The following is a 57671-nucleotide window of genomic DNA, read 5'->3' as shown; positions in this document are numbered from 1 at the left end:
CGTCGAGTTCTACTTCGGACCAGGGAAGGGCGCATGCTTCCCCGCGGCGCAGGCCGAGGAAGGCGATGATGACCCACAGGGCGTAGAGCCGGTCGTACACCACTGAGTCGAGGAAGGTGCCGGTCTGCTCGGGGGTCCAGACCATGACAGGAGAAGGCTTCTTGCCGGTGTTGCGCCATGCCTCGACGCGGGCGGCGGTCCACTCCAGTGCTTTGGCCTTGCGTATGCGAGGCGTCCGGACCAGGGCCGCCCAGTTGTCGGTGACCATCCGGCGCTTGCGGGCGTCTTCGAGGGCTGAACTGAGGCTCATCTTGATGCGGTGCTGTGTTGCGGGACCGGTCTGACGGCGCGGGCGCGCGTGGGCGGCCTTCAACGCTGACTTGGCCTCGTTCCAGGTTTTCCTGAGCTGCGGGTCGCGAGGGGCGATGGCGTCGCGCCAGGCTGCGCCTGCCTTCTTCTCGGTTTCGCGGGCCAGTTGGGCCGCCTCCTGGTTGTTCTCCTTCACCCGGTTCTCGGCCTGGATGGCGGTGAACATCTCCTCTATGTGGCGGGGGCGCAGCTGGCGGAGTTTGATGTGGCCGAGGTGCGGGGTGAAGTACAGGCGGAGGTAGTCCTCGTAGCCGTTCCTGGTGGTGGCCTTGAGGTCGTGCTGGTTGTCGAGCCAGCGGCGCAGGTACTCGCCGACGGTCTCGTCGGACAGGACGTCGACTCCCGCCTGTGCGTCCCGGTAGACCTTGGCTGCTGCGGCGGCGGCTTGGTCCTGGGTCTTGAATCCGCCCTTTTTGGGGTGACGGCGCTTGCCGCCCGGGCCGGCGGGGATCTCGATGGAGTAGTACCAGGAGCCGTGGTCGCGCCGCTTGAGCTTGGGGCATCGCTTTTCCAGGTAGCCGATCTTTCGGGTGCCGTCCTCGTTGAGGATGGGTTTGCCTGCCTTGTCGGTGAGTGGGCCTTTGCAAGCGCACCGCTGGTAGGTCTTGTCCTTGAACACAGGTCTCCCCTGGTGGCTGGCTGTCAGCGGTCGTGCGGATGGTGTGGATCTCGGCCTGCGTGGTGTTGCAAGATCCGTCTTCATCCTGTTGGGGCTGTCGGACACTGTTGTAAAGTCAACTTCAAGTTGGCGCGGGGGAGATTGCGACCAACGACATGACTGCTCAGGAAGCGGGCGGGCAGGCTTCGGCCGGAGCGATGGGTTTGGAGGAGCTGTTTGCTCTTCCGGCCACGGTCAACGTGACAACTGCCGCACGGGCTCTGGGTATTGGCCGCGACAAGGCGTACGAGTTGATCCGCACTGGGGGTTTTCCCGTTCGGACACTCGCGCTGGGCGGCACGGTCCGGGTGCCGACGGCGGAGCTGTGGAAGGTCCTCGGCGTCGAGCCTCGGCGCGGAGCGGAGGTATCTACGTGATCGCCTGAGGCGGTGCACGACTTGAGGTGTTCGGATGTTTCTACAACAGTGTGACCTATCTCGGGTAAATTAGTACAGTCAGGGGGTCGGCAGAGGGGCGAGAGATGGCAAGGCTGTACGGCTTTGAGGACATGGCGTACCGACGGGTGCGCGAGAGTGAGGCGGAGGTCCTGCTGGCGGCCGCCTCCCGGCGTCAGCTCAAGCAGAGTTATGACGCCATCGTGGAGTGGATGAACGCCGAGGGGCATCGCACCACGCGCGGCGGTCTGTGGAGGCCGGCGGTGCTCGCCTCTGTCCTCGATCACCCGGCCATCGCCGGCCTGGAGGAGGACGAGAACGGAAAGCTCGTCGAGACGGGCGGCCCTGTGATCGTTCCTCGTGCGGACTTCGAGGCCATCCGCGCCATGCGCCGCGTCAACGACCCGGACAAACAACGGGCCGAGCAGCGTGAGTACCTGATCTCCGGCGCGCTCGGCGTCTGCGGCCTGTGCGTATGCACGCTGGGGTCATCGCCCACGGCCGCAGGCACCCGCGGCTACCGTTGCTCACCCAGTACGGGGCAGCATCCCGGCGGGTGCGGCAAGGTCCGGATCATGGCAGACCCCTTTGAGACGTACGTAGCGGAGCACGTACTGGCGGAGTTGGCCAAGCCAGAGGTCAGCGCGCTCATTGGCCGGGCACGAGATGAAATGCTGGCTGAGGCTGCCGCGCTGCGCAAGGAGGCTGCCGCTGCGCGCCGTCGGCAGAAGAAGCTGGGACAGGACTACGCGCGGTCGCCGGACATGACGCTCAAGACGTTCAGATCGGCTGACCAGGAACTCAAGAAGCTGGTCCGCGAGGGCGAGGCGCAGGCGCGGTTGCTGGAGCAGGTCAAGCACGTGCCTGTGGGTGATATCCCGGACCTCGTCCGGTGGTGGAAGCACGCGCCGATGAAGGCGAAGAAGGGTGTGTTGGTCCTCATGTTGGAGCAGGTGGCCGTGTACCCGGCCGCGTCCAGGGGCTCGCGCACCGTGGACGGTGACCGGGTGGCACTGCGGTGGCGGCAGTGGGGGGTTGCAGAAGAGAGCAAGGAGTCTGCTTAGACCTTGCTGCCCACGTTCCGTTGGCTGCGGCTGACGTTGATCGTGGCCATGGTGAGGCCGATGGCCACGCACCCGATGCAAAGCCCCGCCAAGGCGGGGCTGATGGCGTTTTCCCAACTGAGGGGCCAGGCGTGGCCGTCTGCGTACGCGAGCAGGTAGCTGCCCCGGCTGAAGGCGTAGGCGACGCCGAATGCGGCCCCTGCCGACGCGATGGCGAGTCCGGTGGCAGCGGGGCGTCCCTGGCGCCAGATCTCGCGGGCGAGCTTGCCGGAGCGGAAGGTGACCTCCGCGCCTGCAGCGGCTGAGGCCCCGAGGTACGTCAGGAGATAGAGCCGCACATCGTTGCTCTGTGCGTACGCAGTGGACAGGTCCTGGTGGACGGTGTCGGCGCGGTGGAACTGCCAGATCATGAGCCCGACGATCACGCAGACGAATGCGACGCGCAGGGCGATGCCGATGTGGTGGGCCGTGGAGTACTCCCAGTCGATGACCATGATTTGGAGGCTCGCGATGAAGATGACCGCCGCCACGTCTGACGCGAGGGCGGACACTTCGTTGGAGGCGGCGGAGCGGTCAACTGCGTCGGCGATTGTGGGGATCGCCAGCAGTGAGCCGAGGGTGCATGCCGCCAGGGCGGTCAGGTGCGCCCGGCGGGCAATGCGGTAGATGGACTTGTGGCGGCGTTCGTATGCGCAGCGCAGGGATATGGCGGTACTGAGCGATGTGAGCACCGTGCACAGGCCGAAGATCGGGCCTTCCAAGAGGTTCAGCGTCCTTCCAAGTAGTCCGCTGCCCGCTCAGCGGCTTCTTCCAGGCTCAGTCGGCGACGCGGTCGCCCCTCGCGGGGCTGGTCGACGCCGGGGGGAGGTGGGGGGATCGCGGGGACATCTTCAGACAGTCCCGCGCGACGACGACTCTCCCGGAGCATCGTCATGATTTCTAGAATGTCCTGCACCTCAAGGCCCTGCATTAAACGTATGACTTCGCGCACTTCGGGCCGCTCCACGAACACGGTGAGCGCGGCGAGGTCGTCCCACTCCCGTCCGGGCAGCAGGAAGGCGGCCGGGGCGTCGAGGGCCTGGGCGAGAGCGGTGATCGTAGACGATGTGGGGTTGCTACTGGTGCCGTTCAGCAGGCTGTTGACCTGGCCGTGCGAGAGGCGAGGATTGCGCTGGCCTTCCTGTGCGCTCGCATCTGCGACGTCGCGGGCGCTGGGGGTGAACCCGTCAGGGTCGCGGCGCAGGCGCAGCAGGGTGAGCAACTTCGTGCTCAGGCTCAGTGGTTCGGGCCGGTCAGGGGTGTCTGCCATATCCGTCTTCTCTGGCCGTGTCGTATGCTCGCCGCAGGTGACTGGCCGGTAACAATCGTCCTTGGCTCTACAGTACATCCCTGGTCGGAGGGGTTATAGGGTTCATCGGACAGTTTCTCGGGGAGCGGCCGGCTGGTGTGCGGCGGGCATCGGCGCGCCCCCGCTCCTGCGTTGGGCGGGTGCGCCGAGAGAGTCGTATCTGGGCGGGCGAAGGCGGCGCGCACGCCGTTCACGGGAGGAATCGCATGTCCGAGCTTGATGAGCGGCGGATCGCCGAGTTGACGAAGAAACCTCCGCGGATGCTCCGGAGTGGAGCAGGTCCGGAGGCGCTCACCGAAGCGCGCAAGGTGTTGGAGTGGCAGGCCCTGATGCATCGTCGGAAACGGGGCCCGAGCGTGCAGGAGGATGGCAGCTGATGAGCTGTCGGGCGACGCCGCGCCCGTAACTCCAGAGATAGATGACATTTTCTAGGTAGTGTTATACGTTCTGTCGTGCCGATGCGGGTACAGCAGCCGCAGGATCCCACATTCGGCAGCGTCGTGATGAGCGGCGTCCTTCCCTGCTCCTCGCGGGTGGCCGACCCCCCGCGCCCCGCCCGCGAGGAGCTGGCCGTATCGGTGCGGTCGTTGGGGTGCGTGATGGGAGCGGAGCCCGTCGCGGCGTAAAGCCGTGACGGGCTCACTCGTATTTGGGTCCATCCCCGCCACCCCCCGCCCCAGGTGCGCGCGGCATCCGCCGACGCATGGGTTCGCGGCCCGCAATTCAAGGAATTGAATTCCCGAAATTAATAGGAATTCCCTCTTGAATTGGCGGTATTTGCGATTAAGATATAAGTGTAAGAACAAAGGGGAAACCCAAAAGGGCGGGAATTCCCAAACGAGAAAGGCGCAGGGGAAAATGTACGCAGACCTTCGTATCGACCAGATCATGCCCAACCCGGACCAGCCCCGGAAGTTCTTCGACGAGGACGCCCACCGGGAGCTGACCGAGAGCATCAAGGAGAACGGCCTCCTCCAGCCGGTCGTCGTCCGAGTGGTCGAGGGCGAGGACGTCCCCCACATGATCGTGGCGGGCGAGCGGCGCTGGAGGGCGTGCAGGGCGGCCGGCATGGTCAGCGTCCCGGCCCGCATCCTCGACGGCATCGATGAGGAGAAGGCGTTCGTCCTCTCCATCTCGGAGAACGTGAACCGGGCCGACATGACCATCATGGAAGAGGCCGGCGCGTACGCCGACCTGGTCGCCCTGGGCTGGACGTCCGAGGCCATCGCCAAGACCTTCGGCAAGACCAAGACCCACATCGACTGGCGGCTGGGCCTGCTCACCCTGCGCCCCGAGGTCGCCGAGTGGGTCAATGAGGGCAAGATCAAGGCCAACCTTTCCTGGCACATCGCCCAGCTCTCCCCGGCGCACCAGATGATCGCCGCCACCCGCTACATGCGCGGCGACTTCGACAGCGAGGCCGACGCCGCGAACTTCGCCCAGGGTCTGCGCATGGCCGAGCAGCAGACCTCGATGGTCACCGAGAAGGAGCCCACCGTCGAGGAGAAGGAAAAGCGGCAGAAGGCCAAGACCAAGACGACCGACAAGCTGGGCAAGGTCGAGGAGGTCGTCATGCCCCTGCTGGAGGAGCTGACGAAGGCCAAGCCCGAAGAGCTGGCCGACATCCTCGGCTCGGACCTCGGCCGCTACGTCCGCCAGATCGACCGGCTCGCCAACCAGGTCACCTTGGCTCGCCGGATGCTCCGCCAGGCCAACGGCATCGCGGAAGCCCGCAAGGTCGCCTGGGACGCCGCGGTGGCCGAGGTCGAGGAGGAGAAGGTCAAGGCTGCTGACGGGAAGACCCCGGAGGCCAAGCCGGAGCCCGAGAAGGCCGAGCCCGCCGCGGAGAAGGCCGTAGCCAAGGCGAAAGCGCCGGCGAGGGCCCGCCGCTCGGCGGCCACGACGGCGACCAAGGGCCCCGCCCGCAAGGTGCCCACCCAGAAGAAGGTGGCCCAGGACGACGCCTCCCAGGCGGCCGAGCCGGCCGCGAAGGCGGAAGCCGCAGCGGCGAAGTGAGGCAGCGGGGCGCGGCAGTAGCCGCGCCCCCTCCCCCTTCTCACAGAATCGGAAATGCGGGCGCGGTCGGAATTCCCGACCTCGCCCCTTTTCTTATTCCGGCACCCAGGCCGGGTTCGTAGGGGGTCGCTCCCTGCGGGCCCGGTGCCGCTCAGGTCCTGCGCGGTCCCGAGCGGATGGCACCGACGGAATCCGGGCCGGCGGCGGCGCCGAGCGCGCCCGGTCGCTACGCAGCACGAAAGGAAATACGCGTGCTAACCCTGTTCACCAACCGCTTCCAGACATTCCAGCCCCCACAAGGGGTGCCGGTACGCATCACCCTGGGCGCTCCCCGTTTCAGGCTTCCCTACTCCCTCACTCACTCGGTTCGGGAGCTTGCGCCGCGGCGGGAGTACCTCTCCAAGCCCCTGCCCCAGTTCACGGCGGACTACCGGGCGGACCTCGACAAGCTCGGCCCGGTGTGGGTCGCGGAGCGGCTGCGGAAGATCACCGAAGCGGAGGGGGATCACCGTTTGGTCCTGCTCTGCTTCGAGGACCTGACGGATCCGGCCCTGTGGTGTCACCGCCGGGTCTTTGCCTCCTGGTGGAAGGACGTCACTGGCGACGAGGTGCGCGAGCTGTCGCCGATGGCCGACCAGTACCAACAAGGCACCTTGATGTGAGAGCTGGAACCGTTCACTCAAGATAGATGACATGATTTAAAGGAGCTATGTGCTCCTTGTGTTAGGTTCCAGCCAGCGCCCGGCCCGGCACCCGCCCGGCCGGGCGCTGTCGTTTCGTGCCAGCCGCCCAGGAGGCGAGAGATGTTCCAGGGCACCATCCCAGGCCCCATGCGCGCCATCGTGCGCGAGGCCGCAGCCAGTTGGCCACGCGAAGAGGTCTACATCCCATGCTGCGGCAACTTCACCATCGAGCGCAGCTTGGCCGGCATGGGGTTCGCGCTGCACTCCTCGGACGTGTCCATCTACACCACAGCCATCGGCCGGTGGCTCACCGGACAACCGGTCGGCATCCAGCTCCGCGAAGAGAGCCGAGACGAACTCGGCTGGCTGGACGCTTCCTTGGACGACGGAGTGGGCACGGTCGCCGCCATGATGCTCGGCACACGCTTCCTTGCCAGTGTCGGCAGGGAAGGGCTCTGGCACGAGCGGGTGGTGCGCTCCTACCGCGACCAGTGGAAGGCCAAGCACGCCGAGACCGTCGCGCGGCTGTCCGTCTCGGATGTGGCGCTGGCCTCCTACGAAGTCGAGGACGTGCGCTCCTGGCTCTGGAAGGTCCCCCGCGACGCTCCGGTGTGCTCGTTCCCTCCCTTCTACGGCGGCGGGTACGAGAAGCTGTACGAGCCGCTGGACACCCACTTCACCTGGGACGCGCCCGAGTACGAGCCGCTGTCGGACGCTGATGTGGTTGACGTCCTCGGCGCGATCACCGACCGGCCGTACTGGCTCACCGCCTCGAATCACGACGTGCCGGAGCTGCAGCAGTACCTGCGCGGTGTCATCAAGGCCACCCCGCGTGCTGCTCCCTTCTACGTCTACGCCTCCAAGGCACCGACGCGGATCGTCGCTCCCCGACAGCCCATCGAGCCGGTCACGGCTCCCCGGCTGAGGCGTGGCGAGGAGCTGGTTGGTCCGCTGTCGCTGGCGTTGCTCAAGCCGGGCCAGTTCAACGCGCTCCGCTCCCGCTACCTCAACCCGCGCATCGCACCCGGTGCGGCGAACCTGGCGGTCGCGGTGAAGGACGGCACGGGCAGGGTCCTGGGCGTTTTCGCGATGGCGCCGAGCACCTTCGTTCCCGACGAGGCTTACGTGCTCTCGGACTTCGCCGTCGCCCCGACCGACTACGCCCGGTTGTCGAAGCTCATCGTGCTCGCCGCTACCAGCAGCGAGACGCAGCGTCTGTGTCAGCGGGCGTTCTCCCGGCGCATCCGGGCGGTGGCGACCACCGCGTTCAGCAACAACCCGGTGTCGATGAAGTACCGCGGGCTGATGCGGCTGATCAAGCGCAGCCCGTCGAACGAGGACGGCTGGAAGTTCCAGCTCCAGTACCGGGGCGCGATCGGTGAGCACACGCTCGCCGAAGCCCTGGAGATGTGGGCGAAGCGGTGGGGCGCCCGTGACCCAGAGACGAAGGCAGGACGCTGATCATGGACGAGACGACCCCACTGGCCCCGCCGCAGATGGTGGAAGGCGACCCGCGCGCCTTGACGCTGCTGGACGTGAACGCGAGGTTCCTGCCTCATGAGCAGTTCCGGCAGCTGGTCGCGAACGTGAAGCGCGACGGGCACCTGACCTCGACGCCTCTGGTGTGGAACGACGCGGACAGCGGGCGACTGATCGTGCTGTCCGGGAATCACCGGACGCTGGCCGCGATTGAGGCCGGCCTGTCCACGATCTGGTGGATGCAGATAGACGAGCTGCTGCCGAGGCAGCGGCAGATCGCGCTTCAGCTCTCGCACAACGCGATTGCGGGCCAGGACGATCCGGCCATTCTGCGGGAGTTGTACGACGAGTTGGAGTCGGTGGAGTGGCGGCAGTACACGGGCTTGGACGATAAGACGTTGGAGCTGCTGGAGAAGGTGGACGTCTCCAGCCTGGGTGAGGCGAACCTCGACTTCGCCAGCGTGCAGCTGATGTTCCTGCCCGACGAGTTGGAGCGCGCCGAGGCCGCCTTCGACGCCGCACGGGCCACTGGCTCGGCGGATCAGCGGTGGGTGGCGGCTCTGGAGCAGTACGAGCCGGTCCTCGATGCGCTGGAGACCTCGCGCGCCGCGTACAAGATCGGCAACTCGGCCACGGCCCTGGGCGTGATCCTCGCGGTGTTCGAGCGGCACCTGGGTGAGCTGGCCGAGGGCTGGTTCGACGCAGCCTCGGGTGAGGCGCACCGCAAGGGAACCGCGCCGCTGGAGACGGTGTTCGGCGTGCGGGAGATCCCCGTGGAGACGGCGGCCACCGTGCGAACCGCGATCGATCGCTTGGTGAAGGACGGCAGCGTGCCGGAATCCGAGCCGTGGCGTGCTCTGGAAATCCTCGCTGCTCAGGGGCGCTAGACGGCCGTTGGCCAGGAGGTGAGCGGTGGCTGAGGGCCCCGTGGAGCCCTGGGAGCGGCAGAGCGGTGAGTCCCCCCAGGCGTTCGAGGCATTCGCCGCATACCGCGATCTCGGCCCTGCACGGAGTCTGACGAAAGCGGCACGCGAATTGGATAAGTCCCGGACCCTGCTGGGACGGTGGTCGAAGCAGTACGCGTGGGTGATGCGTGCGGCGGCGTACGACCGCGAGCAGGACCGGTTGTTCCTGGCGGAGCAGCGGCAGGCACGCCGCGATATCGCCCGCCGGCACGCGAAGCTCGCTCAGGCGTTCCTGGGGAAGGCAGTCGCTCGGCTTCAGGGCCTGGACCCGCGCGAGCTGTCACCGGGCGAGTTGCTGCGGTACTTCCAGGTCGCTGCCGAGATCGAACGTCGGGCGGCCGGCGAGGAACCGGCGGGCGTGGTGGCGCAGGACAGCGCCGATGGACCTGACCTCGGGTCGCTGAGTGATGAGGACCGCAGGAGTCGTATGGATCTGCTGCGCCGTGAGCTGGAGCGGCGCTTGGCGGAGGACGGTCGATGAGCCGCGGGTGGGCGAAGCGGCGTGCGATTGAGGGTCTGGCCGATCCGGATGTGATGAGCCTGGATCAGCTCAAGGCCGAGGTCACCGCGCTGCTCCGCGCGGATGAGCTGTCGGCGCGCAGGTGGGCATGCGAGGTGCCGGACTGCGACGGGCTGCCGCACCAGGGATGGCTGCACCATCACGCCCGTGCGGCGCAGCGGCAGCCGTCCTGGCTGTGGACGGTGTGGATGCTGCTCACCGGCCGTGGCTGGGGGAAGAGCCGGACGGCGGCGGAGGCCGTTCGAGAGTGGGCCAAGACGCCTGGGTTGCAGATCGCGGTGGTAGCGAAGAACGCGACGCTGGTGCGCGACATCTGCTTCGACTCCCCGAAGTCGGGCCTGCTGTCGGTGTTCCCACCTGAGGAGGTCGCGAAGTACAACTCGTCGCTGGGCGAGACGACGCTCCGGTTGAAGAACGGCACGCTGATCCGTGGGTTCGGTGCGGAGACGCCGGACAACCTGCGTGGTTGGGCCTTCGATAAGGCGTGGCTGGACGAGTACGCGGCCTGGTCGCGGCACACCGCGCAAGAGGTCTACGACATGATCTGGTTTTGCCTGCGCGAAGCGGACATGCCGCAGGTGGTCATCTCCACGACACCGAAGCCGCTCCCGCACGTGAAGCGGCTTGTCGAGCGTGGCCGTTCGATGGAGAAGGCACACCACGAAGGTGGGGCGCCGCCGCGGGTGGTGCTGACGCGTGGGCACATGCGTGAGAACGACGCGAATCTGTCGGCGGCGGCACGGGAGGAGCTGGAGGAGGACTACGCCGGCACCAGGCTGGGGCGGCAGGAGCTGTCGGGCGAGCTACTCGAGGACGTGGAGGGCGCGCTGTGGCAGGGCTGGATGCTGGAGGTCGAAGGGTTCAGAGCGAAGCCGGAGCACCTGCCGGACATGCAGCGCCTCGTGGTCGCAGTGGATCCGGCCACGAAGAGCCACGAGAACGCGGACATGACCGCCTTCACCGTGGCCGGGCGCGGCTACGCGATTGAATCGATGTTCGGGGACGACCGGCCGCGCGGGTATCTGCTCCACGCGGAGCAAGACCGGCACACGCCAACGCAGGCGATGAAGCGGGCCGCGAAGCTGTACCACGAGCACCGGGCGGACTGTGTGGTGATCGAGGCGAACAACGGTGGCGACTACCTGCCCGCCTTGTTGGAGCAGGTAGATCAGACGGTGAACTGGCGAATCGTTCATGCAACGCGCGGGAAGCGGGCGCGGGCGGCTCCGGCGGCGCAACTGTATGAACAAGCCCGAGTGAGCCACGTGGGGGCGGCCCGGGTGTTCGCGGAGTTGGAAGAGCAGATGACCACGTTTGTTGGTCAGGGCGAGACGGAAGACTCCCCGGACCTGTTGGACTCGGCGGTGTGGGCGCTGTGGGACCTGTTCCTTGATCCGACGATGCCGCCTCCACGGGGAGGGGACGATCAGCGGCTGCACGGTCGACGCTGAGCTGACGCGGGCTTAAAGGACCGAGAGGGACACCTTTAACTTCCAGAATTCAGAAGACCGCTATTAGGGCCGCAAAAATAATCCCGGCGGCGTTTGCTCCCAGACCGGAAATCGTGACTATGGTGACCTTCTTCGTTGCGTATTGATCGTCATCCTTCTTTGTTGCATATCGAGAAGGGTTGGGTTGTGTGAATACGTACTTGAAGAGCCAGATGCCAAAGAGGCAGGCGATCAGGCAGAATATCATGAAGACGTATCTAAGCCCCTCCATCCCGGGTAGGGCCACCAGTAGCGCCACAATTGGGGAAACGATTGTGGCAAACGCTTGAGCGGCGTCCACTCCCCATATGACCAGGTCTTTGAGGGACTCAGGTCTCAGAGGAACGGGAAGCTTTTCTTCCTTCTCCTTCGACAAATTTAGCCTATTGCGTGTCTGGTCGCGCGCCTTGTCGCCTACCAGTCGAGAAAAGACACCACCACTCAATTGCATCAAGAAGCCCACTGAGAAGGCCGCTACCGAAGCCCACTCAGTCGAAGCTTCAGGACTGCTCACTTAACAACCCACGTAAAGATGAAGGTCGGCGTATACCTCACCCCAGTAGCCGCGCGACTCTATCTGAACGCTGACTGGCTGGGGGCTGTGCCACGATGAAGGATCGCCGCCGCCGTGACTGATTTGCTCTTCCAGTTTCAGTGGAAATCTGTGGGCCTGCAATCGGGGATCTATCGTACAAGGGCTGGTCCATTCTGGGGATCCCTTGTAGCTCAAGGGGCCCTGGCCTTCACATCTCGCCGTAAAGTCAAATTTGACTTTTACGGGCGCGTAGTTCGAAATTACATTTCGATGCGCGACCGAGGCTCCTGGGGGCACTCGCCCATGTTCATCACAGTCGATCTCGGTGGTGAGTTCTATCTCGTACAAGTCGCTTGACCGCGCAGAGCAGCTCATGTTTCCCTCCAGTCGCCCAGCTCTCCGATCCGCCCCGCCGGAATCTTCCTTTCCAGGAAGCGTGCCGCTTCGGTCAGTTGCGACGCGTGTGCTGCGACCTCGCCCGTCCCCGTTCTGGCGAGGATTGCTTCTATAAATTCTGAATCGAACTTATCTGCAATGAGTCCGCATTGGGTTGGGTCAGGGTTTCCGTTACTGAATTTGCGTCCTGCTCGCCAAGTCAATGCAAGCTCAGGGAAATCGACCCGGGCGAAGGTGACGTCGTGTGTCTTATTTGAGCAGATATCGACGGTGGTGGCCGCGGTTGCGACCTTGTGCCTGCTCGACCCGGCTAGGAGAATAATGCCGGATGCCTTCTCCTTGGGGAAATCGGTCTCGATATTGTCGTGCAAGAGCGATATCACATTGGCAAGTGATCTTGTGGTCCAGGCCATCGAAAAATAGCCATCGTAGGCTTCAACCTGTACGTACTCGTCATTCGCTTCGCCGAATATGTAAACCGCCACCCCCTCTTCATCGATTTTGCTTTCGAGTTCGCTCATCAGGGCTCCTGGAGACGGAAAGATGTCAGTTCCACTCTCTGCTCAGTCCGCTCAACAGGCAACTGGGAGGCGCTGACGCCAAGTGCAGTCGGCTGGGTACGCTGGCCGCGGCGTGGGGCCGACGTCCTGGAGGGGACCTGTGGGCCTGCGCGAATTCGTGATCGATGCCTGGTCGTGGCTGTCGTACAAGCCGGTGATGGCTGATGCCGGCCGCCCTGGGAACAGGGTGTTCCCTGAGCTGGCGGCCACGTGGCTGCCGCCGCACGAGCTGCGCCGGTTGGCGGCCTACAAGGTGTTGGCGGCGTACGACAACAACCAGGCCGGACAGCTCGTAGCAGCCTCCGGGGATGAAGCGGCCCTTGAACGACGCGAGCTGGGCGATGCGGCGAACCTGGTCGACACGGCGCTTGGCTACCTGCTCGGTTCGGAGCAGAAGATCGCGGTGGAGGGCGCGGAGCACGCGGATGAGGAGGCTCCGAAGCCGGGTTCGACCCAGGCCGCCGCCGTGCAGGAGCTGTTGCGGAAGTGGGCTGAGAAGGAGCTGCTGACGCTGAGGGTTCAGCAGGCAGAGCGGGCCGCCGTGTTGCTGGGCGACAGCGTGTACGTGCTGGCGTGGAATCAGGAGAAGCGGCGGCCGACGCTGCGTACGTACGATCCGGGGTTCTTCTTCCCGCAGTGGGAGGACGAGGACCAGGACTTTCCCTCGCGTGTTCATCTGGCGTGGGAGCTGCCGGAGGACGAGGACGCGGGGCTGAAGGCGCGGGTGCGTCGGGTGACGTACGAACTGGGCCCGATCTCCGAGGACGACGAGGGTGTCGTGCGGCAGTACCCGTGGGAACAGGGACGACTGTCGAACGTGACGTGCTTTCTGACGGACGCGGAATGGCTGCTGGAGGATCTGAAGCGTGGGGAGAGTCTGGATCGGCTGCCGTTGGACAAGGCGTCGTTCCGGGTGCGGCCGGACGGTACGGAGCTGGACCGACTGGATCTGATGATCGACTTCGTTCCGGTCGTCCACATCACGAACACGATCCCGGACGGAGGGGAGCACTGGGGTCGGTCGGCTATCGCGAGGGTGCTCCAGGGCTTGGACGAGCTTGCGGCCACCGACTCGGACAGCTCGGCCGCTTCCGCGACGACGGGCACCCCGATCATCGGCCTCGCTGGTGCGCGACTGCCGGTGGACCGGGCGACGGGCAAGCCCGAGCAGTTGAAGGTCGAGGCCGGCGCGGTGTGGCAGCTTGGCGACTCCGGGCGTATGGATGCGCTTGACACGTCGCCTCAGTTGGCTGAGCTGCGGTCTCGGGTGGAGCACCTGTTGGACCGGATCGCCTCGAACTCTCGGGTCACGGCTGCTGGGCTGGGGACGCTGGATGCGTCGGAGGTTCCTTCGGGGTACGCGCTGAAGCTGGCGCTGGGCCCGTTGGATGCGCTGGTGGGGGCGATGCGGCTGGCCAGGGAGCACAAGTACCGGCTGCTGTTCAAGATGGTGCAGAGGTTGTTCCAGGCCGGGCGCGCTGAGGGGTGGACGGCTGGGGATTCGTTCTCGGCGCGGTTGTCGTGGGCGCCGCACACGCCGACGGACCGGGCCGCGGTGCTGGAGGAGGTCGTCCAGGCATACGGGGCGGGGGTGCTATCGCTGGAGACGGCGGTGGCGATGCTGATGGACGCGGGCTATCCGATCACGGACGCGTCTCAGGAGGTAGCGCGGATCCGGGCGAAGGCCGAGCAGGAGGCGGCGGTGCGAATGGCGGAGGCTGCTGCTCGGCGAGGAGAGCCGGGCGAGGAGGACCCAGGGGACGGGGGCGATCCGGCGGCGTGGAGTAGCCCCGCGTCTGGGGGCGAGGAGAGGGTGCCGGGGGCGGCGTCTCTGGGCCGCTGACGAGGGCGTGATCAGAGGCTGATGGGCCGGATCGTTCCCAGGAATCGGATTCGGGAGGTGTGGTCGACCACGTCGTCCAGGTTCGGGTAAGCCGGGCGCAGGCCGATGAGGTAGTAGCCGGTGGTACCCGCAGCGGTGAGTCGGCTGACCGAGAGGTGTTGGACTTGACGGTCGTCGGGGAAGATCGTGCCGTTCATCGTGTCCAGGATGGCCTTCGCAGCGTTGTCGACGTCGATCAGCTTTTCGATCGATGCCTGGACTGAGACGACGGTGACGCAGATCGGTACACCTCTCCAGTCTTCTGGAGTCTTGTTGCTGCGCTGGATCTCTGCCCTGACCGCTTGGTTGATCAGCCGCCGGGTCTTGCGCACCTGTTTGGTGAATGGTCTGACGGGAATCGCGAAGTAGGTAGGCAGTGGAGGCGAGCCGGTGGGGATGATGAGGCGGCACTGCATGCAGGGGCCCTGCTGGAGCCACTGCGCCTTCCCGTCGACGTCCGAGTGAACACCGGCCTGAAGCACGGCCGCTTTTGTGTACCCCACTGGGCGGGGATCGCTGAAGTGAACCTCCATCAGCCAGCGTCTCACCCGCTCTCGTTGTGCCGCGGTTGGCGGAGTTGCCAAGAACTCTCCCGTATCTGAGGTGTAAGCCCGGTAGGCGGCTTCCACGCGGGCGCTGGGAGGCGAGTGCGGGTCGAGTGCGGCTAGCTCGGCATCGAGCGGGTGCTGCGACTGGTTCACGGTCCTAAATTAGCTCCCCCTCGGGCGAGGAGCGGTCGGGTCTACGCGTCATGCGAAATGCCTTCAGAATGTTTCATCGATCACCTTCACGTGACGGTCAGACACGGTGTCGGCGCAGGTGGCTACACTGATCGGCAGCGCGGGGGCGCGTATGGAGGAGTTTTATGGCCCGGTCCCTGCCGCCTCGCAGCCCTGTCGGCTATCGCCGTGATGGGCGGCCGATCTACCCCATTCTCGGGGCTTCGTCGGAGGACGAGACGAACGACCACCTGGACGACGCCGATGACAGCGGCAGCCAGGAGCAGCAGGTCACCGTGACCCAGGATCGCCTGGGGAAGATGCTGACCAAGGAGAAGGCCCAGGGTGAACGGGCCGCGATCAAGCGCCTGTTGTCGTCGCTCGGGTTCGATACGCCGAAGGCGCTGACGGATTTCGTCACCCTTCAGCGCGAGGCCGAGCAAGCCGCGATGACGGAGGTCGAGCGGCGGGAACAGGTAGCAGCCGAGAAGGAGTTGCAGGCCGCGCGGCGCGAGGAGCTGGCGGCCGAACGTGAGCGTGCAGCCCTGCGCCGTGCCGCACTGGTGTCGCTCGGCGCGGAGGGCGATGACCTCGTGGATGCCGAGCGGCTGCTTGCCGTCGATGACGAGGACGCGGACGAGTCGCAGATATCAGCTGCGGCCGAGGCGCTGCGGTCGCGGCGACCCGAGCTGTTCGGTGAGGTACGCAGGCAGGTGCCAGCGGCTCCGGACGGGGCTCCGGCCGGTCGTGGCCCGCAGCGAACGAAGCCGGTCAGCCGACCGGGTTCAGCCGGTCTGGAGATGGCGCGTCGGCGAGGGCTCGTCCCGACCGCCGAGTTCAGCGACGCCCGCTGAGAGACGTGCAGTTGGGGGACCACGCCCCCGGAACTTCGTGGACGACATCGCCCCCATGGGCGGTGTGCGGACAGCTACCGCATTCGTCCATGGAGACACAGCGTGACCATTCAGCCTGTTACGACGTCCGAGTACGTGACCGCCAACCGCGAGTGGCTGGCAGCCCTGCACGGCACCGACTCGATCGACACGATCACCCTCGACCTTTCACTGTTCACCGAGGGCGTGCACTACCAGTGCGGTGACGGCTGCGACCCGTACGGTCGGGTCTTCTCCGGTGTGCCGGTCGGCAAGGTCGCCGAGTCGAAGCTGTGGGGCCCGTATGACCCGGAGGCGCACTGCGGCCGTCAGGTGCTGCGCGGCTTCGTGGTCGCCGAGGCGCCGTTCGCTCCGGGCCAGACGCGGGTACCGGCTGCGCTGCTGTGGCACGGCGCGGTCCGCGCGTCGAAGGTCCCGGGCGGTATCGACCTGTCGCAGCTGACGTGGCACCCGCGTGCCGCACAGATCCGTTTCGTCTGAGCGGGGCCTGAGAGATGACGATTCAGGACCTGTTGAAGGACGTATCGGTCGTAGACCTGACGACGTTCGCGAGGGCGATCCCATCGCCGAAGGACTTCCTGCTCACCCAGACAATCTTCCCGACGCTGGAACTGCGAGAGGTCAAGTGGCGCACCAAGGACTCAGGCCGATATGTGAATGTCGCGAAGTACCGGGCGTTCAACGCCTCGGTGCCGTTCGCGACGCGCGAGGCGTGGCAGACCTCCCGAGAGGGCGCGCTGCCCGCACTGGGCCAGAAGCTCATCGTGTCCGAGCAGGAGCAGATCCTGCTGGAGGCGTCGCACGGTTCGGACCAGGACCGGCTGATCGAGCTGCTGTATGACGACGTCGAGCGGCACGTCGAGGCGATCCGCTCCCGGCTGGAGCTGGCGGCCGGCGACGTGCTGGCCGACGGCAAGTTCGGCCTGGTGCAGGAGAACGGCCTGACGCTGGAGGTCGACTGGAACGTCCCCGCCGAGAACATGCCGGTCGCCGCGCGGCCATGGTCGGATCCGGCCTCGGATCCGATCGCTGATGAGCTGCGGTGGATTCAGCACCTGGACGACATCGGCGCTCCGGAGCCGGAGATGGTCGTGTCCTCCAGGAAGGCGTTCTCGTACCTGGCGGCGAACAACGCCTACAGGGCGGCGTACTACGGCAGCGTGAACCCGTCGACCACGCCGACGGCGACGCTCACGCCGCAGCAGATCAACGTGGTGCGCGGCAACTACAGCCTGCCGCCGATCACGTTCTACAAGGCGCAGGTGCGGGTGGACGGCAAGCCCCGCAAGGTGCTGCCGGAGGACCTGTGGATTCTGGTGCCGCCGGACCGCGAGAAGTGGGGACAGACCCAGCTCGGTGTGACGTCCGAGGCCCTGGTCCTCTCGCGCGGAACGAACCCGGAGATCATCCGTGAGGACGCGCCCGGCATCATCATCACCCGCGGTGTTCAGGATGACCCGGTGCAGATCTACACCAAGGGCGCCGCGGTCGGCATGCCGGTCCTGCACACCCCGGACGCGCACATCGTCGCGAAGGTGCTGTGATGCCGCACCTGATCGCTGCCGTGTACGTACAGGACCCGACCACGCGGGAGGAGCTGATCCTCCTGCCCGGTGAGTGCCCTGATCCGGAAGTCGCCGCGCTGGTGACCAACCCCGATGCGTGGGACGTGGCGCCCGACGGCTGCGAGCCGGAGCCGATTGCGGTGGGGGAGCCCGACCCCACTGAGGGCGAGCAGGAGCCGGAGCATGAGGAGGCCGGCGGGGGTGGCGGTGCGAGGAAGCCGTCACCGCGGCGGGCTCGCTCGTCGGCGTCGTCGTGATCGCTCGTACGGTCCGGTACCAGAGAGTCTCCCCGGTGCCGGGCCGTACCTCGTGTGGAGGAGGACCTGGTGGACGAGTTCCAGCGGTCGTGGCTGCTGGCGCAGCTCGGGCCGGATACGGACCCGGCCGACCTGGAGCGCCGGTTCTTCCGGCTGTGGTCGGTGCGCGCGGTCGCCCTGGAGGTGCTGGGCGAGCGGCGCGCGAAGCTCCTCGCCGACCCGCTGAAGGTCACCGTCGATGGCGTGGTGACCATGGATCTGCAGGAGAATCTGCGCGGCATGGAGCGGCAGATCGAAGTCGTACGGCAGGTGCCTGCGCCGGACGATCCACAGCACGAAGGCGAGGCGAGCGAGGCACTGGCGGCGACGTGGCTAGTGCCGACCCGCCGCTACAGATAGTGCCCGGAGTGGTGCCATTTTGTGCAACGCACCGAGAACATGCTGAGGCTGCACGCGGTGTTGTCGGCCACCGCCAAGCACGGCATTCGCTTGAGCGCCGAGCCGATCGCTCGCGCGCCTTCGGGACTGGACGGAGGAGGAGTTGCTGCCGCTGTGCATACAAGCCGCCGAGCGGCTGGCTGCACTTGCTCGGTTATGGGCAGCCGAGTGATTCCTCGGCGACCTACGGACCAACGGCACGGCACAGCGGTCTGTACCGTCCAGCCACCATTCCACGGCCGCGAGGGCAGTTGCCCCCGCGGCCGGTCTCGGCTCAGGCTCCCACTACCAAGGCCAGTAGCCCCAGCCCACCAGTCCGAACAGGAGAGATACACCCGCCGCGATCACCGGCGAGACGTACACCGCCAAGACGGTGCGCCCGCCGATCTGAACGTGCACGCCCTCACGCGGAACGACCGAGGCCGCTCCGGCCGGAACGTCCGGGATCAGACCATTGGCAGCCGGAATCCCGGGGGATGACTCCCCACTAGAAGGTGTGCCATGGTAGGCAGTCACGAGATGTCCCTTCTTCGAAGCGCAGCCACCGTCTCCCCGGCCTAGGAACCTGAAGACGGCGGCGCGCGACACTCGAGTCCCCCCGGGGTCCGGAGAGGACGCAAAAAGGGCCCCACCATTGGCATGGTGGGGCCCTCATTGCTGCGACGACGCTATCGGAGGTGGAGGGCAAGAGCAAGTTCGGCTTCCCCGTATGTAGATCCGTCACATCGCGGCTTTGGACGGAGGGTTGGCTCCAGCAAGGACCATCTTGAGAACCAACTGGCTTCGCCGAACGGCATTTTGGCTCACTCTGCGATGCTGGAACCATGTCCGGTCAGAGCCGACCATGGAGCAGAAACCACCGATCAACCGTCATATCCATCGTCCGTGACCTGCCTGCGATGCCGGTCCGGATCGTAGATCGCGGTGAGGAACGGCGTGACACCGAGCGCGTAGAAGCCATGCTCGAGCTGCTGATACCACGGCCGTTCATCTTCAAGTTCTTTGGACACCTGGGCAGTGACACTGCCGTTCTGCTTCTCCGCGGTCGCCATGACAACGAACGACCTGCCCTGGTCCGCCGTGTCGTATGGGCAACCGATCACGGTGAAGTCCCAGGTCTCAGCGCCTGGAGCATCCGCCCCGGAAGCGAGTCGTCGCAATCGTGGACAACCGCACGAGCGATCTGGCCGGGTACGACACGGTGCTCCTCGCGGACATCCTCACCGAACGCCCGGACCTCGACGGCAGCTACCGCATCATGTGGCTGGCTGGCATCTGCGAACTCGACCTGACACAGCACTGCTTGAAGGCGTTCGGCGAGCGCGACCGTCCGCACAGCAATCGGTGCGTACTCGAATGCCAGGTGTGCTTTGCGGAGACCAGACGAGATGTTCGACAGGACTTGGGCTATGCCAGCAGTCTTTTCTTCCAGCCAGCGAGAGGAGCTTTGGGCAATAGGCCGCCCTTGCGGCTCGCCGGGAGAGGGCCCGCGTACATGCTTCGCTCCGAGGAGCATCTGTGAGGGCTATAGCCGACACCGTCCAGGCGGTGCGGTTCAACGCAGACCGGCGTCTTCCGCTGATCATTTCGTGGAGGATGCCGACCTTCCCTCGCTCCTGGCGCTGAGAGAAGCCCTGGCGGACGAAACGGCGCTGCCGCGACCTCACTGATGCGCGTCCCGAAGGCTCAGCGGCGTTCCTGATCTTCGCGGGAGGGAGTCAGCCCCCGCCCTGGGGCGCCGCGATTGGTACGTGCGGATGGCGCTCCGTGAGCAGCCTGTCTCCGTCCTGCGGGGCAATCCGGAGGTCGGTCTTCTCCCACGCGCTAACCGCGCGCAGGTTCCTCGCGTGGAGTAAACCCGTGATCAACCTCGCCCCTGCAGCAGATACGCCATCAGCGCGCTGGCCACGTCGGGGCCGAAGCCGTGGCCGCGCGCCTCGGGGATGAGAAGTACGTCGATGCCGCCATCCCTCCCACCCTCGCACGAGTACTGCGCGTACCCCACTGGTCCGCTGGTGGCCAGCACAAGGAACGACTCCACCTCAGGCCGGAGGCGCCCCACGTACTTGGCAGCTACTTCCTCACGAGCCAATGGCGCACCGCCCCAGTGCTTAACGAAGGCGGAGTCGGCGAACCAGCCCGCCAGCAGGTCGAGGTCCTGCTCGCCCACGGGGACAAGGCGTGTCAGCTCCCCTTCGATCGACATCGCGGTGGGCATCCGGCGACTCCTGGTTTCGAGAACACGATGGGGCCTCCCCACCGTAAGCGCCGCAGCGGTTGCGACCATCCGTTGGGAGGTCCTTAGCCGAGGGCCATCGCTCACTGTCGAACACGCGTTCGCTTGAGAGTCGCTCGCGCACCACCCTGTCATCGCTCCAGTCGAGGTTCCGTCGAGGCTGGCCAGGGTTAGCGACGCGCCGCTTCCGGAAGTCCGGCCGTAGCGCGCCTTCGGCGACGGAGAAGGGTCAGGGCTGCTACCGCTGCGAGGGTCATCCACGCCTTGCCGAGGATCTGTCCCGGCAGATAATCGAAGGAGTCGAACGCGAGCTTGAGGAACAGCAAGCTGTCCGAGAGCAAACCGACCGCGTTTGAGGCAAGCATCGCGATCAGCAGGCCGCGTTCCCGCAGAGGCTCATAGACGGCGAAGTCCATGCTTTCGGCGACCACGAAGGCCGCAGCTGAGGCCATCGCGAGCGCGGGGTCGGCAAGGAAGTATGACAAGACGGTGCCGATGGCTATCGCCGCGAGGACCGCCCTGCGGCCGGCCGCCTCCCGTGCAAGGTCACGGAGGACGAGGGCTAGTCCGACCATGTAGACCCCGGCTGGGGCCGCGTAGCCGAAGCCCACTGGGACGGCTCCGAAGTGTGTAACAGCAAGATTGGCCGCAGGAATGGTCGCGACGTAGGCGACCAGCGTCGCGATACTGGCAGGAGCGGGGACGTTCACGATCTTCTCTCTGTCTGCTGAAGCACCAGTTGCGCCCAATCCCCTGCGTGAGCGGACGGCGGGGTAGGCGCCCAGACAGTACAACCCACGCCACTGACAACAGGTGTGTGTCCAGCCCCCAGAACTCTGGCCTGGAATCGATCCCACGCCGAAGGTGTACACAGACCGCGCGGGCCACCGGGTCGGCATCCTGGAGCAGGCGGACCGCGGCAAGACTGATGAATTGCTGCAGTTCAGTTGGCTTTCACTCTCTCGCTGCGGCGACCCGCTGGAGCGGTCGCCGGAATCTGACGATCGTCTGAACCTGGCTCGCCCAGACCTTTCGCAGGTGTTCTTTCGGCCGTCTTCGATCGCCGCCTAGGTCTTCAGGCGAGATCAAGGGTGCTTTATTTGCCCGACACTGGCCCTATATGTCACGCTAGAGGCACCCGGAAGCCACCTCGCCCCTCACTCCATTTCGAATGTGCATACGAATTTCGATACTTATCCGTTGACCTGGTTGTCAGAGCCTGCGCATAGGCTCGTCCCTGTTAGTAAACGAGCAGGTGGGGGCGAGAAGAAGGATGGCTTCGGGCTTCACAGTTGGACAACTTGTTACATTCCATGGGGCTCCTGGAATCGGACGGGTCGGCGCGGTAACCGGCGGCTCGCTGCGCGTGGACTTCTTCGAGTCCACAGCCGAGCCCGAGATCGATCCACAGACCGTCCCGGTGGTCGCTTGCGAGCGCGTGCGACTCAAGGCGGAGACCCGCGTATTCCGACGCAACCCCAGCACCAGAGAGTGGCTGGCCGGGAGAGTAAGGGACCACGCAGGCGGCCAGTACTACATCCGGTTTCCCAACACCGACTTCGACATGCCGGTACCCGAGTCCGAACTCCACGTGCGGTGGAACATGCCAGTACGTGACCCTCTCCAGGTCCTGGTGTCCGGAGGCAATGAGTCCGGACACCTCTACAACGCACGCATCCCAATGCTGCACAACCTGGTCGCTCAACGCGCAGCCAGCGCCAGCACCCCGGCCCTCCTGGCGGCCGCCACCGAAATCTACCCGCACCAGGTCCGCGCCGCGCTAACCGTGCTCTCCGACCCCGTCCAGCGGTATCTCCTCGCCGACGAAGTCGGGCTCGGCAAGACCATCGAGGCCGCGTACGTGGCGCTGCAGACCCTGATCGACAACCCACAGGCACGCGTGACGTTCCTCGTTCCTGAGTCGCTGCGCCGACAGTGGGTAGGCGAGCTGCGCACGAAATTCTTCACCGATGACTTCCCGAGGCGCGTAAAGGTCATCTCCCACGACTCTCCCGAGTTGTGGGAGCAGCACCTCGGCAGTGATCTTGTCGTGGTCGACGAAGCCCACCAGTTGGTCCAAGACCGCGATGACGCGGACCCCACCTATTGCGCACTGCGCGATCTCGCACACTCTGCGTCGAAGCTGTTGCTGCTGTCCGCCACACCGGTCACTTCCAGCCACACCACGCATCTGGGGCTTCTGCATCTGCTTGATCCCGACGTGTACAAGTGGAGCGAGCGGGAGGCGTTCGAGCAGCGGTACAACCACCGGGCCGAGTTGGCCGACCACGTCCTCAGCCTGAACGCAGACTTCCACCCACTGCTGCCGTCCACGATCGACATCGTCAAGACGCTGCTGCCCCCGGAAGACACCCGCTTCGAGCACCTGGCGGGCCAGGTGCTCGACCTACTCGACGCGGAGGGAAGCCTCCTCGATGAGACGGGGATGCCGGAGCTCTCGGCGCGCGTCGCCGCGCTTCGGGCGCACATCAGTGAGACGTACCGACTGCACCGCCGCGTGATCAGGCACCGCAGGTCGAACGTACTGCGCCAAAACGACGACTCGGCGGCCGTCCCTTACGAGGTGCGCGGTCGTGCCGAGCCGGCAAAGCTGACGGCCGAGTCATACTCCCCGGCCTCGGACAGTCTCCTGGAGTGGCAGACCCAATTGTGGGGGCATCTCCTCGATGAGGGGCTTGAGAGTAAGCGCAACGACTACGCGCTTGCCCTGGCAGTGCTCGCGTCCCGTCTCGGTGGCGCGTCTGCTGACTATCTCGACGCCCTTCGATGGCGGGTCCGCGGTGACGAAGGCGCCGCTGAGCGTGCCGGCCTGAGTGCCCGCGAGCGAAACCACTTCTCCAACGTGCCAGTGGCGCCCCACGAGGCAAAGAACCTGGACAGTCTCGAATCAGAGATCGCGGACGAGGATCGCGCTTCTGAAGTCGACGATCTGATCAACGCCCTCCTCCCTGCCCTGCGTAAGGGAGGACACATCATTGTCTTCTGTGGCCCAGGCTCACTCGCTTCGGCACTCGCCACACGACTGCGCGCACGCTTCTCCGAGGTCGGCTTCTTTGAGCACACCCGCAGCGCGGGCCCTGACGCGTCTGAGTTGGCCACTGCTGCATGGCGGAAGCCCATCGAGAAGGCTGCCGTTCTCATCGCAGACGACTCTGCAGAGGACGGGTTGAATCTCCAGGCCGCCCAGACCGTAATCCACGTGCGGTTGCCGTGGTCACCCAATCAACTTGAGCAGCGCCTCGGCCGCACCGACCGCTACGTCGAGTCCCACCGGCAGCGCCAAGCACCACGCCAGTTCGTGCTCACGGATGTCGAAGCACACACCGAAGCGTGGCTGTCGCTGCTCACCGATGGGTACCGCATCTTCGACGGGTCGGTGTCTACGCTCCAGGACGCCATCGCGGAAGGCCTCCCTGGTGTCTGGGCGGAGGCACTCGAGCACGGGCCGGAAGGCTTGCCTGGTTTCACCGAGGCTGTTCAGGAGAAACTCGCCAAAGCCCGCCACGAGATCGACAGCATGGACACCCTTGAGTCGATCTTCGACACGTCCCCCCACGACATCGACTTCGCCGAGCGACTGGCAACGTTCGAGGCTGACTGGGACACCACCCGCAAAGCCATGCTCGGATACACCGGGCGAGACGGCTCGGACGGAATCAAACTCCGCCACACCACCCGCAAGATCAATGACGGTATGTGCGAGGTCTTCGACCTCAAGTCGCGCCCCCTCATCTCCCCTCACCTCTATGACCGCCAGAACCTCACAGACGAGATGGCCAAGGGCACATTCAGCAGGTCTGAGGCGCTCAAAGCCCCCGGCGCACGCCTCTTCCGCATCGGCAGCCCGCTCGTCGACATACTCGCCAACGTTGTTTGGTACGACGACCGCGGCCAGGCCACGGCCTTCTGGCGCGCTGATGTCAACCACCGGGGGGAACCGGAGCCCTGCTTCGGCTTCGACTACCTCGTCGAAGCCGATATCTCCTCGGCGCTCGAGTTGGCACTGCCGCTCGTGCAGAGGCCCCGCGACGCGGAAGCAGCTTTGAGGCGCCAGGCTGAACAGCTTCTCCCGCCCTTCACGCTGAAGGTGTGGGTGCCGGCTGGAGCGGCTGAGGCCCTGACCAACGGCGACACCCAGAAGTGGCTGGATGCCCACTACAGGGACACGGACCACAACTACAACTCTGGAAACATCCACGAGTTGATGAACCTGTTCGACGGGCAGCCCGGATACGAAGCATCTGCACGTGGTGCTGAAACAGTCGCCCGAGCGGAACTCAAGCGAGTGACCAACTTGGCCGACCGGTGCGACGTGGCCCAGCAACAGGGACGGGAGCGCCTCACCGTCGCGAAAGCACAGGCGGAAGCCCGCCAAGCAGCCGGTCGACTCCTGGGAGACGAAGAGAGCTACCTGCTGGATGCTGCCATCACCGACGCGCTGGTGCAGGCACTGAGCGAACCTAAGGTTCGGCTCGTGTCTGCGACCTGCTTGGTGAAGACGGGGCTCAGGAGGATCCCTCGTGGCGACTGACAATTGGACCGGCGCCAAGACGCTCTTCAACCATCTGTCCACGAACCGCGATCTCCATCAACTCCCGGAACTCCCCGAGGCGAAGGGGACGTTGCGCAGGCTCCGTGACGCGCTGACCAGTGAGTCCAGCGGGTGGAGGGACATCGCCTCGCTCACGCGGCAGATCCTGCTCGAAGCTCAAGCACGAGAGAACACAACGGGGTTCACCGTTCCTCTTCTTCCACGGCTGCCTACTCGCGAGCAGTGGGAGGAAATGCGCTGCCAAACTGGGATGCGCGATCGCGGCGCCAACTTGTGGGTAAATGCGCTGCCATGGCACCCGCCCATCGCCGACCATGCATCCCGCTTGCCGGCTCAAGAGGATCTTCGCCAGGTCCATCTCGGTGAGGACTCGCCACACCGTCGCAAGCTGGAGTCGTATCCGGCCGACCCATTCTTCACGACCGCCCTCGGTGACGATCACAGCCACTATGTGTCAACCGGTCAGCGACAAGCCGCCAGGGCAATCGCGCTTGCCGAGCCGGGGAGCACCACGGTCATCTGTCTCCCCACGGGACATGGGAAGACCGCAGTTGCGATGGCCCCCGCACTTCTGGCGAGCACGAGCAGAGGCGTGTCGGTAGTCGTCGTGCCCACGAGCGTTCTCGCAGCAGACCTGGAACGGCGTGCCTTCAAGATCCTTGACCGGTACGGGCATCACAGCCCTACACGCCGGTACGCGTACACCAGCGGCCTGTCTCCCGAAGACAAACAACAGATGCGGGACGACATCGCCGCAGGCCGCCAACGGCTCGTGTTCACTTCGCCTGAAGCTCTCGTGCGGAGCCTGAAGGGACCTCTAGAGGACGCCGCTGAGGCCGGGTTGTTCAACTACTTCGTGATTGACGAAGCACACCTGGTCGAGCAGTGGGGCAACAGCTTCCGTACCGAGTTCCAGACCATGTCGAGCCACCGCCGCATCTGGCTCAGCAAGGCCCCGGCAGGCCGGCAACCAGTCACCGTCGCGATGAGCGCGACACTCACTGGGCAACAGGTGGAGACACTCGACACACTGTTTGCCTCGCCACAACGGGCGAGGATCGTCTGGGCTTCCCAACTTCGCCACGAGCCGAGCTACTACATCGACGCCTTTGGGAGCGAGACCGACCGGCAGACCGCAGTCCTTGATGCCGTCTCGTACTTGCCGAAGCCGATGATCCTCTACACGACCAAGGTCGAGCATGCGCAGGAGTGGGCGGGCCGTCTTCACAGCCACGGGCTTCGCCGCGTAGCGAGCGTCACCGGTGACTCCACCGATGCCCAGCGTCGCGACGCCTTGGAGGGATGGGGCGGCAAGACAGCCGAAGACGACGTGGAGACACGCTTCGACATCGTGGTTGGTACCTCTGCCTTCGGCCTGGGCGTCGACCTCGACGACGTAAAGACGATCGTGCACGCTTGCCTGCCAGAGACGGTGGACCGCTACTACCAAGAAGTCGGCCGAGCCGGACGCAACGGAAGCCCTTCAATCGCGTATCTGGCCACCACGCGCAATGACGAAGAAATCGCCAACTACATGAGCGACGAGGTGGTCATCGGCGCCCCGCGCGCGTGGCAGCGGTGGGAGGCAATGTTCCACAGCAGGACTACGATCCAAGATCGTCACCGCGTCAGTCTTGATTCCTACCCCCCTGACATGAACGAGGGCTTTCAACGGAACCGGCAATGGAACATCCGGATCCTCAACCTCATGGTGCGATCAGGGATTGTGGCCGTCCACCCACCACAGCCACCTGCAAGGGATGAAGGTGAGTCGGATGTCGTCTGGAAGGCACGACTTGACCAGTTCTACGCGACAGCTGATGGCCACGCAGATGTGGAACTCCTCGACTCCGACGCAAGGAACAGCGAGCACTTCCATGCTCGCTTTGAAACTGAGCGCCAAAAACTACTACATGGTCGCGCTTCGGCCCTGCGAGAACTGAAAGTAGCTCTGCGAGGCGATCAATGCATCGGCGACGTGCTGGGGTCGTACTACCGGGTCCCGCACGGCGAGGGCTTTCGCCGCACAGGTATCACCTGCCGTGGCTGCCCTCACTGCAGGGCCACTGCCAAGCTTCTGCCTGCAGGCTTCTACCGGCTCGCTGGGGAGCCGCGCCCTCTGCTGCCCACACCCGAGAACCACGGGCATCTGCCCCTGATGCCGTACTTCGGGGACCATCAGTGCCTGAGCCTGTGGTGGCAAGACGCCGACGACCAGGCCTTGGCGGCACGTCTGGTAGAAAGCCTAGTTCGTCGCAGGATCGCCGTGGTCGGGGGGCCGGGCATGGATACCCACCTCAGAAGCCAACTGCAGACAACAGCGCGGACTCGCACCGTGATCGTTGACGATGACGGTGCTCTCCTGTCGGACTGGCATGGCCCTGTTATCTGGATGGCGGACCCGAACGCAGCGTCACCCGGGCCTGAGATTGCGACGAGATTCGCCTGGGACGCACCGACCTACCTGATCCATCCACGGGCCATGTACCACCCCGAGCGCCGAGGTACGCCACTCGTCGATGTCCACCCGGCGAACTTGTCGATCCGCCGTGCCTTGGAGGAACTCTGATGACTCTCCTGAACGTAGACGCAGCCATTCCCTCTCAGACATGGGCTGTGGTGCGCCTTCTTGCCTACTTGGGGAAGAGCATCGCCTTGGACGAGGCGCGGGCGCTGGTCAGTCCTCCTTCTTTGCGTTCAGAGGACACGTCGACCAGGCCGCCCTTCGACTGTGCCCTCAGCTCCCTGCAGGTCCTGGGGTTGGTGCAGGTCGATGCCGATCAGCAAGAGCTATCACTGGCCGGCCCGACCAAGACTCTCGCCAGCAGCGATGATCTGGAGACCTACACGCGCATCCTGCGTCACGCAGTCCTCAAGGCGGACCACAACAGCAACTTGGGGGCTGACAACGACGCGGCAGGGCCCCGAGACCTGACTCGTGCGCTCGCTTGGTTCCTCATGCACGACCCGATGGAGCAACCAATCGACAGCGTCGCCGCGGAGAAACTCCTGGACTACAAGGACAGCAGGGACCGTAAGGTGCTGAGGCCCGAAGTGCTTCCCATCTTCGCCAACCCCACCCGCTGGCTCCGCTTCGGCTACTGGGCGCCCGCTCTCGGCCTCGCCGCAGCCCCACTCTTCCGCGCTGAAGGCCGCGGCCCACTAGTCCCGGACTGCACCCTGGCCGTCAAGCAAACAGTGCTTGAGTTGTGGCAGCCAGCCCAGCGCATCAATGCCGTCGAGGCACTACAAGTTCTGCGAGAGCAGCTACCGGTGTTGCCTGGCGGCGCACACTCGCTCGCGGTGGGGATCCCCAGTCCGGGCGAGAGCGTGGCCGGTGCCGCCCTCTCGTTTGCTCTCCTGCGCGGCCACGATGAGAAGTGGCTTCACCTGGAGCACGACGACGATGCTCGGAAGATTCTCCTCCTACACGATCCTGAAAGGCCCGCCAGCCCACGCCCCGTTAGCGACATCACGATCCTGGAGCCCACCGATGGCTGACTTCCGCAGGATGCTCTGCTGGGAACCAGCTGCGGCAGCCTCCACCATCAATACTGAGGCGATCAGCCCCTCGCGTTCGGTCTTCTTGGCCACTCATGCGCCGTTGCGGATCAAGCGCGCGCGGATCATGGACGGGAGAGAGCTCGTCATCGGAGGCGACCCGATCGGTGAGAGGGCGGTCCTCGAAGACTTCCTGGCGCTCCGAGCGGACAGCGGAACCTTGCTCATGCCGGTCGTGGGTGAGTCTGGCTCAGGTAAGTCACATCTTGTCCGATGGGTTCGCGAGCAGCTTGCTGGCATGGAGGAGGGATCGGGCCAGAGAGAAGTCATCTACCTCGAGAAGTCCAAGACCAGCCTCAAGGCTGTCGTCAGCACACTCATCGCGCAGGCGGAAAGCAACGACCTGGCTCAGCTTAAAGATGACATCAACAGGTTCACTGAGGACATCGACGAGGAGTCCCTGGCGAGGCGCATCCTCAATGAACTGAGCGAGGCGCTCGAGGCCACGTCCCCGAACTCAGAGTCACGCCCTTTGGCTCGGATGCTTGTTGGCCCCGGCAAACTGGCTGCGGTGCTCCTCGACCCCCATGTCCGTGCGGAGCTGCTCGCTCCTGGGAGGTTCGTCCCTGAACTGGCCCATCAGCTGATTCACAATCGCCGGGATGGGCAGGCGGACCGCCCCGAGGGCTTCAGCATCAGCGACCTTCCGCTAGATATTCGAGACATCCAATCCGTGTCCGGAATGGCGCAGAAGTTGCTCGGCACGATCAGTACACGCGGTGACCTCCAGGGCATTGCGGTAGACCTACTCAACAAGCACCTCGAAGCCGCAATCAAGAGCGCCGCCAACCTTGGGGCAGGCCGGCTACTCGATGCAATGAAGCAGGTACGAGAGGAGTACCACCGGCAGGGCAAGGAGATCGTCCTGCTCATCGAGGATTTTGCTCTCATCCAAGGTGTCCAGCGAGACCTCCTAGATGCCGTGGTAGAAGCAGCAAACCGTGAGGGCAAGACGACTCTCGCCCCCATCCGCACACTCATGGCCGTGACGACGGGCTACTTCCAATCCTTGGAGGAGACAGTCCTAACCCGCATCCAGGCCGCCACGGGCTACGTCTACCACCTGGACGTTCCCTTCAGCCCGGAGGAGACAGGACGTACAGAGATTGCCTCGTTCGTCGGCCGCTACCTGAATGCTGGGCGCATGGGCCGCGACGAACTCGAGCGTGCAAGCAACGACGACGTTCCCAACAAGTGCGCGACCTGCCCGCTGCGAACGGAGTGTCACGAGGCTTTCGGAGCAACCGCTGACGGCTATGGCTTGTACCCGTTCAACGAGTCGTCTCTCGTAAGAGCCGTCCACTCAACGGCAGACCAGACCAAGCCTTGGTCCTTCAACCCCCGTGCCGTGCTGGGAAGCGTCGTACGACCGGTCTTGGTTGAACACGCCACGGCCATGCAGCAGGGCGAGTTCCCCGACCCCATGTTCCGGCAACGGTTCCGGCCGACCAAACTCGACAGGCCCGTCAGCCGCGACGTACTCGGCTTCGTAGCGGCGAATGATCACGACCCTGCCTCAGCGGAGCGACGTAACCTGGTGCTCGAGTTTTGGGGAGACGCCCCCGAGCACGCCAACAGCCTCCACCCCACCATTTTGGAGGCATTCTCCCTAGAGCCGCTGGGCAGCGAAGGAGGGCAGAGCCATCCGCCTGCATCCGTAGCAGTGCCGGGGCAGCCCAACGTCGACGAGGCGAAGCCCGAGACAGGAGCCAGTGGCAAACACGACGAGATCCCCAGGGAACTTCAGCGAATGCTGGAGACCGTGGACGAGTGGCTCACCCGCGAAGGCGGCCTAGATACCGCCACCGCGACTCGGATCCGAGGTGTCGTCTCCACCGCGGTCGTCCAGCGGTACCAGTGGAACTCACCTCTGATGCGGGCAGTGGGCAGTATCGAACTGCGAAGGGCTGCCTGGCCAAGCAAGGCGACCATCGTGTCCATCGAGGGCGCGAAGGAAAACCTGATCGGCGTCGAGAACGCACCCATCACCTTCTCTCGTCGTCCGAAGGACAGTTGGTTCTTCGACAGCCTGCTGAAAGCTGAGCGGGACCTTCCAGCACGAGCGGAAGACATCCGACGCCTGGCGGTCTTGGCCGAGAAGCACAGCCAAGACCTCACTGCACGGCTGCAGCAGCACATGGAGGTCACCGATGATCACCTCGTCGCGGGATTCCGTGCATCGCTGATCGGAGCGGCACTCGCCGGCCGGGCATGGCCCGGAATGCCCACTTCGCAACTCGTCGCCGCGGCGCTTGATGACGGGCAAGAGTGGCGACGCGAGGATGGTGGGATCCGCGCGGAGAAGTGGATGGATATGCTCCGGGGGCACCTCCGAGCGCGTCCTGAGATCGTGAAGCAACTCCGTTACGCCGTCGGTATCGCCCAGGGCATCGGTGCGGTGAACATGGTTGATGCCGCACGCGTTCTTCCTCTGCTCGACAGGGCCGCGTCATCGTGGAACTGGGATGCCGAGACGCTGGACATCCCTAAATGGGTGAAGCCGGCCGTCACTGGGTTCGCGTCCTGGACAACCATCCTCGAGGACCAACTCAACCGTCACGAAGAACTACTCAACTCGATTCGAAGCCGCCAGCCTCGGGGCACCACTGGCGTCCAGACCATGGCTGCAATCCGCGACGTTCTCGGTGCTGCGCGAGAAGTGGGACTACCACTGACGGCCGAACAGACACGTCAATTCGATGCCCTGCTTCAGGGTGCCCAGAACGCGGACTGGAAGGCCATCTCTGCACTCGAAGACGACCTGACCAAGGCAGGCGATGACAGCCGTGATTCCTCAACTCGTCACCAGGCCCAACTGGTTGCCGCTGTTAAGGACCGCGGTGACTCGCTCAAGCTGATTCAACAACTGCTCATTGCCAGCAACGACTGGCTGGACGCTGCTCTTGCCAGCGCCGAGTCACGGTCTAGTGGCTCCGCAGGTGACAGTGCCGCGGAGGACGTGGGGCAAATCTGTGTGGAGTGGCAGGCGCTCACCACTGTCCCGTCCGCCGAAGACGACGGGGAGGACTGGTGACCAACTTGTCTGTGTACGACAAGGCCGTACAGCTGCAAAACCGTGCCCGCCAGATCGCTGCAGGCGCCGTCGGGGAGAAGGAGGCCGCTCGGGTTCTGAGCCGCTCGAAGGAACTCCGCGCGGGGCTGGCCGAACTCAGAACCCAAGTTGAGCTAGGCCATACTCTTGCGGCCTTGGGGGCAGCGCACAAGCCCGACCTATCAGGCATCGACACCGCTCGCACAGCCTTCGAGCGGAAGGCCCTCAACGGGTTGCCCAGTGACGCGGTCTTCAACACGGCCAGGAAGAAGGTTCAGGAACTCGCGGGCAAGCTCAAGGGTGATAGCAGCGCGGCATGGGTCACCTGGGCAACGGCACAGGTCGCCGCCCTTCCCCTGGCCCGGATCCCCATGCTCTCGCGCGACGAACGCGAGGCCGCGCGCAATCGGGAGAGGGAGCTCCGTCAGGCGGTGGCGACCAAGAACCTGTCCAAGGCGGATGTCACGCTCTTCACCAGCACGTACGCCCTCCTCGCGGAGTCCCTGCATGACAAGAGTGACCCCCCCAGTGAGCTATTGAAACTCCTGGAAGTGCTTGAGAAGCGCCCCAGCCCCACGCTCCGCGACGTCACAGACGGCGACATTGCGCTGCTGCGTCAGTTCGAGATGGACATCCACATCACCTTGCAGAGGACGGGCGCGTGACAGAGCACCTCGATGTTCGTTTCGCGAACGAACTCCTGAACCACTTGGAAGACCGCGAACTGCCGTTGCTGGCCTGGGGCGTCACGGAGGCTGCCCTCTCCAAGGCCGAGGTGGTAGAGACCATCGACAGTCTCTTGCACAGTCACGAGGCTGCCCCGACCGACATGTCCGTCGACGCTGTGCTGGAGGAGTTCCTGCTCCGTGCCTTGCTGTTCGAGGTGCCGGTGCCGGTGACGTCGCCACCGCGGTATCGCACCCGCTTGGCGGAGTCACTCAGGCTCACAACTGGTCTTCGGCAGCTCTTTGCCCGAGGTGGCTGGGCGCAGGAGGAGCGGCCTGGCTGGTGGCAGCATCAGCGGCGCCTCGTCGCTGACTATCGACTGCACGTAGCTCCGCGACGCTACCCACATCGAGACATTCCGGCATCCGACGCTCTCCGTGATCTCGCGCAGCTACCCCACTGGGGTGAGGTGCAAGAGCGCGTGGCGGCAGCCCAGTTGCAGGGCCGCAAACTGGCTCGCTTCCAGTTGGATGCCACCCGTTCCGTGTTCACCTCGCTCAGCTCTGAGAGGTCCAAGGGGATCATCGTCGGCGCTGGTACGGGTAGCGGCAAGACACTTTCGTTCTACTTGCCGGCCTTCGCGGCGATGGCGGAACACGCGCACCCTGGTAGGGCAAAGCGCGTTCACACGCTGGCGCTCTACCCCCGCAAGGAACTCCTGCGCGACCAGCTTCGAGAGTCGATCCGCTCTGTTGACGACGTCGAGAAGGCGCTGCACGAGAGCAGGCGCCGTCCTATCCGCGTCGGTGCGCTCTACGGGGACACCCCGTGGAATGCCCAGGATCGGAGGCTGGAACCGAACTCAGGGCTCGCCACTGCCTGGAAGCGCACTCCCCAAGGCGTCGTGTGCCCGTATCTGCCCTGCCCCGCCCAGGACTGCGGCACTGGGGAACTCCAGTGGACAGACGAGGACCGAAAGCAAGGCCGGGAGCGGCTGACCTGTACCAGGTGCGGCTACACCTTGAAGGATGAGCGCCTTGCCCTCACCCGGGAATCCCTCAAGAAGAACCCGCCCGATCTGCTATTCACCACTACGGAGATGCTGAACCGCTGTAGCGGCGACAGCTATCTGGAGTGGCTACTCGGCTGGCGCGGCAGCAACTCCGCTCCTTCCCTCGTGCTGCTCGATGAGGTCCACACCTATAGCGGCCTTCACGGCGCTCAGGTGGCACTACTGTTGCGACGCTGGCGTGAGGCAGCACGCCGCCCCATGACGTTCGTCGGTCTCTCTGCGACCCTTCGTGACGCGGACAAGTTCTTCGCTCAACTTGTCGGCCTTCGTCCGAGCGATGTCGATCCGATTGAACCGGCCGACGAGGCCATGAAGTCCGAAGGTCGCGAGTACGCCGTGGCGCTGCGCGGCGACCCGGTGTCCGGGACCAGCCTGCTGTCTACGTCGATCCAAACGGCCATGCTTCATGGCCGAATGCTCGACCTGGACAAGAGGCAATTTCTGTACGGCTCCACGGGCTTCCTCTTCACAGACGACCTGGATGTCACCAACCGCTTCTACAACGACCTGCGCGATGCGGAAGGCGGCCAGAACCGAGCCGGCCGCCGTAACGGCCGCAGGCCGGTACTCGCAGGCCTGCGTTCGTCTGAACGTAACGAGCATGCTGCGCGCTACCTGGACGGTCAGTCCTGGGACATCGTCGAAAAGATCGGGCATGACCTCGACCCCACCATGCAACTCCACCACCTGCATGTCGGCCGTACGTCCTCTCAGGACGTCGGGGTCGACCACGACGCGAACCTGACCGTAGCCACGGCGTCTCTGGAAGTCGGCTTCAACGACCCACGCGTGGGCCTGGTACTCCAACACAAGGCACCCCGTGATGCAGCCGCGTTCATCCAGCGCCGCGGCCGCGCAGGCCGAGAGCGCGGCACAAGGCCGATCACCGTAGTTACGCTCTCGGACTACGGCCGGGACCGACTCGCATACCAGGCGTACGAGACCCTCTTCGCACCTCAGGTACCTGCACGAAGCCTGCCGATCGGCAACCGTTTCGTACTCAAGATCCAAGCCACCCAGGCCCTGTTGGACTGGGCAAGCCGCAAGCTACGTACCAAGAAACTGTGGGCCGACCCCCGAAAGATCCTCAAAGCCCCCACCGGCCATGCCGTGCGCAATGAGGACCGACCAGGCCACGACATGCTGACATCGCTGCTGCAGGCGATCCTCGACAAACCTGATCTGCAGGACGAGCTTGCCCAACACCTGGGGAGGGCTCTACAGATCAGCGCAGACGAGGTCCAAGCCCTGCTCTGGGAGCAGCCTCGATCGCTGCTGCTGTCTGTCGTTCCTACCGCGCTGCGGCGGCTGCAGAGCGACTGGTCGTTCCAGCGCATTGATCCCGGCGCGAAGGAGGGCTCCCTACTCCCCGAGTTCATTACACGCTCACTCTTCGAGCCGCTGAACCTGCCCGAGGTCGAACTGATCCTGCCGTTCAATACGAACGACACATTGGAGCAGTTGCCGATCGCCCGGGCGCTACGTGAGGCCGTACCAGGACGCGTCAGCCGACGATTCGGGCACCGCCGTGATGAGCACCGCACATGGCTCCCAGTTCCACCAGCCGGCAGCAGCACTCTGCCACTGCCCCAGATCGTGCAGCACGCCGATCCGGAGGGAACCTGGCACCCCGATGGGCTCGTACCAGAGGGACTTCAGGTTTTCCGGCCCACGCAGTTGAAGCTGGAGCAGCCAGCCCAGGAGATATCCGACCGGTCGCAGGGGTTCCCCATATGGGGTACTCAGATCGTTGTGTCCGAGGAGGCGCCACCGGCCCCGGCGGACATTCCGAACCCGTCTCTCTGGCACGAGCGCGTGCAGGCCGTCCGCTTCGCCACGCACGCTGCCGGCAACCCCATCGAGATGCGGCGCATGACCATCGGCGCCGATTGCCAAGTGGCGCTCGAGCGCGGAGAAGTCGAGACACGCAAGGTCTACTACGAACTGCACGGCAAGCCAGCTGCTCTTGGCTTCAGACTGGGCGTCGACGCTGTGCAGATCCTGCTCAGGCCCTTGGACACCTCGGACCCTGCGGTCAGGGAGTACCTGTCGTCTCCGAAGTGGCGGTCACTCGCGTTCTCGTACACCTTCGCCGAGGACCCGGCTCTTGAGGATGTCGCGAACAAGTTCCAGCGTGCGTGGCTTGGCCAGGTCTATCTCACCGCCTTTGCGCTTGAAGGCCTCAAGGGGTCTCGTACCGCCGAGGAGATTCGAGGATCACTCGCTAACGGAGCGTGGACTGGGGAACTATCACGCATCCTGAGCGTCCTCTACCGCGACAACAGCGACCCTGACCATGTTGTCGAGAATGCGCGGCTGATCGACGGGCTCACGGAGCTGCTGCGAGACGCACGGGTGCTCGCCGCCGTTGACCGTGCGGCGGAAAACCTTGTTGATCCAGACATTGCTGTCCGAACTGAGGACTTGGCTCAGCGCGCCTATCGCGACACGGTAGCCGCGGCGATCCTCGCAGCCGCGCAGAGAGCTTGCCCCGACTCACAGGACGGGGACCTGATCGTCGACGTGGCGCCCGGTGCCACCAGCAGCGCGCCTGCTGTCGTGTGGCTCAGCGAGACCTCCGTAGGGGGCCTGGGCGTTGTAGAGAGCCTGGTGCGCTTCTACGGGGAGGACCCTCGCCGTTTCTGGGCGCTTGTCACCAGCGCGTTGGCCCCCAGCGACTACGAGTACGTAGACGCCACGCTCACCCAGTTGCTCCGTCACCTCGCTGACGAGCCTGGAGGAGATGCCGCAGAAGCCATGCGCGCACTGCGAGGAGCCGAAGATGCCGAAGCGGCCCAGGAAGGCCTGAACTCTCTCCTGGCCGCGTGGGAGCAGTTGGACGGCCGCCCCCGTCGCACTGCCTTTTCAGCGTTGTCGACCCGCCTTCTCCGGCCGGGGTCCGGACCCGACACTGATGCGCAGGCCCTCGCCATCGTGGATGCATGGGCCGGACTGGAGCAGAGGCTCGGTGTTGAAGTCGACGCGAACGTCGTCGCCTTCGCAGTCGGCGACAAGCAACTGGACGTCGGCGGGAACAAGCGACTGACAGCCGACCAGGCCTACAGCATGCTCTGGCCCCGCGGACGACAAGCTCGCACGCAGGATCTCCAGCACTACCAACCGTATGCGGATGCCCCGGTGCTCGACCGGCTGCTCGTGCGCGAGGCTCACAACGACCGCCTTCCCGAGGTTCACGTCACGGCGAGCGATTGGGTCTTGGCCTACCAGAAGGCCATGGCCGACAGCGGCGCTGCAGAACTCATCTGTCCCGCAGTCGAGTCACAGGCCCTGGCTGAAGCCCTTGTCCGAGTGCCGGCGCTGCCGGTGGACCGGGATTTCCTGCGTGTCCACGGCGAGGTTCGTGGCTACGCCCGGCATCGGGATCAACTACGTGTACGGGTGGAGTTGCGGGAGGCGACCCAGTGAAGGAGCTGACCAGAACCGTGCGCACAGGTGCTCGTACTGGGCTGCGCATCGACTCGATACTGTCCGCTGCGCTGATGGCGGAGATGCTCAATCCGAGCAGTGACTTGTGGTTGGTCTCGCCGTGGATCACTGATGTCCAGGTCATCGACAACAGCCACGGCACGTATGACGCCTTCTTTGGTGACGTCCCGCCCAGCGGATGGCGGCTGTCAGACACGCTCCTGCGCATCGCTGGAGCCGGGGCCCGCGTCCATGTGGTCGCACGCCCGGACCCTCACAACGATGCGTTCCTGCGTCGGATCGAGGCCCCAGAACTGGACGGCGTGCATGTCCATCGCGACCCCGACGTCCACGAGAAGACGTTGTGTGGGCAGGAGTGGATTCTCACCGGGTCGATGAACTACACGGTGCGTGGCATGGCGAAGAACGATGAGTTGGTCACCTACAAGGTGGGCGGGCCGGATGCCGGGCAGGCGCGGCTGGACCTGGCACAGCGGTGGAGGAGTGGCTCGTGACGCAGCCCCAGGAACAGACGCGAGAAGCTATCGAGACCTTCTTGCACCGGTTCTTCGGCTCAGGAAACGGCGTCTGGCCGGGCCTCGATCCGGACTACCGCTACAAGGACCGCACGCTGCCGTTCGTCGAGGCCATTCGACGCGGCGACGACGCGCCTGTGGTCCTTCCGCGCGTGTATACGGACCGTGATCGATTCGTCGTGTACGTCATTGCCCGGGAGCCTGGTGAGCGAGCCAAGACGGCTGAGTTGATCCGCGCTTTCGCCGGCCCGACCTACATCGCGTATGACGAGCAGGTCGGTATCCAGCCCGCCTGGCTGGACCCTGATGATCCCATTGAGCAGGTTATCCGCGACTTTGCTGGTGATCGGACTACTTTCCGTCTGGAGACGGGACGCACTCTCGAGCATCGCCGAAACCTGGTCGGGGCGCTGGAGTTGATGCAGAGGACCGAGGCTCGCCGTCCTCCCAGGATGTGGCGGGTGGCCAAGCCGATCGGCCGGCTCCTCGCAGAATTCGACGCGTCTCTATCCGCGGGCGCTGAGGCCGCGTCGAGCGTGGTTCTTGACCATCTGGCAGCGGCGGGTGGTGTCACCGCAGCCAACCTTGCAAGCTTGAGGATCAAGCGGCTTGATCGGCTCGGCCGCAGCGAGGCGATCCTTCAGCTACCTGAACTGCCGGACGCCATCCGGCAGGATCCTCCCCTCCCAGTCAAGGAAGCGATCTTGAACGCCGTGTACGCGGCGTTGGAGGAACCTCTCGCGGAGGGCGATCTCTCAGCGGCACGGGCAAGGCTCGAAGAGCGGGGGCGGTTCGTCCCTGCCTTGCTGGATGCCGATGCGGGCAAGTTGGGCGCACAGGCCGTCACCGTTCTTCTGATGGCGGCCACCGTCCTTGAGGACCTGCCTGCTCTGCGTCGTCTCGTGGAAGCCGTGCAGAACGGAGCCCGCATAGGCGAACTGCCCTCACTGATCTGGGAGGACGCCCAACGCTTCCTGGCCGAAAGCGATGACGCGGCAGCACCTCGCGTCGTCGCAGAGCCTGTGCCACAGATTGCTGGAAGCGACGCGTTGGAAGCGTTTGCGACCATCGACTCCTGGCCGACCTTCCTCGCTGCGGTAGCCGCGGGCAGTAGCGAGGGCAAGTCGGCTGTTGAGGAGCGCAGTTGGACTGCGTGGTCTCCGCCGGCAGCTCATGATGCGGCCCTCGCCGGATTCCTGGACGGGCTGGAGAATCAAGCTGCTGAAGAGGCCTGGCGGGCGGTTGGGGCGTTCATTGATGCTGTCGGATATGTAGCTCCGGCGGGTCTGACCGCCCATGCGTTCATCCGGAACGCGGTCGCCTTCGACCGGTTCGGCCCGGGTGACCTCGCCGTGCTCCAGGCGCTCGCAGAGATCGCACTCCGAGCTGGCCCTTCAGCGGAAACCTACGCCGAACTTCTCGATGAGATCGGCGCCTATCGCAGTCGATGGGTCTCCCCTGAGCGGGCATCAATTGCGCTGGACTTCGTTGACCGGCTGTTCTTGGTCGCGTGCCCTGACGCGGAGGCTCGCAGCAAGCTCGCATACGACCTGCTGGAACCGCTCTGGAGGCATCAAGGTCGGCTCAACGAAGCTGACTTGGCGTTCGCCAAGCGTCTCTCAAGGGAACTCGGTGTCGACTTCCCTTGGCAGGACCGGGCTGGCTCTGATGGCGAGCGCGAGTTGTCGCTCTCGGACCTGCCGCCCATGAGAGTGCTGCTGTACTCCCTGGACGAAGCTGTGCTCGTGCGCTGCGCCGAGGAGATCAAGCAGCTTGCCCCCGCAGTGGACGCCGCCATGGCCAGCGATCACGTCGGCAGTGCTCAACTCCGGCAGAAGGCTCGCTCCGCTGATCTGGTCGTCATCGCAACTCGCTGCGCGAAGCACGCTGCAACCGGCTTCATTACGCAGCACACCCGCACCAAGTACATCCACTATGCAGACGGCAGCGGTTCAGCATCCATGCTGCGAGCAGCAGTGAACGGTCTTCGCTCCGTTGCAGCTAGCCGCTAACGCACTGGTGGTCTCCCTGATCTGTTCAGGGAGACCACCAGATGATCCGCAGAGATTTGACTACTTGCTGACTAGGGCCTGCAGGTGGGTGCTGAGCAGCCGTACGTCGCTGGCCGTGTTCTGGAGACCGTTCCAGCTGCGTTCCTGGCCATCCGAGAACTTCCACGTGCCAGAAGTCCAGGCCACGTGCTTCTCGAGTCGGCGCAGGGTGATGCGGATCTTGTCCCAGTTGACCTTGTCGAAGTGGACGCCTGTGGTAAGTCGATCCATGACATAGCCCATGGCCTGGATGCCCACACCATGGGTCAACCTCGACTCCTTGGGGGGCTTGTTCCACGCATCCTCGAAGAGGTTCTCCACTGCCGTCCAGAAGGACAGAAGGTGCGCCAGCATCGCTTCCTCGTCCCCAGTACCGTCCTCAGCGTTCCGGTACTGGTACAAGGAGCCCTCGTAGATGCTGTGCTCCAGCATCCTCAGAATGCTGTTGTCCTTGATGTTGCCGGTCGGCGACGTGGGACTGCTGATCCTTCCGCAGAAAGGACCGTCCCCCATATTCAGCAGGACCATGAGCTTCGCAGCGAGTTGGCGGCGCGCGTACGAGCGCGGCAACTTGCCGGTGGTCTCCGGCAGGAGTTCATACACGAGCCCCTTGGGCAGTGGCTTGGTCGAGTTGACCAAGATGAACTGCGACCGTTGCTCTTCCTGAGACGCAATGAAGCCCACAGCGGCGACGGGGAACTCTGCGAGGTCAGCGTCCCTGATGGCCGCGCTGCGCTGCTGACCGTCCACGAGCCAGGCCGGCTTCTCTTCATCAGGCAGCGACTCGTCAACCGGGATGATCAGTTCGCCGGGGATGGAGTAGCTCACACTGCCGCCTCGGACCGCGGGTTCGAACGTGACGCGATCATCGAAACCGAGAACCACGGCGTTGGGAAGCATCGCCCCCTCGGACTCAAGGTAGCGGCGGATCGAGCGGATGTGGCTTTGGACCTCAGGCCGCTGGTACCCCTGCAGCTTCTTCTGGCTGTCGCGGCGGATGCGCGAGACGGCGGCAAAGTCTTCCAACTTCTTGCCGTCGACAGCGAAGCAGTAGATCTCCTTGTCGCCTTGGAGCACCTTGAGGGCGGGAACCTTCAGAACGTAGCGGTCGGCCACATCATCTCCTGTTTAAGTTGCTTTGTGTGCTATGCGCGATCTGGACGATTATGTGAGCGGCAGCTTGCGCATCTTGGCTTCGAGTACTGTCATGTTATGGAACCCGCGGCGCTTATTCCGCTCTGTTCCACGGAAGATGACCATGTCGATCTTGTGCTTCTTGCAAAGTTCACATCGGCAGTGCTTCCAAGGGCGGTCGACGAGAGTTTTCCTGTAGTCGGCAACCTTCTTCAGCTTCTTGGCGTCACCGATGAGAGATTGATAAGCGTGCAAGGCGTCCATGACCTTTTCCACGTCAAACTTCTCGTCGGCTTCATACTGGCGCAGCAATTTGAGGCATTCACGTTCGGCCTTAATGGCTGCCGATTGCGACACCACGCCTGCCAAGATCAGCTTCTTCAGGGTGGGATTCCCGTCGACCTGGGGAACTCTGATCGCAAGGTATGAGTCGTCGGCAGTGTGGTAATTATTTCGCTCATCCATGAACGCTTGCCGGAATGCTGATGTGCTGTCGAAGCTGGTGACGTGATAGTCGACAAAGCGTTCCATGCTGGCAATACGGGTGATTCCGAGAAGATGGAATCCGACCCCACTCTTGCGAATCTCAGAGATTCTTTCAAGGCAAGCAATAATTTCCGGCGTCTTCAGCGGGACCATGCCACCCAGGGCGATTCGCTTGTAGCCCATTTTCTGGAGTTGGACGACGCTGTCCGCATAGCTGGCAGGGCTCCACCCCTGTGCTGCGCCAACCGGTTCCAGATGCTGCTTCTTGTCAGTGACCAGGCGATTGTGACTCTTGGTAGCTTTGATGAACTCTTCTGCCAAGTCGAGCGAAATCTCACGACGCTTTACCCATGCCGGATCAATGTCCTTGTCAAGGGCATCAGGCTGGTACCCAAAGATCACATGGTCGATACTGATTCCTGAGTTGAATCGGCACTCCGTATAGTAGTGGAGCACGTCCTCAACTCTGTACGGGGGGCGCTCTTCATTGATGTAGTTGAAGGCCCCGCAGTCACCGAGGCTTTCCATCGTGTCAGGTAGCCCGAAAAAGGTCCTAACTCCGTCTCGGTAGAGTCGGTCCCTCTGAGGGGCGCTGTACTTCCCGGCCCCCTTAACTGACCCATCAACGATGGCCTTGCTGACCAGTATCCCGTCGTAGGGCGCGGGCTTCACTGCCTGATGGGCGTACAAGTCGTCCCGCTGGCGGTGTCGCTTATCCGGGTACTCATCGTTGATGAAGTCGTACCAGGGGTAGATCTGATCTTGACTATCGGGGAAGTAGAACTTCACGAAGCACCCATCCTCGAATCGCGATAAACGCGAATCAGAAAGTTTGACAGGATACTGATATGGCGGGGAGTGTTTTGCAACTCGTTCCAAGGGGTGTTGATTTCAGGCCAGCGCCCCTTGGTCCAATGGCAGTGCGGCTTAACAAGCGCCAGTTCAGCCATGACCCTTTTGCTAATATCCGGCGAGTCGATATCGGCATCAAACAGAACTCGCTCCATGACCCGGTCCATGAGGCGGCCCAGCGACCTGATTCCGACACCATGCATAAGGCGACTCTTGGCTGGAGGGAGCCCCCAGGCTTCAGGGAAAGTGTCCCTTACTGCAGTCCAGTAGACCACGAGAATCTTCCGAATGGCCGCGGTGTCAGTGGTTCCGTTGGACAGGTTCTTGTACGAGAAGAGGACGCCGGAAGGTGACAATGATTCAGTGATCGCAGTAATGAGACTGTTGTCCTTGACGACCGTGTCCGACTTCTTCTCTGGAGTCGTTGACGCCTGCTTCACGAGCCCCTTGAAAGGCGAGTCGCTGTCCTGGTTGAGCGCGTTAACGAGGATCGCGGGGAGTTTTCGGGCGGACAGTCTGGTCGGCAGTTGGGTGTTCACTTCCGGGAGGAGTTCGGATACCAAATTGCTCGGAAGTGGAGACACCGTGTTGACACGCAGGAACTGATCGCGTTGGATGTCAAGATCTTCAGCCACGAATCCCGCCACTGTGATCGGCAGGGTGGACCGCCGAGTGAGTGCAAGCGCGCGGCTTCGCTGCTGACCATCAACGATCAGAGCCGGACGAGGCGCGTCCCGTGACTCCGGCAGCGGAATCTCAAGGGTTCCGATGGTTGCCAGTCCGTCGCTTGGGTTGGGGCCGCGACTACCTTTAAACCGCACTGTGATGGGCAGGGCGAGGATGAGCCCATTCGGGAACAGCACATCTTCGCCGTCGAGGTATTCCAAAATTTGCTTAACGTGCTGCTTCTTTTCGGGACGTTGATAGCCGAAGAGCTTGCCGGCTTCATCCCGGGAGATCCGTGCAACATCGGCTACGAGATCGACTTCTCGCGCTTCCAGGGCAAACAGATACAGGGGAATGTTCGGGTTCTGCTCAATGCGCAGGGCTCTGCGCTTGATGAGGTTCTCTGTCACCGTTTCCCCATAGCTCGGACGTACAAGTTGGCGAACCTGCTCTGCTCGCATGCCTGATTGCCGTCACGCAGAACACGCAGGAGCCGCGACCGCGAGATGCCCGGATGTGACGCTTTCTCTCGCTTGATGAATGCCATGACGTCCTCGTCGGACATTGGCTTCCGGTTGTACCGCTCAGGTTCAGCTACGCCGGAAGCCCACTGCTGCCACGAGTCACTGGTGGCAGTCGAGGTCAGCCTGCCGTCTTCGCAGTGCCCAAGCCATGAGGCGGCCATGCGCACGTTCAGGCTCGTCAGAGTGCCGCCGAGCGTGCGTCGCAGACCCGCGTTGGAGGCGACTCTCTGGATGCCGGGGATCTCCTCGACGCCTCCAACCAGCAGGACCTCGCCCCCAACGCTGGCCAGCGCGTGGATCTCGGCCTTCATGGCGTTTGCGTACACCTCGGACAGGACCATGAGGACCGGACCGCGTCGCCCCAGCTCTTCCAGCGTCTTGCGGCCAGTTCCTTCTTGAAGGTGCCCCCACCACTGGGCGTTGTCAGCCGTAGAGGTGGTGACGGAGTCGGCGTGTCGCGTACTGAAGGTCGCCGCGTAGGCAGGCGCCGCCGCCGATACTGACCGCAGGCCGAGGCCGGCCGACGCCACCCATAGTTCCGCTTCAAAACCGACCTTCTCGGCCGCTGCAGTTAGCCGACGGGACTGTGTCCAGTGATCGCCCCGGTAGAGCTCGCTCAGAGGCTTCGTGTTCGAAGCCGCCTCGACGCGCTCTGCCCACGCTGCGGAGCGTTCCTTCACGCTGCCGGTCGGTAGCGATCTTGCCTGGAGCTCGGCCTCGGGCACAGCGGCCTTACGGTCCGTGCAAGTGATCACCAACGATAGTTGCCCCACGCAGCTCGACTCCCGACAGCCTTAACTAGTAACTTATCGCGGTTACTCTACCCGTCAGTTATCGCGCTAGTGTGCACGAGTACACGCAAAGCTAACTAGGGAGCAAGGCATGGGACGTCCCGCGATCGTTCTACTGAGCGGCGGCCTGGACTCGACGACAGTTCTGGCCATCGCCAAGGACCAGGGCTACACGCCGTACGCGCTCAGCTTCCGGTACGGCCAGCGGCACAGTGTGGAACTGGAAGCCGCCAAGCGCGTGGCAGAGACTCAAGGCGTAGCCCGCCACGTCATCGCAGACATCGACCTGCGAGTTTTCGGTGGCTCCGCCCTTACCGCTGATATCGACGTCCCGAAGCACGACTCGCTCGACGACGCCAGCAACAGTGACGCAGACAGCAGCGTGCCCATCACCTACGTGCCGGCACGTAACACGATCTTCCTGTCATTCGCCCTGGCTTACGCGGAGACCGTTGGCGCGAGCGACATCTTCACTGGCGTGACCGCCGTCGACTACAGCGGCTACCCCGACTGCCGTCCTGAGTACATGGACGCCTACGCCAAGATGGCGAACCTTGCGACCAGGGCTGGCCTTGAGGGAACTCAGGAGCTCAAGCTCCATTCCCCCCTCATTGCGATGTCCAAGGCCGACATCGTTCGCGAGGGCCTGCGCCTGGGCGTCGACTACTCCCAGACATCCAGCTGTTATGACCCGGACGAGCAGGGTCGGGCCTGCGGCCGTTGCGAGACCTGCCTGCTCCGCCTGAAAGGCTTCGCTGAGGCCGGTACCACCGATCCCGTGCAGTACCAGGGCGTCTGAGAATGACCTATCTGGTCAAAGAGATCTTCTACACCTTGCAGGGCGAAGGGAGTCACGCGGGCCGACCCGCTGTCTTCTGCCGCTTCTCGCGGTGCAATCTATGGACAGGTCTTGAGAAGGACCGGCATCGGGCGATCTGCCAGTTCTGCGATACCGACTTCGTTGGAACTGACGGCGAAGGTGGCGGCCGGTTCGCGTCCCCTGATGACCTCGCCCAAGCAGTCGAGCAGGCGTGGCCTTCAACCTCCGCGGAACACCGCTTTGTGGTGTGCACCGGGGGTGAGCCGCTTCTGCAGCTTGATGAAGCAGCCATCGAAGCTCTGCACGCCAGGGGCTTCGAGGTTGCGGTTGAGACGAACGGCACTCGCGTACCGCCGCAGGGCATCGACTGGCTCTGTGTCAGCCCGAAGATCGGGTCTGATCTGGTCGTCACAAGCGGCGACGAGTTGAAGCTTGTCTATCCGCAGTTGGGCGGAGACCCGGGCCAGTTCGAGAACCTCGACTTCCAATTCTTCCGCCTCCAGCCCATGGACGGACCCGACGTAGAAGCTAACACCCGGGCTACCGTCGACTACTGCATGAAGAACCCGCGCTGGATCCTCTCTCTCCAGACGCACAAGTATCTGGGAATTCAGTAATGGAAATCTTTCGCGAGTTCACGTTCGAAGCAGCGCACCGCCTGCCCAAGGTTCCAGAGGGCCACAAGTGCGCGCGCCTGCACGGCCACTCTTACAAGGTCATCGTCCATGTAGAGGCTCCCGTCGACCCTGAGGCCGGTTGGGTCATGGACTTTGGGGACGTCAAGCGAGCCTTCAAGCCGCTCGAAGCTCAACTGGACCACTACTACCTCAATGAGATCGAGGGCCTTGAAAACCCGACCAGCGAGGTTCTCGCCCGCTGGATCTGGGAGCGGCTGCAGCCGACGCTGCCTGCGCTCTCAGCCCTCACCGTCCGCGAGACGTGTACATCCGGTTGCACTTATCGGGGCGAGTGAGCATGCACGACATTCAGAATGAGACTGACTCTCGGGGCATCGAGATCGATCAGGTCGGCATCAGTGGCCTTCGCTATCCCGTGTACTTCGAGGACGGCTGCCTCCGTCAGGATGGCATCGCGGACATCGCAATCACCGTGCGGCTCCAACACGACCGCCGTGGCACGCACATGAGCCGCATGGTCGCCCTCGCGCACGACCACCTTCAGAGATTCGACCCCCGGCAGTTGCCGCAGGTGCTCAAGGCCGGAGCGGATCTGCTGGATGCGCCCGCGGTTACTGTGACGGTGGCCATGCCTATCAGCACGACGGTTGTAGCGCCGGCCAGCGGCCGTGAGTCGAAACAGGTTCACGACGTCCGTATCGAAGGGCACTGGGACAACGGTGACGTGACGGTGGCAACGGAAGTGACCAGTGAGGTCACCAGCCTCTGTCCATGTTCGAAGGCAATCTCCGACTACGGTGCGCACAATCAGCGCAGCCGGATTACGCTCAACGTGACGGGCCAGGGAGACGCCCCGTACCCCCTGCCGGTCCAGAGCGCCGTGCGGTTGTTGACGTCCTCCGCTTCGGCGCCTGTAGTGCCTTTGGTCAAGCGCGCAGACGAGCGTGTCCTCACCATGCAGGCGTACGACCACCCTGTATTCGTCGAAGACATGGCCCGCGACGTCAGCCTTGCGTGCCGGGATCGAGGCCTTCGCCACTCGGTGCGCATCCGCAACCTCGAAAGCATCCATAGCCACGATGCTGTCGCATACGTCGCTGGATAGTGTGCGCACTTGATCTACTGTCGCGGTGAGACGAAGCAGCGCCTTGTCCGTCATTCGCGTCTGCGCGAGCGGTCTCGACGCGATCAACGGTCACAGGAGGCAACGGACAACAGCTCGCCCCCACAAGGAGTAGTCGACGATGGGGCAGGCCAGCGCACATCCACAGCCTGTGGACGATCAGAGCTTCCAGTCGCGCCGGGCTGCCAGCCAGCGCAGAGTGACCTCGCCGCACCAGGTCTGGTGCTGGCGAATGTGGGGCGACCAGTCCGCCGGGGGCTGTGCGCCGGAGACGATAAAGAAGCCCGCGAGGGCGGCCAGAGCCGCGTCGAGCTGTTCTCCGTCGACTCCACGACCGGTGGGGTGTTCCTCGAAGAGGGTGGTGGCGTCGTGGCCATCGGCGTGTGCGGTGGCCAGGAGCAGCACGAGGTCGAACCAGCTCGCTGCGAGGCAAGGCCAGTTCCAGTCGCAGATCCAGGCAGCGCCTCCCGTGTCGATCAGGACGTTGTCCTGACGTAGGTCATGGTGGAGGACAGCATCGCCGGCCACGGCTTGCCGCCAGTGGGTTTCCAGTTCGGCCAGGGCGTCGAGCCTGTCGGTGGGTACCCATTCCGGCAGGATGATCGGGCTGGTGGCGCCGCCGGTGAGGTCACGCCAGGCTGCGAAGTCACTGCCGTCACCGATCGGCTTGAGCCCGACCTTTTGGAGTGCCGCCGAGGGCGTGGAGAGCGCCTCGGCCTTGATCGTGCAGGCGTCGAGGGTTGAGGCAAGCTCGTCAGGCTTCCAGGGCGCGGCAGGCATGCGTCCTCCCTCGATCGCGTCGAAGCCAAGGACGATCCATCCGTCTTCCGTCTCCTCGGTCCACCGCAGGCGGGGTACCGGAACCTCGATCGGCAGGGCCTGGTTGATCAACGCCTCGCGCTGGTAGCAGTCGGCGATCACCCCGTTGTCGTTGGCATTGACTGCCTTGACGAACTCGGGCTCGCCAGCTCCACGGAGCACAGCGGCGAAGCCGCTGGTGAACCCGCTTCCGGCGCTCGGCCCTGCATCCACTACACCACCCAGGCGCCGGGAGATGAGCCGACGGATGTCCTGGGGGAGGTCGTCCCAGCGCGGGCGTACGGCCGTGGAGCTGTACTGGAGGCGCGGAGTGTTGATGTTCGGCATCCCCTCACAGTGGAGGAAGGCATTGCCCCTGCGCGACGGGTTTCTCGTACGGGACTGGGCTGATCCATCCGGTGGTGGCCACTACCTGGCGCGCGATGTCCACGACGGACCGGCTGTCGGTCGCTACCCGCGCGATATCCGCAGGTGCTTGCTCGTCCAGTAGCCGTGCCTTGTAGGCGCTGCTCTCAATCTCCTTTTCGAGCTGCGAGCCGAGCTCCCGGCCCGCCAGCCGTTCGCCGGCAGTGGCGTCGGTGGCGGTGAGTAGGACTCGCACGAGCCGCGCATCCGGCCCCATCACGCGCTCGAACATGCATACGGCATCGGGCAGCACACTGAGGGAGTTCCTGTAGATAAGTCGCCTATACCCGAGTTCTGCATAGTGCGTCCACATGGCGGCAAGGTTTCGCTCGACGATTGCCGAGCAGCGCGGATCGCCCTCCGGTGCGGTTTGGGCAAGCTACGACGTTGTGTGGGCTGCGAGGTTCCAGGCGGTGGTGCTGTCTTCGCAGGCGGCGACGAAGATGGCGAGGTCAGCACCGCGAGAGAGACGTCGGCGCAGAGCCACGAGGCTGGTGATTGATGCTGGGCCGCAGCATCGGTCCGGTGAGTTCTGGTGGAGCTTGCAGGCCATCCAGCAGTTGAATGATCTTGTCGATGTTGGTCAGTTTGCGGGCTCCGGACTCGAGCATCGACAGGAAGGCTTGGCTCAGGCCGGTGATTGCGGCTATGTCGTCTTGGCGGATCCCGCCGTGCTGTCTGATCAGCTGGCACATGCGCCCGAACTCGCGGTTGACCAAGGCTTGCCGGACATCGGGTAACTGCCAGATGCCCATGGGGACGGTGCGCGCGGTCCCTGCCTGGTGCCGGGTGTCACGGCTGCAACCGGCACACAGGTCTTCCCCGTTGTACCGGCTCAGACGGCATCGGCAGAGGCTGCAGAGCCGGGTGACGCCAGCAGGTGTGGGAGTGTCCGCGACGATGTGTTCCGTGCCTGACGGCGATAGGGCGGCCTCTGACGAGCGTCGAGACGAGTAGTCACTGCCGGCCATCTCATCCGCGCGTGGGCTCGGGCAGCTCCTGGATGCTTCGCCCCAGGCCTTCGCGCCGGGGAGCGCCGTGCTCAATCCCTGATCGGGCACCGGTTGCCTCCGTTAGTCCGTGATGCCCTCAGGCTGACGCCAGTCATGACGAAGGACCCGGACAGATTGTCCGGGTCCAATTTCTCTTGGTTTTAGCATTATTGATGAATCGTCAGGCGACAGTTCTGCCGGCCTCATCCAGTACGGCTTCCCACGGGTACCGACGCCCCGGCATCCCGGCCCGCGGCTCGGCGAGCGGCCACACCTCGTCTCCGTAGATCAACCGCACCCCCGAATCGTGAAGGGCTTTGATGTGTCCCTCCCATGCGGGGTGGCGAGCATGCGCGGCGTTCACCCGGGGCCAGACGACTACCGGGAGGTCCAGTGTCCCGATGGCCTCGTTGACCTGTGTCAACGCCTGGTTGTCTGAGATTCCCAGGGCGAGCTTGGCGACGGTGTTGGCACTCGCCGGGGCGACGACGTAGCAGTCCACTGGCGGATGCGGCCGGGAGTCACCCGGCAGGCGCGGTTCGGCCCGTACGGGAAGGCCGGTCAGCCCTTCGAGCTCCGCGGCCTCCCCGCTCTCGCGGAGCCACTGACCCGCGGTCGGCGTGAGCGTGACTGCGACAGTCCAGCCCCGTTCGAGCGCCGGGACCACGAGCCCTGTCCGCAGTTCCTCGACCCCGCCGGCGCTCGATCCCACGACGCCCAGCACCTTGCCTCGCACCGAACTCACTGCACCGCCCTGCATCGTTGTGCCATGGCCAGCAGCTCGGACGAGCGGCTGCCGCCCGTGACCGGGGACTGTTTCCTCAGGTTGCGAAGGGTCTCACGTACGCGTGGATTGTTCCTGACGAGCTGCGGCGAGGTGCGTTCGGCCTCCCGCAACTCGCTGAATGACTCATCAACGCGACCCCTGAGGCAGAGGCCGCGGGCATAATCGATGCGATGGGACACGGCGCGTTCCGCCGGCATGTGGGAGACGTCGATATCGCCATGCTCGACGACGTACGGGATGTTCTCCAGGTCAAGCTCGATCGACAGGCGGTGCAGCTCGACGTTCGTCGGACCGAAGCACGTCTGCCAGTGGTTCTCGTCGGAGCCGAGCCGGTCGGCGAGCCGCTTCGCCTTCTCCAGCAGGGAGTTGGCGGTGTGGCGATCCTGGTGACGTGCGGCGGCCACAGCGGCTCGCAGATGAATCATGCCCAGCAGGCTCAAGGCGGCCGGATCGTCGTCGTGAACCTGTCCCGCGAGCCAGGCCGCCGCGGTATCGCCCAGTTCGAGGGCGTCCTCGTAGCGCCCGTTGGCCAGCAGTGCGTGCGTGCCGGAGCGGGCAGCGGACACGAGCGACAGCGGGTCCTCGGATTCGTCGGCAGCCCGCATGGCTCGCTCGGCCGCGAGCCACGACAGGTCGGACTCGCCGACCTTGGCGAGGGTGGTCGCCGCCAGGTGATGCGTACGAGCCGAGACGGCGAGGCCGCGTCGGCGCTGATCGCCACTCGGAAGGTCCTCCAGCTCCTGGGCAGTCCTGAGCAGACCGGGCAGGGCGGCGATGACATCCCCAAGAACGCCGGCCTGGTAGTCGCCCCAGCTGCGTTCGACGAAGACCTGCGCCTGATCCGGCTGAGGCAACTGCCGCTCCGCCGTACGACCGAACAGCAGCTTCGAGAGACGCCGAGGGCTCATCAGCGCATCGCGGACGGCCGGCACGTCGTCCATGTGCTTCTCCCCGTCCTCCATCAGGACGGGCTGCCCCATCAAGTCGCCGAGCGGGACCCGCAGCACACGGGCGAGTTCGGCGAGCTTGTCGATCCTTGGCGGCTTGCGCACACCCCGCTCGATCTTCGACAGCCAGTCGGTGCTGTGACCGACGAGCCCGGCGAGCACAGGCTGCGTATAGCCCCGGCGCTCGCGGTAGAACGCGATCCGCTCTCCGACGCTGAGGTGATCCCCAAGACCACGCATGCGCGCTGCCTCCCCGACGGTTGGTCCGTCATCCACGTTAGCGGCCGAGCAGGAGCTCGAGAGCAGGGAGCGATTCGGGCTGCCGTGCCGTCCTCAACATCCGCTATCGGACCTAGAACGGGCCGGACACTCTGTCCGACTACCCCAACCAGTCCACGAGCAGCCAGACTGTTGCACGTCCGCGGACAAGTACCTGCACGACAGCCAGGCGACGGACCTGAAGCCCGAGTAGTTGGTGGAGTCATTGGGGAGGCGGTGTCCTGACCGCCCCCGTCACCTCGCCCGTCGGAAAATCACGGGCGCAGCCTGTGCACACGCGGGATCATGAGGCATGCGCCCGGACGACTGGCACCTCACCGATGACGTCGACAGCTTCCTAGACCGTGCAGGAGACTTCCTGCACTCGCGCCCCGCCCTGCACACCATCCCCCTGACAGTGACCGAGGCGCTGCGCACGCGCGGACCGCACGCATACGGTGCCGAAGCCCCCGCCTTCGGCATGCTGGAGAGGGCGGGTGAGATCCGCGCGACCTTCTTCCGGACCCCGCCCCGCCGCCTGAATCTCACCCCTCTCACTCCAGAGGACGCCGACACCCTCGCCGCCCACCTGGCCAGTCTTGGCCGCACCCTCCCTGGCGTCAGTGCAGATCACGAAACCGTCACCGCCTTCGCCGAGGCTTGGCAGCGGCACACCGGCGCGACGCCGACGATCCACGAGCAGCAGCGCCTGTACCGCCTCGGCAGGCTCACCCCGCCAGAGCCGCATCCGGCGGGCCGGGGGCGAATCGCTGGCGAACAGGACCGCGATCAACTCATATGCTGGTACCAAGAGTTCGTCGCGGACATCGGAGGAACTGCCTCCGCAGACGCCGGCTCCTGGGCCGACACGCGCATCACCCACGGACGAGTCACATTCTGGGAGACCCCGGACGGCGTCCCCGTCTCCATGGCAGGCATAACCCCGATGGTCGCCGGCCAGATCAGAGTGGCCCCCGTCTACACCCCAGCCCACCTACGCGGCCGCGGCTACGCGGGCGCCGCGACGGCCGAGGTCAGCAGGACGGCACTGGCAGCGGGCGCGACAGAGGTGCTGCTGTTCGCTGACCTGGCCAACTCCACCAGCAACGGCCTGTATCAGCGGATCGGATACCGCCCAGTGACGGACTTCGCGTTGTACGACTTCTCGTAGTGCTTCATTAGGTTCGGGCTCGATTGACTCCTTGTTGCCGCTGCATCTGATGGCCTCATATCCTCGATCGCAACGCGTTGATGGAGACGAGTAGCGCACCTCCTAGCTATCCAAGGACCTTCGTCCCGAGATTGAAGTGTTCAGTTCGACGCCCACTCCCTCATTGCCCGGATAGGGGAGCCGAGTAGAGTCCCCAGCCATGTATCCGGTCCAGCACTCCACCCCACGACTGTCTCTTCGGGAACTCACCGTCGACGACGTCGACGGCGTCCTGGCGATCTACGGTGATCCGGAGGCCACCCGGCACCTGTCCTTCGAGCCTCGAACCCGCGAGCAGGTTGAGGCTCTCGTCAGGGGGGGGCGATCGCCGCGTCCGGCGCTGAGCCACGCACGGAGTACGCGCTGGCTGTCTCTCAGGAGACTGGTGATCTGATCGGCTTCGCCCGTCTCGCCATGGACCCGCACCAGCAGCGAGCCGCAACGCTGGGGTTTGCTCTGCGTCCCGATGTGTGGGGCCAAGGCCTGGGCGTAGAGACGGTGCGGGCCGTTCTGGCTGTCGCCTTCGGCTCACTGGATCTTCACCGAGTGTGGGCTGCGCGCTCTCCGGCGAACACGGTGTCGGAGAAGACTCTGCTGCGCGCGGGCTTCGTGGAGGAGGGCCGTATCAGGCAGCACGTATTCGTTCATGATGCGTGGCGGGACTCTGTGACCTGCGGAATCGTCGAGGCGGAGTGGCGTGCGACGTTGTGAGTAAGCTGCTGTGACGTCGAGGCGGCGGGCGCGACGCCAAATGGCGGGTCCGCGCCAGAGGCCCAGGCGGAAGCCGGAGGGCACGGTCAGGGCAACGTCGACTGCTCGCCGTCCAAGCTCTCACCAGGTGCGACGCATGAACGCTGCCCGATCAAGCCGCCAGATCTGGTGCACGCCGCTCTCTCCTGGCACCTGGGGCACCCTCGTTCGCACATGGCTCCGAGCGAAGCCCAACCGCTCAGGGATGCCGCGGCTGGCGTGGTTCAACACGTCGTGGTCAATCTCTACCCCCTCGATGCCGGGGAGTTCGAAGGCTTGGCACGTCAGGGCGGCGACCGCAGAAGTCGCCAGACCGTGTCCTGTGTATGCGGGGGCCAGCCAGTTAGCCGTAACTGCACCCTGCCTGGGCTGACATACAGACGGAATAGGCTTCGTGTTCTCCCTCCCAGAGTTGTACGGCCTCGAACGTGGCCCTGTCTGGCGTCTTGAACACATACTTGACGCTGCGATCGGGTGCTCTACTGGTGGAGACCACCTCTATCAAGCCGCCACTGCGGGGTGAATCGCCCATCGTGCAGATCTCTTCTCTAGAAGTTCGTGCACACCTTGCCGCAATCTACCGACGTGCGATTGCAGCTTCGGACGTCAATTCTCCGCAAGGCCGGAATCTCCCTGTCGGATTACTGTTGGCGCCAGTGGGTAATAGCCGTGAAAGCGGACTGGTGCTGCACCAATACACTCTGACTCTCGGCGCAGAGTACAACCCAAGAAACCGAGCTCAAATTACAGCAGTAATATTCAGAGGCTGGAGCGGCCGGGCAGCGACGTCGACGGACGAGCTGAGCCACTGGGGGTCTGATGGCTTACTGCGAAATCTTGCCGCTCTGCCCTCCTGGCCCGCTATGCTCAGTACCAACGCGTTGACGGAGACAAGTAGCGGCGGGATCCGCGAGCAGAGAGAACTGCCGGTAGCTGTGAAGGCAGTCTCGTGCCCCACGTGAAGACCCTCCCGAGCGCGGGGAGAAACGGCCGATCGACTCTGCCCAATGCCCCGCCGACTGGCCCCCGTGACCGGGCCCGAATGAGGCCGTCGCCATCTGGTGGCGGCAAAGGCGTGGTGGCACCGCGAGTCCCCTTCTCGCCCACGCCCTCAAGGGATCATGACGACGCCCCTGGAGGGCCCGAGATGATCCACACGACCACCCGTGTATTGGTCGCCGACCTGCGAGAACATGTCGGCGAGACCGTTTCCGTCTGCGGCTGGGTGAACACCCTCCGGCTGCAGCGCAAGATGCAGTTCGTCATCGTCCGCGACCACACCGGAATGGTGCAGGTCACCCACAAGCGTGGCGGCGAGAGCGACAGCACCGAAGCCGCTCTGGAGAGCTTGACCACCGAGTCCGCGGTCAGGATCACCGGCCGCGTAGTCGACAACCCGATCGTCAAACTCGGCGGCCTGGAACTCGTGCCCGAGCAAGTCGAGGTACTGAACCGGGCCGAGACACCGCTGCCGATCGACGAACACACCGGCCTGGAGCACCGCCTCGACTGGCGGTTCCTCGACGTGCGGATGCGTCCGCAGGCGCAGCTGCTGTTCGCCGTGCAGACCACCCTCGAGCAGGGCATGCGCGAGTACGCCTACAGCCAGGGCTGCACCGAAATGCACACCCCGAAGCTGATGGGAACCGCGAGCGAGTCCGGGGCCGAGGTGTTCAAGCTCGGCTACTTCGATCGCTCCGCTTTCCTGGCGCAGTCCCCGCAGTTCTATAAGCAGATGGCGATTTCCGCCGGCATCGACAAGGTCTTCGAGATCGGCCCCGTCTTCCGCGCCGAGCCATCGTTCACATCGAGGCATGCGACGGAGTTCACCGGCGTCGACGTGGAGCTCGCCTGGATCGACGACGTCGAGGACGTCATGGTCTTCGAGGAGCAGATGCTCACTCACGCCATCGCCAAGGTCGCCGACGTTCACGGTGAGGCGATCCGCGAGACCTTCGGCGTCGACGTCACCGTCCCCACGACGCCATTTCCTCGGGTGACCATGGCCAAAGCCCAGGAGATCCTGCGGGCGGGCGGCTGGGACCCTGCGGGTGAGAAGGAGGACCTGGACCCGGAGGGCGAGCGCGGTATCTCCGCGCACTTCAAGGGGCAGACCGGGCACGAGTGGGTGTTCGTCACTCACTACCCGACAAGCATTCGCCCCTTTTACCATATGCGCCCCAAGGATGACCCGGGCTCGACGCTGAGCTTCGACCTGCTTTGGCAGGGCCTGGAGGTCACCACCGGCGCCCAGCGTGAGCACCGGTACGACGTGCTGCTCAAGCAGGCCGCCGAGAAGGGCATGAGCACCGAGCCGCTGCAGGACTACCTGAACGCTTTCCGCTTCGGCTGCCCGCCGCACGGAGGCCTCGGTATGGGCCTGGGTCGGGTGCTGATGGTCATGCTCGGACTCGACTCCATCCGCGAGGCCGCCTTCCTGTTCCGCGGACCGAACCGGCTCACCCCGTAGGCCTTGTCGCTTCATGCGATTGGGGCGGTCAGCACTCTGGCTGACCGCCCCAACATGTTCTGTTCAACGTACTTCGCGCGTACGGCGGTTCGTCGACTTCGGTCCTGGTGGCCAAGATCCCCGCACCGTCTTGCCCGTCCGGGAAGGCCCGCTGACGGCACCCCCGAGCGGTAGCAGAGAGTCCAGGCAGGCACCGTTGTTCCAGGAGCCGCACAGGTCCCGGTTGAGCGCGACGATACCCGCGGCCGCGATAGTGACGCGCTGCTGGATGAGTGGTTCTGTTCACGAGAACCAACAGCAGATGTTCACCACTTTGGGAGGCACCACAGCCGGCGATCGTTCGATTTCGCCGCGGTGAGGCCAGTTCTCTCCAGTTGCATTTCGATCTTGTATCCGTAGGGCAGAGCCGCCGTATCGACGGAGAGGCAGCGTGGCCTTGTCGACGGTGGCTGTCACGGCTGCGTACCGAACCTCCCAGTGCTGCCCGCTGGTCTACGTTGGTGGGCATCCTCGGTGTACCGGGAGCGATGGGGGCGGGGGAGTTGCGGGCATGGTGGGTGGGCATGTGGGGCGGGGTCGGTGGCGGTGGATGCTTGGCCGGCTGCTGTGGGCGCTGGTAGGGGCCGCGGTTACGGGCGGGGTCGCGTGGGTGGTCGCGCGGGTCGGGCTGGAGACGGCGGATCAGCTCTCCAGCGTGATCGGCGGGACTGTCGGCACGATCGGTCTCGCCGTCTCTCTGGTCGCCCTGCGCTCTCCCGTTCCCGCTGCTCAACCCCCTGCAGGCGCCGGAGCAAGTGGGCGTTGGGTGCGGACCGCCGCCGCTCACGCCTCCTACCGTGCTCCCGCTGTCCAGGCACCCGTCCGTGGCCGGGACAGCCAGCTCTCCGACATTCGCCGGCTGGCAGCTGGCCGGGACGGCGGGCTCGTCGTGGTCTGCGGGATGGGCGGGCTGGGCAAGACCACCCTCGCCGCCCAGGCCGCCCAGCAGACCGAGACGGAAGGGCGGGCGGTGTTCTGGGTGCGGTGGCAGGACGATGCCACCCGCCTTGCGCAGGACCTCACCCGCATCGCCCAGGAGCTGGGACTTGCGGAAAGCTGTCTCCATGATGCCCAGAGCGGCCGGGCCGCGCTGGTCGACGTGGTGTGGGAGCAGCTGGCCGCGGTACGGGGGTGGGTGATCGTGATTGACAACGTCGACACCCCCCGCAACCTCGGCCCCGGCGGCGAACTGCCGGGCTCCTACCGGGGATGGGTGCGCCCCGATGGCGCCGGACTGCTCCTGGTCACCACCCGCGACAGTGCGCGCGACACGTGGGGGCCCAGAGCCCGCCTCGTTCTTCTCGAGCCCCTGTCCGCCGACGCTTCGGGCGCGGTGCTGCGCGACGCCGCACCCGCCGCCGGCACCACGCAGGAGGCCGCCGCGCTCGGGGGGCGACTCGGCGGGCTCCCTCTCGCCCTGGATACCGCGAGGCGCTACCTCGCCAACCCCACCAGCCGCTACCGCACCTTCACCGCCTACCGGCACGCCCTCGAAACCGAGTTCGGCGACCTCCTAGGCGCCGAACACCCGCGGGCCGCCGTCCCGGAGGTCGCCCGCAGAGTGGTCCGGCACACCTTCGACCTCTCCCTCACTCAGCTCCACACCGATGGCTACACCCTCGCCCGCCCCGCCCTGTTCCTCCTCGCCCTCCTTACAGCCGCGCCCGTCCCCCGTGGTCTCCTGACCCCCGCCCTCCTCACTGAAGCCACCGGGCAGAGCGCCACGGCGGCCGAACTCGACGCCGCCCTCGCCGCCCTGCACCAGTACGGCCTGATCAACACCCCCACCGTGTCGGTGACAAGCAGCAGCGACGGGCATGCGCTCACGGTCGGGCAGGTCGTACTGCACCCTCTGGTCCACGAGGTCATCGGACTCACCGCGCCCCCTGGAACCGACCGCACCACCTGCCACACCGCCCTGGACACCCACCTCACCCGAACCGTTCACGACATCAACAGGGCCGGCCGCGCCAGCTGGCCCACCGCACGCCTCCTTGCCCCCCACCTCCCACCGCTCCTCCACCGCACACCCCCCACCGACTTCACCACCATCCGCAACGTGCTCGACAGCCTCGCCAGTACCCTCCGGGACGCGGGCGCCGCGGCCGAGGAACACCTGCTGCGCCAGGGTGTCCTCGATGCCCAAACGCGCCACCTTGGCCCTGACCATCCCGACACCCTCACGAGCCGCAGCAACCTCGCCGTCGCCCTGCGTGCGCTCGGCCGCTACCAGGAGGCCGCCGACCTCGATCGGCAGACCCTCAGCGACCGCGAACGCATCCTGGGCCCCGACCACCCTCACACCCTCACCAGCCGCAGCAACCTCGCCATCGCCCAGCGCGCGCTCGGCCGCTACCAGGAGGCCGCCGACCTCGACCGGCAGACCCTCAGCGACCGCGAACGCATCCTGGGCCCCGACCACCCTCACACCCTCACCAGCCGCAGCAACCTCGCCAACAACCAGCGCGCGCTCGGCCGCTACCAGGAGGCCGCCGACCTCGACCGGCAGACCCTCAGCGACCGCGAACGCATCCTGGGCCCCGACCACCCTCACA

General features: G+C 64.8%; 49 protein-coding genes (1 of these 49 running past the window's edge). 30 read left to right on the top strand and 19 right to left on the bottom strand.

Going from position 1 to position 57671, the window contains the following annotated elements; all coding sequences use genetic code 11:
* Positions 1-988: the 5' portion of a site-specific integrase gene (locus tag AB0D14_RS27615; RefSeq protein WP_362784101.1), read on the bottom strand. The gene continues 611 nt to the left of window position 1, outside the view; the window shows 988 of its 1599 coding nt (coding positions 1-988); its start codon is at positions 986-988; its stop codon lies beyond the left edge, outside the window.
* Between the two features lie 520 nt (positions 989-1508).
* Between AB0D14_RS27615 and AB0D14_RS27610 the strand changes: the two genes are divergently transcribed.
* Positions 1509-2486 (top strand): recombinase family protein, encoded by a 978-nt coding sequence (locus AB0D14_RS27610; protein ID WP_362784098.1) that lies wholly within the window; start codon positions 1509-1511, stop codon positions 2484-2486.
* On the opposite strand, the gene AB0D14_RS27605 is transcribed toward AB0D14_RS27610, so the two are convergent.
* Positions 2483-3247 (bottom strand): hypothetical protein, encoded by a 765-nt coding sequence (locus tag AB0D14_RS27605; protein WP_362784095.1) that lies wholly within the window; start codon positions 3245-3247, stop codon positions 2483-2485. The two genes, AB0D14_RS27610 and AB0D14_RS27605, sit on opposite strands and share 4 nt — an antisense overlap.
* A 5-nt stretch (positions 3248-3252) precedes the next feature.
* Complete coding sequence (locus AB0D14_RS27600) at positions 3253-3795, bottom strand: hypothetical protein (protein ID WP_362784092.1); 543 nt, start codon at positions 3793-3795, stop codon at positions 3253-3255.
* Positions 3796-4692: 897 nt separating this feature from the next.
* Here AB0D14_RS27600 and AB0D14_RS27595 point away from each other — a divergent pair.
* The 6 genes from AB0D14_RS27595 to AB0D14_RS27570 all read left to right on the top strand — a co-directional run bounded on the left by AB0D14_RS27595 (position 4693) and on the right by AB0D14_RS27570 (position 10948).
* A complete protein-coding gene (locus AB0D14_RS27595; RefSeq protein WP_362784089.1) occupies positions 4693-5850 on the top strand; it encodes a ParB/RepB/Spo0J family partition protein in 1158 nt (385 codons plus the stop codon).
* A gap of 251 nt (positions 5851-6101) precedes the next feature.
* Positions 6102-6512 (top strand): hypothetical protein, encoded by a 411-nt coding sequence (locus AB0D14_RS27590; RefSeq protein WP_362784087.1) that lies wholly within the window; start codon positions 6102-6104, stop codon positions 6510-6512.
* Positions 6513-6653: 141 nt separating this feature from the next.
* The gene (locus AB0D14_RS27585) at positions 6654-7994 is read left to right on the top strand and encodes a hypothetical protein (RefSeq protein WP_362784084.1); all 1341 of its coding nucleotides are present in this window, start codon (positions 6654-6656) and stop codon (positions 7992-7994) included.
* A gap of 2 nt (positions 7995-7996) precedes the next feature.
* A complete protein-coding gene (locus AB0D14_RS27580) occupies positions 7997-8899 on the top strand; it encodes a ParB N-terminal domain-containing protein (RefSeq protein ID WP_362784081.1) in 903 nt (300 codons plus the stop codon).
* A gap of 25 nt (positions 8900-8924) precedes the next feature.
* Positions 8925-9458, top strand: a complete 534-nt coding sequence (locus AB0D14_RS27575) for a hypothetical protein (protein ID WP_362784078.1) — start codon at positions 8925-8927, stop codon at positions 9456-9458.
* Positions 9455-10948 carry a terminase family protein gene (locus AB0D14_RS27570; RefSeq protein WP_362784075.1) on the top strand — a complete coding sequence of 498 codons (1494 nt, stop codon included), beginning with the start codon at positions 9455-9457 and terminating at the stop codon, positions 10946-10948. Before AB0D14_RS27575 ends, AB0D14_RS27570 begins: the two co-directional genes overlap by 4 nt.
* 49 nt (positions 10949-10997) lie before the next feature.
* Here AB0D14_RS27570 and AB0D14_RS27565 read toward each other — a convergent pair whose 3' ends face one another.
* Positions 10998-11363, bottom strand: coding sequence for a hypothetical protein (locus AB0D14_RS27565; RefSeq protein ID WP_362784072.1), 366 nt, complete (start codon positions 11361-11363; stop codon positions 10998-11000).
* 530 nt (positions 11364-11893) lie between these two features.
* Complete coding sequence (locus tag AB0D14_RS27560; protein WP_362784069.1) at positions 11894-12439, bottom strand: hypothetical protein; 546 nt, start codon at positions 12437-12439, stop codon at positions 11894-11896.
* A 139-nt stretch (positions 12440-12578) separates the two neighbouring features.
* On the opposite strand from AB0D14_RS27560, the gene AB0D14_RS27555 reads away from it, so the two are divergent.
* A complete protein-coding gene (locus tag AB0D14_RS27555; protein WP_362784066.1) occupies positions 12579-14321 on the top strand; it encodes a hypothetical protein in 1743 nt (580 codons plus the stop codon).
* Between the two features lie 11 nt (positions 14322-14332).
* Here AB0D14_RS27555 and AB0D14_RS27550 read toward each other — a convergent pair whose 3' ends face one another.
* Positions 14333-15061 carry a RusA family crossover junction endodeoxyribonuclease gene (locus tag AB0D14_RS27550; protein ID WP_362784063.1) on the bottom strand — a complete coding sequence of 243 codons (729 nt, stop codon included), beginning with the start codon at positions 15059-15061 and terminating at the stop codon, positions 14333-14335.
* A 164-nt stretch (positions 15062-15225) separates the two neighbouring features.
* Here AB0D14_RS27550 and AB0D14_RS27545 point away from each other — a divergent pair, with 164 nt between their 5' ends.
* The 5 genes from AB0D14_RS27545 (at position 15226) to AB0D14_RS27525 (ending at position 18193) form a co-directional block, all read left to right on the top strand.
* Positions 15226-15933, top strand: coding sequence for a hypothetical protein (locus AB0D14_RS27545; RefSeq protein ID WP_362784060.1), 708 nt, complete (start codon positions 15226-15228; stop codon positions 15931-15933).
* A gap of 102 nt (positions 15934-16035) precedes the next feature.
* Positions 16036-16452, top strand: coding sequence for a head decoration protein (locus AB0D14_RS27540; RefSeq protein ID WP_362784057.1), 417 nt, complete (start codon positions 16036-16038; stop codon positions 16450-16452).
* Between the two features lie 14 nt (positions 16453-16466).
* The gene (locus tag AB0D14_RS27535; protein ID WP_362784054.1) at positions 16467-17516 is read left to right on the top strand and encodes a major capsid protein; all 1050 of its coding nucleotides are present in this window, start codon (positions 16467-16469) and stop codon (positions 17514-17516) included.
* On the top strand, positions 17516-17794 hold the full coding sequence (locus tag AB0D14_RS27530) for a hypothetical protein (protein WP_362784051.1): 279 nt from the start codon (positions 17516-17518) through the stop codon (positions 17792-17794). Before AB0D14_RS27535 ends, AB0D14_RS27530 begins: the two co-directional genes overlap by 1 nt.
* Before the next feature lie 69 nt (positions 17795-17863).
* Entirely contained in the window at positions 17864-18193 is a 330-nt protein-coding gene (locus AB0D14_RS27525; protein WP_362784049.1) for a hypothetical protein, read from the top strand.
* Positions 18194-19095: 902 nt separating this feature from the next.
* Here AB0D14_RS27525 and AB0D14_RS27520 read toward each other — a convergent pair.
* A complete protein-coding gene (locus tag AB0D14_RS27520; RefSeq protein WP_362784048.1) occupies positions 19096-19284 on the bottom strand; it encodes a hypothetical protein in 189 nt (62 codons plus the stop codon).
* Between the two features lie 110 nt (positions 19285-19394).
* Between AB0D14_RS27520 and AB0D14_RS27515 the strand changes: the two genes are divergently transcribed.
* A complete protein-coding gene (locus AB0D14_RS27515; protein WP_362784045.1) occupies positions 19395-19754 on the top strand; it encodes a hypothetical protein in 360 nt (119 codons plus the stop codon).
* A gap of 342 nt (positions 19755-20096) precedes the next feature.
* Here AB0D14_RS27515 and AB0D14_RS27510 read toward each other — a convergent pair whose 3' ends face one another.
* Positions 20097-20450, bottom strand: a complete 354-nt coding sequence (locus tag AB0D14_RS27510) for a GNAT family N-acetyltransferase (RefSeq protein WP_362784043.1) — start codon at positions 20448-20450, stop codon at positions 20097-20099.
* A 188-nt stretch (positions 20451-20638) separates the two neighbouring features.
* Entirely contained in the window at positions 20639-21178 is a 540-nt protein-coding gene (locus AB0D14_RS27505; RefSeq protein WP_362784040.1) for a VUT family protein, read from the bottom strand.
* A 563-nt stretch (positions 21179-21741) separates the two neighbouring features.
* Between AB0D14_RS27505 and dpdE the strand changes: the two genes are divergently transcribed.
* Genes dpdE through dpdD form a run of 8 tightly spaced genes read left to right on the top strand, consistent with a single transcriptional unit; the run spans position 21742 to position 39366 of the window.
* Complete coding sequence (dpdE, locus tag AB0D14_RS27500) at positions 21742-25020, top strand: protein DpdE (RefSeq protein ID WP_362784037.1); 3279 nt, start codon at positions 21742-21744, stop codon at positions 25018-25020.
* Positions 25010-27610 (top strand): protein DpdF, encoded by a 2601-nt coding sequence (dpdF, locus tag AB0D14_RS27495; protein ID WP_362784034.1) that lies wholly within the window; start codon positions 25010-25012, stop codon positions 27608-27610. The genes dpdE and dpdF overlap by 11 nt, the downstream gene beginning before the upstream one ends.
* Positions 27610-28542 carry a protein DpdG gene (gene dpdG, locus AB0D14_RS27490; RefSeq protein ID WP_362784033.1) on the top strand — a complete coding sequence of 311 codons (933 nt, stop codon included), beginning with the start codon at positions 27610-27612 and terminating at the stop codon, positions 28540-28542. Before dpdF ends, dpdG begins: the two co-directional genes overlap by 1 nt.
* The gene (gene dpdH, locus AB0D14_RS27485) at positions 28535-31636 is read left to right on the top strand and encodes a protein DpdH (RefSeq protein WP_362784030.1); all 3102 of its coding nucleotides are present in this window, start codon (positions 28535-28537) and stop codon (positions 31634-31636) included. The genes dpdG and dpdH overlap by 8 nt, the downstream gene beginning before the upstream one ends.
* Entirely contained in the window at positions 31633-32319 is a 687-nt protein-coding gene (locus AB0D14_RS27480) for a hypothetical protein (RefSeq protein WP_362784027.1), read from the top strand. Before dpdH ends, AB0D14_RS27480 begins: the two co-directional genes overlap by 4 nt.
* Positions 32316-36818, top strand: a complete 4503-nt coding sequence (gene dpdJ, locus AB0D14_RS27475; RefSeq protein WP_362784024.1) for a protein DpdJ — start codon at positions 32316-32318, stop codon at positions 36816-36818. The genes AB0D14_RS27480 and dpdJ overlap by 4 nt, the downstream gene beginning before the upstream one ends.
* Entirely contained in the window at positions 36815-37333 is a 519-nt protein-coding gene (dpdK, locus tag AB0D14_RS27470; protein ID WP_362784022.1) for a phospholipase D-like domain-containing protein DpdK, read from the top strand. The genes dpdJ and dpdK overlap by 4 nt, the downstream gene beginning before the upstream one ends.
* The gene (dpdD, locus tag AB0D14_RS27465) at positions 37330-39366 is read left to right on the top strand and encodes a protein DpdD (RefSeq protein ID WP_362784019.1); all 2037 of its coding nucleotides are present in this window, start codon (positions 37330-37332) and stop codon (positions 39364-39366) included. Before dpdK ends, dpdD begins: the two co-directional genes overlap by 4 nt.
* Before the next feature lie 60 nt (positions 39367-39426).
* Here the strand turns inward: dpdD and dbpB (AB0D14_RS27460) are convergent, their stop codons facing one another.
* From dbpB (AB0D14_RS27460) to AB0D14_RS27445, 4 genes are read right to left on the bottom strand one after another with little or no spacing between them, the layout of a single operon-like run.
* The gene (dbpB, locus tag AB0D14_RS27460; protein WP_362784016.1) at positions 39427-40521 is read right to left on the bottom strand and encodes a DGQHR domain-containing protein DpdB; all 1095 of its coding nucleotides are present in this window, start codon (positions 40519-40521) and stop codon (positions 39427-39429) included.
* 48 nt (positions 40522-40569) lie between these two features.
* Positions 40570-41814, bottom strand: a complete 1245-nt coding sequence (dpdA, locus tag AB0D14_RS27455) for a tRNA-guanine transglycosylase DpdA (RefSeq protein ID WP_362784013.1) — start codon at positions 41812-41814, stop codon at positions 40570-40572.
* Positions 41811-42953, bottom strand: coding sequence for a DGQHR domain-containing protein DpdB (gene dbpB / locus AB0D14_RS27450; RefSeq protein WP_362784010.1), 1143 nt, complete (start codon positions 42951-42953; stop codon positions 41811-41813). The genes dpdA and dbpB (AB0D14_RS27450) overlap by 4 nt, the downstream gene beginning before the upstream one ends.
* Positions 42950-43747, bottom strand: a complete 798-nt coding sequence (locus AB0D14_RS27445; protein WP_362784008.1) for a hypothetical protein — start codon at positions 43745-43747, stop codon at positions 42950-42952. The genes dbpB (AB0D14_RS27450) and AB0D14_RS27445 overlap by 4 nt, the downstream gene beginning before the upstream one ends.
* Positions 43748-43949: 202 nt before the next feature.
* Here AB0D14_RS27445 and queC point away from each other — a divergent pair, with 202 nt between their 5' ends.
* From queC to AB0D14_RS27425, 4 genes are read left to right on the top strand one after another with little or no spacing between them, the layout of a single operon-like run.
* Positions 43950-44657, top strand: coding sequence for a 7-cyano-7-deazaguanine synthase QueC (gene queC / locus AB0D14_RS27440; protein ID WP_360739284.1), 708 nt, complete (start codon positions 43950-43952; stop codon positions 44655-44657).
* A gap of 2 nt (positions 44658-44659) precedes the next feature.
* On the top strand, positions 44660-45295 hold the full coding sequence (gene queE, locus AB0D14_RS27435; protein WP_362784005.1) for a 7-carboxy-7-deazaguanine synthase: 636 nt from the start codon (positions 44660-44662) through the stop codon (positions 45293-45295).
* A complete protein-coding gene (gene queD, locus AB0D14_RS27430; protein ID WP_315892442.1) occupies positions 45295-45651 on the top strand; it encodes a 6-carboxytetrahydropterin synthase QueD in 357 nt (118 codons plus the stop codon). Before queE ends, queD begins: the two co-directional genes overlap by 1 nt.
* Before the next feature lie 2 nt (positions 45652-45653).
* Positions 45654-46421 (top strand): GTP cyclohydrolase, FolE2/MptA family, encoded by a 768-nt coding sequence (locus AB0D14_RS27425; RefSeq protein WP_362784002.1) that lies wholly within the window; start codon positions 45654-45656, stop codon positions 46419-46421.
* Between the two features lie 177 nt (positions 46422-46598).
* On the opposite strand, the gene AB0D14_RS27420 is transcribed toward AB0D14_RS27425, so the two are convergent.
* From AB0D14_RS27420 to AB0D14_RS27400, 5 genes are all read right to left on the bottom strand, one after another.
* Entirely contained in the window at positions 46599-47585 is a 987-nt protein-coding gene (locus AB0D14_RS27420; RefSeq protein WP_362784000.1) for a hypothetical protein, read from the bottom strand.
* A gap of 4 nt (positions 47586-47589) precedes the next feature.
* The gene (locus tag AB0D14_RS27415; protein WP_362783997.1) at positions 47590-47916 is read right to left on the bottom strand and encodes a hypothetical protein; all 327 of its coding nucleotides are present in this window, start codon (positions 47914-47916) and stop codon (positions 47590-47592) included.
* Positions 47917-48115: 199 nt separating this feature from the next.
* Entirely contained in the window at positions 48116-48418 is a 303-nt protein-coding gene (locus AB0D14_RS27410; protein ID WP_362783994.1) for a helix-turn-helix domain-containing protein, read from the bottom strand.
* A gap of 418 nt (positions 48419-48836) precedes the next feature.
* On the bottom strand, positions 48837-49400 hold the full coding sequence (locus AB0D14_RS27405; RefSeq protein WP_362783991.1) for a flavoprotein: 564 nt from the start codon (positions 49398-49400) through the stop codon (positions 48837-48839).
* Positions 49397-50629, bottom strand: coding sequence for a helix-turn-helix transcriptional regulator (locus AB0D14_RS27400; protein WP_362783989.1), 1233 nt, complete (start codon positions 50627-50629; stop codon positions 49397-49399). The genes AB0D14_RS27405 and AB0D14_RS27400 overlap by 4 nt, the downstream gene beginning before the upstream one ends.
* Before the next feature lie 331 nt (positions 50630-50960).
* On the opposite strand from AB0D14_RS27400, the gene AB0D14_RS27395 reads away from it, so the two are divergent.
* Together AB0D14_RS27395 and AB0D14_RS27390 are read left to right on the top strand one after the other, a co-directional pair.
* The gene (locus AB0D14_RS27395) at positions 50961-51818 is read left to right on the top strand and encodes a GNAT family N-acetyltransferase (protein ID WP_362783986.1); all 858 of its coding nucleotides are present in this window, start codon (positions 50961-50963) and stop codon (positions 51816-51818) included.
* Between the two features lie 363 nt (positions 51819-52181).
* Positions 52182-52568 carry a GNAT family protein gene (locus AB0D14_RS27390; RefSeq protein WP_362784229.1) on the top strand — a complete coding sequence of 129 codons (387 nt, stop codon included), beginning with the start codon at positions 52182-52184 and terminating at the stop codon, positions 52566-52568.
* A gap of 120 nt (positions 52569-52688) precedes the next feature.
* Here AB0D14_RS27390 and AB0D14_RS27385 read toward each other — a convergent pair whose 3' ends face one another.
* A complete protein-coding gene (locus tag AB0D14_RS27385) occupies positions 52689-53063 on the bottom strand; it encodes a GNAT family protein (protein WP_362783984.1) in 375 nt (124 codons plus the stop codon).
* 691 nt (positions 53064-53754) lie between these two features.
* Between AB0D14_RS27385 and aspS the strand changes: the two genes are divergently transcribed.
* Together aspS and AB0D14_RS27375 are read left to right on the top strand one after the other, a co-directional pair.
* On the top strand, positions 53755-55077 hold the full coding sequence (gene aspS / locus AB0D14_RS27380) for an aspartate--tRNA(Asn) ligase (RefSeq protein WP_362783982.1): 1323 nt from the start codon (positions 53755-53757) through the stop codon (positions 55075-55077).
* Positions 55078-55666: 589 nt separating this feature from the next.
* A partial coding sequence (locus AB0D14_RS27375) for a tetratricopeptide repeat protein (protein WP_362783979.1) occupies positions 55667-57671 on the top strand: 2005 nt, incomplete at its 3' end.

This window comes from Streptomyces sp. NPDC048484 (genome assembly GCF_040651415.1).
GTDB lineage: Bacteria > Actinomycetota > Actinomycetes > Streptomycetales > Streptomycetaceae > Streptomyces.
This window is presented reverse-complemented; position numbering and strand designations above follow the sequence as displayed.

Excerpts from the sequence above, each read along its gene's own strand:
- AB0D14_RS27610 (WP_362784098.1), top strand. The coding sequence starts at position 1,509 with ATGGCAAGGCTGTACGGCTTTGAGGACATGGCGTACCGACGGGTGCGC.
- AB0D14_RS27600 (WP_362784092.1), bottom strand. The coding sequence starts at position 3,795 with ATGGCAGACACCCCTGACCGGCCCGAACCACTGAGCCTGAGCACGAAG.
- AB0D14_RS27595 (WP_362784089.1), top strand. The coding sequence starts at position 4,693 with ATGTACGCAGACCTTCGTATCGACCAGATCATGCCCAACCCGGACCAG.
- AB0D14_RS27585 (WP_362784084.1), top strand. The coding sequence starts at position 6,654 with ATGTTCCAGGGCACCATCCCAGGCCCCATGCGCGCCATCGTGCGCGAG.
- AB0D14_RS27580 (WP_362784081.1), top strand. The coding sequence starts at position 7,997 with ATGGACGAGACGACCCCACTGGCCCCGCCGCAGATGGTGGAAGGCGAC.
- AB0D14_RS27570 (WP_362784075.1), top strand. The coding sequence starts at position 9,455 with ATGAGCCGCGGGTGGGCGAAGCGGCGTGCGATTGAGGGTCTGGCCGAT.
- AB0D14_RS27560 (WP_362784069.1), bottom strand. The coding sequence starts at position 12,439 with ATGAGCGAACTCGAAAGCAAAATCGATGAAGAGGGGGTGGCGGTTTAC.
- AB0D14_RS27545 (WP_362784060.1), top strand. The coding sequence starts at position 15,226 with ATGGCCCGGTCCCTGCCGCCTCGCAGCCCTGTCGGCTATCGCCGTGAT.
- AB0D14_RS27535 (WP_362784054.1), top strand. The coding sequence starts at position 16,467 with ATGACGATTCAGGACCTGTTGAAGGACGTATCGGTCGTAGACCTGACG.
- AB0D14_RS27530 (WP_362784051.1), top strand. The coding sequence starts at position 17,516 with ATGCCGCACCTGATCGCTGCCGTGTACGTACAGGACCCGACCACGCGG.
- AB0D14_RS27520 (WP_362784048.1), bottom strand. The coding sequence starts at position 19,284 with ATGGCGACCGCGGAGAAGCAGAACGGCAGTGTCACTGCCCAGGTGTCC.
- AB0D14_RS27510 (WP_362784043.1), bottom strand. The coding sequence starts at position 20,450 with ATGCCCACCGCGATGTCGATCGAAGGGGAGCTGACACGCCTTGTCCCC.
- dpdE (WP_362784037.1), top strand. The coding sequence starts at position 21,742 with ATGGCTTCGGGCTTCACAGTTGGACAACTTGTTACATTCCATGGGGCT.
- dpdG (WP_362784033.1), top strand. The coding sequence starts at position 27,610 with ATGACTCTCCTGAACGTAGACGCAGCCATTCCCTCTCAGACATGGGCT.
- dpdH (WP_362784030.1), top strand. The coding sequence starts at position 28,535 with ATGGCTGACTTCCGCAGGATGCTCTGCTGGGAACCAGCTGCGGCAGCC.
- queC (WP_360739284.1), top strand. The coding sequence starts at position 43,950 with ATGGGACGTCCCGCGATCGTTCTACTGAGCGGCGGCCTGGACTCGACG.
- queE (WP_362784005.1), top strand. The coding sequence starts at position 44,660 with ATGACCTATCTGGTCAAAGAGATCTTCTACACCTTGCAGGGCGAAGGG.
- queD (WP_315892442.1), top strand. The coding sequence starts at position 45,295 with ATGGAAATCTTTCGCGAGTTCACGTTCGAAGCAGCGCACCGCCTGCCC.
- AB0D14_RS27425 (WP_362784002.1), top strand. The coding sequence starts at position 45,654 with ATGCACGACATTCAGAATGAGACTGACTCTCGGGGCATCGAGATCGAT.
- AB0D14_RS27420 (WP_362784000.1), bottom strand. The coding sequence starts at position 47,585 with ATGCCGAACATCAACACTCCGCGCCTCCAGTACAGCTCCACGGCCGTA.
- AB0D14_RS27410 (WP_362783994.1), bottom strand. The coding sequence starts at position 48,418 with ATGGGCATCTGGCAGTTACCCGATGTCCGGCAAGCCTTGGTCAACCGC.
- AB0D14_RS27400 (WP_362783989.1), bottom strand. The coding sequence starts at position 50,629 with ATGCGTGGTCTTGGGGATCACCTCAGCGTCGGAGAGCGGATCGCGTTC.
- AB0D14_RS27395 (WP_362783986.1), top strand. The coding sequence starts at position 50,961 with ATGCGCCCGGACGACTGGCACCTCACCGATGACGTCGACAGCTTCCTA.
- AB0D14_RS27385 (WP_362783984.1), bottom strand. The coding sequence starts at position 53,063 with ATGTGTTCAAGACGCCAGACAGGGCCACGTTCGAGGCCGTACAACTCT.
- aspS (WP_362783982.1), top strand. The coding sequence starts at position 53,755 with ATGATCCACACGACCACCCGTGTATTGGTCGCCGACCTGCGAGAACAT.